The organism is Streptomyces sp. NPDC024555 (assembly GCF_055559335.1).
This window is the reverse complement of the sequence record NZ_JBVHKV010000004.1, coordinates 115343-173013: the sequence shown is the minus strand read 5'-3', so window position 1 is coordinate 173013 and position 57671 is coordinate 115343. Positions and strand designations below refer to the sequence as shown.

47 protein-coding genes and 1 tRNA gene (2 of these 48 running past the window's edge) are annotated in these 57671 nt (G+C 73.8%); 20 read left to right on the top strand and 28 right to left on the bottom strand.

Annotated elements, in window-relative coordinates; all coding sequences use genetic code 11:
* Window positions 1–154, top strand: the end of a protein-coding gene (locus ACZ4FH_RS08430) for a citrate synthase (protein ID WP_383640265.1). It extends 1145 nt beyond the left edge of the window; 154 of the gene's 1299 nt are visible here — the last part of the coding sequence; the start codon falls outside the window, past its left edge; its stop codon occupies window positions 152–154.
* 511 nt (window positions 155–665) lie between these two features.
* Here ACZ4FH_RS08430 and ACZ4FH_RS08425 read toward each other — a convergent pair.
* From ACZ4FH_RS08425 to ACZ4FH_RS08335, 19 genes are all read right to left on the bottom strand, one after another.
* Entirely contained in the window at window positions 666–3002 is a 2337-nt protein-coding gene (locus tag ACZ4FH_RS08425; protein ID WP_467303260.1) for a heavy metal translocating P-type ATPase, read from the bottom strand.
* A gap of 114 nt (window positions 3003–3116) precedes the next feature.
* Window positions 3117–3425, bottom strand: a complete 309-nt coding sequence (locus ACZ4FH_RS08420) for a heavy-metal-associated domain-containing protein (protein ID WP_467303258.1) — start codon at window positions 3423–3425, stop codon at window positions 3117–3119.
* Window positions 3426–3588: 163 nt separating this feature from the next.
* On the bottom strand, window positions 3589–4443 hold the full coding sequence (locus tag ACZ4FH_RS08415) for an EamA family transporter (protein WP_467303257.1): 855 nt from the start codon (window positions 4441–4443) through the stop codon (window positions 3589–3591).
* Window positions 4440–5480, bottom strand: a complete 1041-nt coding sequence (sbnB, locus tag ACZ4FH_RS08410; RefSeq protein ID WP_467303256.1) for a 2,3-diaminopropionate biosynthesis protein SbnB — start codon at window positions 5478–5480, stop codon at window positions 4440–4442. The genes ACZ4FH_RS08415 and sbnB overlap by 4 nt, the downstream gene beginning before the upstream one ends.
* On the bottom strand, window positions 5477–6058 hold the full coding sequence (locus ACZ4FH_RS08405; RefSeq protein WP_467303255.1) for a thiamine pyrophosphate-dependent enzyme: 582 nt from the start codon (window positions 6056–6058) through the stop codon (window positions 5477–5479). The genes sbnB and ACZ4FH_RS08405 overlap by 4 nt, the downstream gene beginning before the upstream one ends.
* Window positions 6058–6582 carry a thiamine pyrophosphate-binding protein gene (locus ACZ4FH_RS08400; RefSeq protein ID WP_467303253.1) on the bottom strand — a complete coding sequence of 175 codons (525 nt, stop codon included), beginning with the start codon at window positions 6580–6582 and terminating at the stop codon, window positions 6058–6060. The genes ACZ4FH_RS08405 and ACZ4FH_RS08400 overlap by 1 nt, the downstream gene beginning before the upstream one ends.
* A 5-nt stretch (window positions 6583–6587) precedes the next feature.
* Entirely contained in the window at window positions 6588–7262 is a 675-nt protein-coding gene (locus ACZ4FH_RS08395; protein ID WP_467303251.1) for a pyridoxamine 5'-phosphate oxidase family protein, read from the bottom strand.
* Complete coding sequence (locus tag ACZ4FH_RS08390; protein WP_467303249.1) at window positions 7259–8218, bottom strand: TauD/TfdA family dioxygenase; 960 nt, start codon at window positions 8216–8218, stop codon at window positions 7259–7261. Before ACZ4FH_RS08390 ends, ACZ4FH_RS08395 begins: the two co-directional genes overlap by 4 nt.
* A gap of 128 nt (window positions 8219–8346) precedes the next feature.
* Complete coding sequence (locus ACZ4FH_RS08385; RefSeq protein WP_467303544.1) at window positions 8347–9348, bottom strand: FomB family phosphonate monophosphate kinase; 1002 nt, start codon at window positions 9346–9348, stop codon at window positions 8347–8349.
* Between the two features lie 8 nt (window positions 9349–9356).
* Window positions 9357–10037 (bottom strand): maleylpyruvate isomerase family mycothiol-dependent enzyme, encoded by a 681-nt coding sequence (locus ACZ4FH_RS08380; RefSeq protein ID WP_467303247.1) that lies wholly within the window; start codon window positions 10035–10037, stop codon window positions 9357–9359.
* Window positions 10034–12274 (bottom strand): FAD/NAD(P)-binding protein, encoded by a 2241-nt coding sequence (locus ACZ4FH_RS08375; protein ID WP_467303245.1) that lies wholly within the window; start codon window positions 12272–12274, stop codon window positions 10034–10036. Before ACZ4FH_RS08375 ends, ACZ4FH_RS08380 begins: the two co-directional genes overlap by 4 nt.
* Window positions 12271–14244: an aminotransferase class V-fold PLP-dependent enzyme gene (locus ACZ4FH_RS08370; RefSeq protein WP_467303244.1), complete on the bottom strand. Its 1974-nt coding sequence runs from the start codon at window positions 14242–14244 to the stop codon at window positions 12271–12273. Before ACZ4FH_RS08370 ends, ACZ4FH_RS08375 begins: the two co-directional genes overlap by 4 nt.
* Window positions 14241–15401 carry a nucleotidyltransferase domain-containing protein gene (locus tag ACZ4FH_RS08365; RefSeq protein ID WP_467303243.1) on the bottom strand — a complete coding sequence of 387 codons (1161 nt, stop codon included), beginning with the start codon at window positions 15399–15401 and terminating at the stop codon, window positions 14241–14243. The genes ACZ4FH_RS08370 and ACZ4FH_RS08365 overlap by 4 nt, the downstream gene beginning before the upstream one ends.
* The gene (locus tag ACZ4FH_RS08360; RefSeq protein WP_467303241.1) at window positions 15398–17038 is read right to left on the bottom strand and encodes an amino acid adenylation domain-containing protein; all 1641 of its coding nucleotides are present in this window, start codon (window positions 17036–17038) and stop codon (window positions 15398–15400) included. The genes ACZ4FH_RS08365 and ACZ4FH_RS08360 overlap by 4 nt, the downstream gene beginning before the upstream one ends.
* A complete protein-coding gene (gene sbnA / locus ACZ4FH_RS08355) occupies window positions 17035–18015 on the bottom strand; it encodes a 2,3-diaminopropionate biosynthesis protein SbnA (RefSeq protein WP_467303239.1) in 981 nt (326 codons plus the stop codon). The genes ACZ4FH_RS08360 and sbnA overlap by 4 nt, the downstream gene beginning before the upstream one ends.
* 47 nt (window positions 18016–18062) lie before the next feature.
* Window positions 18063–18923, bottom strand: coding sequence for an isocitrate lyase/phosphoenolpyruvate mutase family protein (locus ACZ4FH_RS08350; protein WP_467303237.1), 861 nt, complete (start codon window positions 18921–18923; stop codon window positions 18063–18065).
* Between the two features lie 29 nt (window positions 18924–18952).
* Window positions 18953–20581, bottom strand: a complete 1629-nt coding sequence (locus ACZ4FH_RS08345; protein WP_467303236.1) for an AMP-binding protein — start codon at window positions 20579–20581, stop codon at window positions 18953–18955.
* Window positions 20578–20823: a phosphopantetheine-binding protein gene (locus tag ACZ4FH_RS08340; protein ID WP_467303235.1), complete on the bottom strand. Its 246-nt coding sequence runs from the start codon at window positions 20821–20823 to the stop codon at window positions 20578–20580. Before ACZ4FH_RS08340 ends, ACZ4FH_RS08345 begins: the two co-directional genes overlap by 4 nt.
* 30 nt (window positions 20824–20853) lie before the next feature.
* Window positions 20854–22170, bottom strand: a complete 1317-nt coding sequence (locus ACZ4FH_RS08335) for a condensation domain-containing protein (protein WP_467303233.1) — start codon at window positions 22168–22170, stop codon at window positions 20854–20856.
* A 229-nt stretch (window positions 22171–22399) separates the two neighbouring features.
* Between ACZ4FH_RS08335 and ACZ4FH_RS08330 the strand changes: the two genes are divergently transcribed.
* Together ACZ4FH_RS08330 and ACZ4FH_RS08325 are read left to right on the top strand one after the other, a co-directional pair.
* The gene (locus ACZ4FH_RS08330) at window positions 22400–23422 is read left to right on the top strand and encodes a hypothetical protein (protein WP_467303232.1); all 1023 of its coding nucleotides are present in this window, start codon (window positions 22400–22402) and stop codon (window positions 23420–23422) included.
* A gap of 133 nt (window positions 23423–23555) precedes the next feature.
* Window positions 23556–24827 (top strand): MFS transporter, encoded by a 1272-nt coding sequence (locus ACZ4FH_RS08325; RefSeq protein WP_467303231.1) that lies wholly within the window; start codon window positions 23556–23558, stop codon window positions 24825–24827.
* Window positions 24828–24851: 24 nt separating this feature from the next.
* Here the strand turns inward: ACZ4FH_RS08325 and ACZ4FH_RS08320 are convergent, their stop codons facing one another.
* Entirely contained in the window at window positions 24852–25238 is a 387-nt protein-coding gene (locus ACZ4FH_RS08320; protein ID WP_467303230.1) for a peptidoglycan-binding domain-containing protein, read from the bottom strand.
* A 138-nt stretch (window positions 25239–25376) separates the two neighbouring features.
* The gene (locus ACZ4FH_RS08315) at window positions 25377–26294 is read right to left on the bottom strand and encodes a sugar phosphate isomerase/epimerase family protein (RefSeq protein WP_467303229.1); all 918 of its coding nucleotides are present in this window, start codon (window positions 26292–26294) and stop codon (window positions 25377–25379) included.
* 145 nt (window positions 26295–26439) lie between these two features.
* Here ACZ4FH_RS08315 and iolC point away from each other — a divergent pair, with 145 nt between their 5' ends.
* From iolC to ACZ4FH_RS08295, 4 genes are read left to right on the top strand one after another with little or no spacing between them, the layout of a single operon-like run.
* Window positions 26440–27465 carry a 5-dehydro-2-deoxygluconokinase gene (gene iolC, locus ACZ4FH_RS08310; RefSeq protein WP_467303227.1) on the top strand — a complete coding sequence of 342 codons (1026 nt, stop codon included), beginning with the start codon at window positions 26440–26442 and terminating at the stop codon, window positions 27463–27465.
* A 2-nt stretch (window positions 27466–27467) separates the two neighbouring features.
* Entirely contained in the window at window positions 27468–28397 is a 930-nt protein-coding gene (gene iolB / locus ACZ4FH_RS08305; RefSeq protein ID WP_467303226.1) for a 5-deoxy-glucuronate isomerase, read from the top strand.
* On the top strand, window positions 28394–30283 hold the full coding sequence (gene iolD / locus ACZ4FH_RS08300; protein WP_467303224.1) for a 3D-(3,5/4)-trihydroxycyclohexane-1,2-dione acylhydrolase (decyclizing): 1890 nt from the start codon (window positions 28394–28396) through the stop codon (window positions 30281–30283). Before iolB ends, iolD begins: the two co-directional genes overlap by 4 nt.
* A 12-nt stretch (window positions 30284–30295) precedes the next feature.
* On the top strand, window positions 30296–31795 hold the full coding sequence (locus tag ACZ4FH_RS08295; protein WP_385110968.1) for a CoA-acylating methylmalonate-semialdehyde dehydrogenase: 1500 nt from the start codon (window positions 30296–30298) through the stop codon (window positions 31793–31795).
* 96 nt (window positions 31796–31891) lie between these two features.
* Here ACZ4FH_RS08295 and ACZ4FH_RS08290 read toward each other — a convergent pair whose 3' ends face one another.
* Window positions 31892–32617: a VC0807 family protein gene (locus ACZ4FH_RS08290; RefSeq protein WP_467303221.1), complete on the bottom strand. Its 726-nt coding sequence runs from the start codon at window positions 32615–32617 to the stop codon at window positions 31892–31894.
* A 206-nt stretch (window positions 32618–32823) separates the two neighbouring features.
* Between ACZ4FH_RS08290 and ACZ4FH_RS08285 the strand changes: the two genes are divergently transcribed.
* From ACZ4FH_RS08285 to ACZ4FH_RS08260, 6 genes are all read left to right on the top strand, one after another.
* A complete protein-coding gene (locus ACZ4FH_RS08285) occupies window positions 32824–33417 on the top strand; it encodes a DUF4291 domain-containing protein (protein WP_467303219.1) in 594 nt (197 codons plus the stop codon).
* A 116-nt stretch (window positions 33418–33533) separates the two neighbouring features.
* Entirely contained in the window at window positions 33534–34298 is a 765-nt protein-coding gene (locus ACZ4FH_RS08280) for a hypothetical protein (protein ID WP_467303218.1), read from the top strand.
* Between the two features lie 147 nt (window positions 34299–34445).
* Window positions 34446–37106 (top strand): alpha/beta fold hydrolase, encoded by a 2661-nt coding sequence (locus tag ACZ4FH_RS08275; RefSeq protein WP_467303216.1) that lies wholly within the window; start codon window positions 34446–34448, stop codon window positions 37104–37106.
* Window positions 37103–37990 carry an ABC transporter permease gene (locus tag ACZ4FH_RS08270; RefSeq protein ID WP_467303214.1) on the top strand — a complete coding sequence of 296 codons (888 nt, stop codon included), beginning with the start codon at window positions 37103–37105 and terminating at the stop codon, window positions 37988–37990. Before ACZ4FH_RS08275 ends, ACZ4FH_RS08270 begins: the two co-directional genes overlap by 4 nt.
* Window positions 37991–38136: 146 nt before the next feature.
* Window positions 38137–39741, top strand: coding sequence for a vWA domain-containing protein (locus tag ACZ4FH_RS08265; protein ID WP_467303213.1), 1605 nt, complete (start codon window positions 38137–38139; stop codon window positions 39739–39741).
* A gap of 187 nt (window positions 39742–39928) precedes the next feature.
* Window positions 39929–40375: an anthrone oxygenase family protein gene (locus ACZ4FH_RS08260; protein ID WP_467303211.1), complete on the top strand. Its 447-nt coding sequence runs from the start codon at window positions 39929–39931 to the stop codon at window positions 40373–40375.
* 13 nt (window positions 40376–40388) lie between these two features.
* Here the strand turns inward: ACZ4FH_RS08260 and ACZ4FH_RS08255 are convergent, their stop codons facing one another.
* Together ACZ4FH_RS08255 and ACZ4FH_RS08250 are read right to left on the bottom strand one after the other, a co-directional pair.
* The gene (locus ACZ4FH_RS08255) at window positions 40389–40703 is read right to left on the bottom strand and encodes an L-rhamnose mutarotase (protein ID WP_467303209.1); all 315 of its coding nucleotides are present in this window, start codon (window positions 40701–40703) and stop codon (window positions 40389–40391) included.
* Window positions 40704–40934: 231 nt separating this feature from the next.
* Window positions 40935–41007: transfer RNA gene (locus tag ACZ4FH_RS08250), tRNA-Arg, on the bottom strand.
* Window positions 41008–41324: 317 nt separating this feature from the next.
* Between ACZ4FH_RS08250 and ACZ4FH_RS08245 the strand changes: the two genes are divergently transcribed.
* The 7 genes from ACZ4FH_RS08245 (at window position 41325) to ACZ4FH_RS08215 (ending at window position 50447) form a co-directional block, all read left to right on the top strand.
* Window positions 41325–42977: a dynamin family protein gene (locus ACZ4FH_RS08245; RefSeq protein WP_467303543.1), complete on the top strand. Its 1653-nt coding sequence runs from the start codon at window positions 41325–41327 to the stop codon at window positions 42975–42977.
* Window positions 42974–44998 (top strand): YfjP family GTPase, encoded by a 2025-nt coding sequence (locus ACZ4FH_RS08240; protein WP_467303207.1) that lies wholly within the window; start codon window positions 42974–42976, stop codon window positions 44996–44998. Before ACZ4FH_RS08245 ends, ACZ4FH_RS08240 begins: the two co-directional genes overlap by 4 nt.
* Before the next feature lie 102 nt (window positions 44999–45100).
* Window positions 45101–45733, top strand: a complete 633-nt coding sequence (locus ACZ4FH_RS08235) for a single-stranded DNA-binding protein (protein WP_467303206.1) — start codon at window positions 45101–45103, stop codon at window positions 45731–45733.
* A gap of 267 nt (window positions 45734–46000) precedes the next feature.
* Window positions 46001–47452, top strand: a complete 1452-nt coding sequence (locus ACZ4FH_RS08230; RefSeq protein WP_467303204.1) for a Cys-Gln thioester bond-forming surface protein — start codon at window positions 46001–46003, stop codon at window positions 47450–47452.
* A gap of 207 nt (window positions 47453–47659) precedes the next feature.
* Window positions 47660–49324 carry an energy-dependent translational throttle protein EttA gene (ettA, locus tag ACZ4FH_RS08225; protein ID WP_467303202.1) on the top strand — a complete coding sequence of 555 codons (1665 nt, stop codon included), beginning with the start codon at window positions 47660–47662 and terminating at the stop codon, window positions 49322–49324.
* Between the two features lie 5 nt (window positions 49325–49329).
* Window positions 49330–49752, top strand: a complete 423-nt coding sequence (locus tag ACZ4FH_RS08220) for an acyl-CoA thioesterase (RefSeq protein ID WP_383651301.1) — start codon at window positions 49330–49332, stop codon at window positions 49750–49752.
* Window positions 49749–50447, top strand: coding sequence for a DUF8010 domain-containing protein (locus ACZ4FH_RS08215; protein ID WP_467303200.1), 699 nt, complete (start codon window positions 49749–49751; stop codon window positions 50445–50447). The genes ACZ4FH_RS08220 and ACZ4FH_RS08215 overlap by 4 nt, the downstream gene beginning before the upstream one ends.
* Window positions 50448–50463: 16 nt before the next feature.
* Here the strand turns inward: ACZ4FH_RS08215 and ACZ4FH_RS08210 are convergent, their stop codons facing one another.
* The 4 genes from ACZ4FH_RS08210 to ACZ4FH_RS08195 form a co-directional block, all read right to left on the bottom strand.
* Window positions 50464–51513 carry a DUF2804 domain-containing protein gene (locus tag ACZ4FH_RS08210; protein ID WP_467303198.1) on the bottom strand — a complete coding sequence of 350 codons (1050 nt, stop codon included), beginning with the start codon at window positions 51511–51513 and terminating at the stop codon, window positions 50464–50466.
* 85 nt (window positions 51514–51598) lie between these two features.
* On the bottom strand, window positions 51599–52561 hold the full coding sequence (locus ACZ4FH_RS08205; protein ID WP_467303197.1) for an ABC transporter ATP-binding protein: 963 nt from the start codon (window positions 52559–52561) through the stop codon (window positions 51599–51601).
* On the bottom strand, window positions 52558–55371 hold the full coding sequence (locus ACZ4FH_RS08200) for an ABC transporter permease (protein WP_467303196.1): 2814 nt from the start codon (window positions 55369–55371) through the stop codon (window positions 52558–52560). Before ACZ4FH_RS08200 ends, ACZ4FH_RS08205 begins: the two co-directional genes overlap by 4 nt.
* Window position 55372: 1 nt before the next feature.
* Window positions 55373–57671 carry the 3' portion of an FtsX-like permease family protein gene (locus tag ACZ4FH_RS08195; RefSeq protein WP_467303194.1) on the bottom strand. Its footprint extends 1022 nt past the window's final position, so 2299 of the gene's 3321 nt are visible here — the last part of the coding sequence; its start codon lies off the right edge, out of view — the gene reads right to left on this strand; the stop codon is at window positions 55373–55375.

The window sequence follows — 57671 nt, the reverse complement described above, 5'->3', positions numbered from 1 at the left end:
GATGTTCACCGTGCTCTTCGCCCTCGGCCGCCTCCCGGGCTGGATCGCCCAGTGGCACGAGATGATCAAGGAGCCGGGTTCCCGCATCGGCCGCCCGCGCCAGATCTACACCGGCGAGGTCCTGCGTGACTTCGTCCCGGTCGAGGCCCGCTGAGCTTCGTAGCACCACCCCGGCCCGCCGGCCGGCTGCCTTCGCCCCTGACCACCGCGCTTTCGCACAGAGCGCGGTGTCCGGGGCGATCTGCTTTTTCCGGCCGCCGCTCCCGGCGGAGGGGGGAGCGCTCCCGCGGAAAGAGAGAAGCGCCCCGCCATCGATCCCCCCACGGGCCGACAGCGAGGCGCTTCCCATGTCCCGGAGCGGATTCCCCCCACGGGATCCGGCCGGGCGTTCGTCGGGAGCCGAAGCTCCTGGGTGTTCCTCGGTGCTGCTGTTGTGCGTACCGCGCTGTTCCTCGTGCTGCTGCGGTCTGCCGGGGTACGTACGTACGGGAGGGCCGCTCAAAGCTCCCCGGTGCACGTGCCCCGGCCAACGCTTGCCAGGAGCGTCCCCCAAGACCCTCCTCCGGACGTCCCCCAAGACATCCTTCTGGCATCGCACTCTTAGACTCGCGAACCCACCGAATGGTTACCCTGAAACCGGTGTGATCTGGGTCTCGTTGTGGATATTACGTGAAGGACCGCAGGCGCAGGCTGTTGGTCACGACGAGGACCGATGAGAAGGCCATCGCCGCTCCCGCAATCATAGGGTTGAGCAGCCCAAATGCCGCAAGGGGTAGGGCGGCGAGGTTATAGGAGAATGCCCAGAAGAGGTTGCCCCTGATGGTGCTCAGGGTACGCCGGGAGAGTCGGATCGCCTCACCCGTCACCTTGAGATCTCCACGAACCAGGGTCAGATCGCCCGCCTCGATCGCGGCGTCCGTGCCGGTGCCCATGGCCAGCCCCAGGTCGGCGGTGGCGAGCGCCGCCGCGTCGTTCACCCCGTCCCCGACCATCGCCACCGAACGGCCCTGCTCCTGGAGGCGCCGGACGACGTGCGCCTTCTCCTCGGGCAGCACCTCGGCGTACACCTCGTCGATCCCGACCTCGGCGGCGACCGACTCCGCGACCGCCCGGTTGTCGCCGGTCAGCAGGATGGGCGTGAGCCCCAGCGCGCGCAGTTCGGCGACCGCCTCGGCGCTGGTGTCCTTGACGGCGTCGGCGACCTCGACGACCGCGCGTGCCTCGCCGTCCCAGGCGACCGCGATGGCGGTCCGGCCCGCGGCCTCTGCCTCCGCCTTGCGGAGCGCCAGCTCCTCCGGCAGCCGGATCTCCCACTCGGCCAGCAGCTGCTCCCGGCCGACGAGGACGGCGTGGCCCTCGACGACACCCTGAACACCCAGCCCGGGGACGTTCGCGAAGTCCTCGGGGGTGGGGAGCGGGGCTCCGGTGCGCTCCGCGGCTCCGGTGGCGACGGCCTGGGCGATGGGGTGCTCGGAGGCGTGTTCCAGGGCTCCGGCGAGGCGCAGGACGTCGGTCTCGGTGGTGCCGGGGGCGGTGTGGACGGTCTGGAGGGTCATGCGGCCGGTGGTGACGGTGCCGGTCTTGTCCAGGACGATGGTGTCGACGCGGCGGGTGGTCTCCAGGACTTCGGGGCCCTTGATGAGGATGCCGAGCTGGGCGCCGCGTCCGGTGCCGACCATGAGGGCGGTCGGGGTGGCCAGGCCCAGGGCGCAGGGGCAGGCGATGATCAGGACGGCGACCGCCGCCGTGAACGCGGCCGTCACATCGTCCGTGACCAGCAGCCACACGACCAGCGTCACCAGGGCGATCAGCAGCACCACGGGCACGAAGACCGCCGAGATCCGGTCGGCCAGCCGCTGGACCTCCGCCTTGCCGTTCTGCGCGTCCTCGACCAGCTTCGCCATCCGGGCGAGCTGGGTGTCGGCGCCGACCCGGGTCGCCTCCACGACCAGCCGGCCCGAGACGTTCACCGTGGCGCCGGTGACCGCGTCCCCGGCCCGCACGTCGACGGGCACGGACTCACCGGTCAGCATCGAGGCGTCGACCGCCGAAGCGCCCTCCACCACCGTGCCGTCCGTGGCGATCTTCTCGCCGGGGCGGACGACGAAGCGGTCGCCCACGGCGAGCCGGCCGACCGGGACGCGGACCTCCGCCCCGTTCCGCAGGACCGCCACGTCCCGCGCGCCCAGATGCATCAGCGCCCGCAGCGCGGAACCGGCCTTCCGCTTGGACCGGGCCTCCAGATAGCGGCCCAGCAGGAGGAAGGTGATGACGCCCGCCGCGACCTCCAGATAGATGGTCGAGGCCGCGTCCGCGCGGGAGACCGTGAAGTCGAAGCCGTGCCGCATCCCCGGCATCCCGGCGTCACCCAGGAACAGCGCCCACAGCGACCAGCCGAACGCGGCGAGCGTCCCGACCGACACCAGGGTGTCCATCGTGGCCGCGCCGTGCCGCAGATTGGTCCAGGTCGCCCGGTGGAAGGGCAGCCCGCCCCAGACCACGACGGGGGCGGCGAGCGTGAGCGAGAGCCACTGCCAGTTGTCGAACTGGAGCACCGGGATCATCGCCAGCGCCACGACGGGCGCCGCGAGCACCGCCGACACGGTCAGCCGCTGCCGCAGGGCGGCCGTCTCGGTGTCCGGCTCCTCGGACGGCTCCGGACCGCCGGTCTCCCCGGCGGTCTCCGGGGCCGCGTCCGGTACGGGCTCCGGAGCCGGCGGCGGGACCGGCCGCGCCGTGTACCCCGTCCGCTCGACCGTCGCGATCAGATCGTCGAGCCCCGTCCCGGGGCCGTAGGCGACCTTGGCCTTCTCGGTCGCGTAATTGACGGTGGCGGTGACCCCGTCCATCCGGTTCAGCTTCTTCTCGACCCGGGCGGCGCAGGACGCACAGGTCATCCCGCCGATCGTCAGCTCGGCCTCGGAGGCCTGCGGGGCCCGCGGGTCCCGTGGGTCTTCCGGGCCGTCCGCCGCCGGAACCTGGACGTCTGGTGCGCTGTGCATGTCCGAACTCCTGAAAACGCCGACCGGGCCGTGCCCTCCCAGTATCTGCTGGTCGGCCCGGCCCGGCGGCAAGGGGTGGTGCGGTGGTGCGGTCGTACGGGACCGGCGGCGTGTTCAGGCCCGGCCGGCGAGCTCGTAGCCCGCCTCGTCCACGGCGGCGCGCACGGCCTCGTCGTCCAGCGCGGCCTCGGAGACCACCGTCACCTGCCCGGTCGACGCCACGGCCTTCACGGAGGTGACACCCTTGATGGCGGAGATCTCCTCGGAGACCGCGCCCTCGCAGTGCCCGCAGGTCATGCCGGTCACCTGGTAGACCGTGGTCACCCCGCCCGGCGCGGCCTCGGTGCTCGCCTCGCCGTGGCAGGAACCGCTGGGCGAGCAGCAGGAGCCGGTCGCCTGGGGGAGCTGGGTCTCGGCGGTCATCGTGTTCTCCTCTTCGACGAGCACAGTATGGGTGGGACGGCAGGGGCCCCTGAGGACTCCGGTGAAGGCTGGTGCGCCCTCACACCCATGACTATATACCCCTAGGGGGTATGAATGCGAGCGGGTGCGCCCGTTCGCGCGCGTCGGGACCCCGGCATACGCGCTAATGGGCCGCTCCCAGCAGGACGACGCCGAAGACCACCACCGCCCCGGCGCAGATCCGGCGGCGGCCGAGGGGCTCGTGGAAGAACACCGCGCCGATCACGGCGGCCCAGATGATCCCGGTCTCCCGCAGGGCGGCGACCTCGGACGCCGGGGAGCGGGTCTGGGCCCAGAGGACGGCCCCGTACGACAGGGCGGCGACCAGGCCGCCGACGGCGGAGCGGGTGCGGTCGGGGCGCAGCAGATCGGTCAGCGGTCGCTTGCGCAGCCGGGGCATCAGCAGGGCGACCAGGACGCCCTCCAGGGCGGCCATCCACGCCGTGTAGCCGAAGGCGGAGCCGGAGCGCCGTACGCCGACGGCGTCGATCAGGGTGTACGCGGCGATGGTCGCGCCGGTGGCGAGGGCGGCGCGGACCGCCGGGCCGCCGACCCCGCGGCCCGGCAGCCCGCCCAGGGAGAGCACGGCGAGGCCGCCGCAGACCGCGAGGAGCCCGGCCAGCTGGACCGGGCCGAGGCGTTCGCCGAGGAGGGCGACCGCGACCGCGGCGACGCCGATGGGGGCGACGCCGCGGGCGACCGGGTAGACCTGGCCGAAGTCGCCGAGCCGGTAGGCCCGGGACAGCTGGGCCATGTAGACGGCGTGCACCGCCGAGGAGGCGAGCAGATAGGGCAGGCTCGCCGGGGCGGGCAGGGCGAACAGCGGCAGCAGGGGAAGACACAGCACGGTCTTCGTGACGCTGATCAGGGTGAGCCCGGCGTCCCGGTCGCGGGCCGCCTTGGCCAGGGTGTTCCAGGCCGCGTGCAGCAGCCCCGCGGCCAGGACGACGGCGGTCGGGAGCGCCTGTGCGAGCGTCACCCCGCGGCCGGCGGGGCCTCGTGCCGGCGCAGGTCGTGGAAGAACCCCGGGACGGACGCGAGCCGGCCCGCGGCGGCGAGCCGGTCGTGGACGTGCCGGGCCAGCGCCAGATCGAGCACCCCCAGGCCGAAGGGCGAGAAGACCACGGTGCGGTCGGCCGGGACCGCGCGCTCCCCGGTGAGGTGGTCGTACAGCGTCCCGTCCACGAAGCCGCGGTGGCCGACGAGCTGTTCGGCGAGGTGCGGGGAGGTGTCGGCCTTCAGACAGTGGTCGACGTCGTCGAGCACGTTGTAGGCGCCGAGGATCACCTCCGGGCCGAGATCGCGCAGCGAGATGTTCAGCACCAGGGGGTGGTGGCCGAACCAGGCGGGATCGGTGAGGTGCGGGGCGGGGGCCACCGTGGCGATCACCAGGAGATCGCTGGCGCGGACCAGGTCCTCCGAGGTGGCGTGGAGCTCCGCGGCGGCCCCGTGACCGGCCAGATAGGCGGCGAAGCCCTCGGCGTGCGCGGGGTCGCTGTCGTGGACACCGGCCCGGGAGACGTCGAAGCCGATGGCGCGCAGATGGTCGTGGAGGTAGCGGGCGATCAGCCCGGTGCCCAGGAAGCCGATCCGGGCCGGCCGGACCCCGCGGGCGCGGGCGAGCCGGTCGGCGGCGAGCGCGGCGGAGGCGGCCGTGCGGGCCGCGCTGATGATGGAGCTCTCCAGACAGGCGAACGGATAGCCGGTCGCCGTGTCGTTGAGGATCAGCACCGCCGAGGCCCGGGGCAGCCCGGCGGCGACGTTCTCCGGAAAGCTGGAGATCCACTTCATGCCGTGCACACCGACCTCGCCGCCGACCGAGGCGGGCAGGGCGATGATGCGCGAGGACGGCCGGTCGGGGAAGCGCAGGAAGTAGGAGTCGGGATTGACGGTGCTCCCCTCGCCGTGCAGCCGGTAGGCGCGTTCGACCACGTCGACGACCTCCTTCTCCCGGCCGGCGAGGACGTCGTGGACCTGGCTGCCGGGGATGACCGAGAAGGCGGGTGCGGTGTTCACGCGGTGGCTCCCTGGAGGGTGCGGGCGGGTCCGGCGAGGGCGCCGCGGACCCGCTGGACCAGTTCCTGCGGGGTGTGGGTGACCCGGCGGCCCGCCCCGTCGCCGCGCGGGCCGGTCAGGGCGTGGAGCAGGGTGAGCCCGGGGCCGAGCGCGGCGGCGCGCAGTTCGGCGGCGTCGCGGACCAGGACGGTGTGCGGATAGCCGGCGGCCCGTGCCAGCGCGGTGAAGTCGGAGCGCTGGACGGTGCGCTGTCCGCCGGTGCTCTCGTGCATGCCGTTGTCGGCGACCACGTGCAGCAGGTCCGCTCCGGTGGCGGCGAGCAGCGGGAGCACCCCGAGGTTCATCAGCAGCGAGCCGTCGCCGTCCAGGGCGACGACGGTGCGGCCGGGGCGGGCCAGGGCGATGCCGAGGGCGATCGGGGCTGCCATGCCCATGGAACCGACCAGATAGAAGTTCTCCGGCCGGTCGGCGGCGTTGAAGAGTTCGCGGCTGGTGTAGCCGCAGGTGGAGACGATCACCGCGTCGGGGTGGCGGCGCAGCAGTTCCAGGGCGATCTCGGAGAGCGTGAGCGGGGACATCAGATGCCTTCCCGGACGACGAGGACGGCGCAGCGGGCGCGCTGTTCCATCTGGGCGAGGACCGCGGCCACCGAACCGGCCACGTCGGTGTGGTCGAGCACGGTGTGCGGAAGGTCGAACAGGTCGAGCAGGCGGAGCAGTTCGGCACCGATCACGTCGTGCTCGACGGCGTCGTTGCCGTCGTGCCCGCGCCAGCTGACCACCAGCAGCACCGGGACGTCGTAGATCAGGTTGAACGAGGTGAGCACGTTCAGGCAGTAGCCGAGACCGGAGTTCTGCATCAGGGCCACGGCGCGCTCGCCGGCCACCACCGCCCCGGAGGCGATGCCGACCGCGCTGTCCTCGCGCGGGGCGGGGACGTACCGCAGACCGGACAGCGCGGGATCGGACGCGGCGTTCTCCAGCAGGCGGAACGCCCCGGCCAGCAGGCTGCAGGGGACTCCGGTGGCGATCGTGAAGCCGTGGCCGGCGAGGTCTTCGAGCAGGGCGCGGGCCGCGCCCGTGTCGGTGGCGGTGGCGGACATGGTCCTCAACTTCCTTCGCTGGTCGGGTCGGTGGTGCGGTCGGCGGTCGGGGTGCCGTAGAGCTGCCGCGCGTAGCGCGGGCCGTAGCGCTCCTCCAGGTCGGCGAGGGGGACGTCGGTCCACTCGGTGGCGCGGGCGATCCGGGCCCGGGAGGGGACCGCGTCCGGGTCCCAGCTGTCCGGATCCCACAGGGCGGCGCGCAGGAAGGACTTGGCGCAGTGGAAGTAGACCTCCTCGGGCTCGACCAGCAGCGCCAGCGCCGGGACGTGACCGCGGTGGGCCATGCCGGCGAGGAACGGGGCGCCGGTGACCAGCCGGCCGCGGCCGTTGACCCGCAGGGTGTCGCCGCGGCCCGGCACCACGAACATCAGCGCCACCCGCGGATTGCCGAGCAGATTGCGCCAGCTGTCGGCGCGCCGGTTGCCGGGCCGGTCGGGGAGGGCGAGCAGCCGGTCGCCGAGGACGTGCGCGAATCCGGGCGGATCGCCGCGCGGGGAGACGTCGCAGCTGCCGTCGGCGCCGGAGGTGGCCAGCACACAGAACGGGGAGCGGCCGATCCAGGCGCGTTCCAGCGGGCCGAAGCGGTCGGTGCTCTTGGTGTGGACCACCGGGTTCGGCGGGGCGATCAGCTCGCGCAGCTCCCGTTCGGTGGTGATCTCCCGGTACGGGCCGGTGGTCACTTCCGGGACCACATCCGGAACATGTACCGGTTGACCCCGTCGGGCCGGTCGGCGTCGAGGTCGATCTCCCGGGGTGCGAACCGGTCGACGAACGCGGTCCTGGAGTGCAGGAAGCGGTCGTCGGCGGAGACCAGGGTCTGACCGCGCTCCAGCCGGATCCGGTACTGCACGCCGGACTGGTCGAGCACCGCGTCGAAGAAGTCGAGGGCGGCCCGCTGGTCCTCGTCCATGGGGGTGCCGACCTTGGCGTGGGCGCCCTCCATATAGGTGCGGAAGTAGCGGACCAGGGCCTCGCCCTCCGGGCTGTAGCTGATCACCGGGGAGCGGAAGAAGCCGTCCTCGGCGGCGGTCATCCCGCGCTTCTCGAACCAGAAGTCACGGGTGAGGACGGAGAGGACCTCGGGGTACGAGCGGAGCGTCTCGTGCACCGAGCGGGCGTCCACCAGGATCGACTCGCCGCCCAGATAGGCGCTCTGCCCGCAGGACAGCAGCAGGTAGTCGATCGGCTCGGGGTCGTTGACCGCGTCGTTGTGCATGTGCGAGCCCTGTTTGGTCTGGTGGTAGCGGGCGCCCTCCTCGACGGTGCCCTGGTTGCCCCGGTCGTAGACCTCGATGAACCGCCAGCCCTGGTGGTTCTGGACCATCGGGCGGCCCAGCGCGCTGCCCAGCAGCCAGGCGTAGACGGCCTGGCCGCGCAGGGTGTCCACGCCCTCGACGCGGTCGTAGACGATGAAGTGGACCCGTGAGTCGATGATGTCGCGGGTGGCCTCGATCTCCGCGCGGAAGGCGGGCATCGGCCCGAGGCCGGTGCCGAGTTCGTCGATCCGCCGGCCGGCCGAGGCGGCGGCCAGTTCGGCGGTGCGCGCGGCGATCTCGCGCTGGGCGGCGGGACCGAAGGTGTGGATCGCCTCGGCGGGGACGGCGAGCGTGCGGGCGTCCGGAGACGTGGTTGGCATGCGCATGTCCAATACTTCGACGGAGGGGGCCGCGGGCGGTGCCCGGGGCGGATGCGGAAGGGGCCGGACGGCGGTGCGTACGGGCGGGGCGGTGCATGCGTGCGGGTGGTGCGGACAGGGGCGGGCGGTCAGCCGGACAGGCGCTCCAGCACCGCGTCCCGGACCTTCGGATCGCGCAGATCGGCGTTGACCCGGAAGCAGCGCGCGCTGCACACCAGGCCGGTCAGCTGCCGGTTCATCCGCATCAGCACCCGGCTGAACTCCGCGACGTCACGGCCCTGATGGGCCAGCACGTCGTCCTTCAGCCCGTAGGTCGTCACGGCGTGCGCGTACTGCGAGAGGAAGGCCTCGGCGGCGGCGGGGTCCAGCTCCTCCATCCCGGTCCTGCCGCCCGGGTTGTAGTCGACGACCACCACGTTGCGCACCACCGCCCGGTCCACCGGCCGGCCGCCGAAGACCAGCTCGGCCGGGGCCAGATAGTCCCCGCCCTCCAGATGCGGGGTCAGCCCGTGGCGGTCGATCAGCGGCCCGAACTGGGCGTCCCGGCGGATCCGCACCGAGGTCGGCACCCCGTGGGCGGCGCCCTCCCTCACCAGCACGTGCGTGTTGGTGAGGAAGCGCGCCCCGGCCAGGCAGGCCTGGGACAGGAACACCGTCTTCCCGCCCCCGTTCGGCCCGACCAGCAGGGTCCCCCCGCCCTGGTCCAGCGTGAACCCGGCCGCCTTCAGATGCAGATAGCCCCGGTCCACCGCGAACTCGGTGAGGACCCGCTTCACGAAGTACGGCCACACCGTCCGCTCCAGCCGCCGGCCGAAGACGTAGGAGCGGCGGCCGTCGGTGCGCAGATAGGCGGGCTCGCCGTGGATGTGGCTGAGGTAGTACCCGCCGCGGAACCTGCGCGCCCGCAGCGAGTCGTCGGCCGCCGCCGCCACCTCGGCCGGGTCGAAGGCGTCCCGGTCGAGGTCGAGGCAGTCCACCCGGTAGTCCGGCTCGGTCCCCTCGGCGGCGTCGCGGGCGAAGTACGCGTGCCCGTCGAAGCGTTCGAGGTTACTGGTGACCCGCAGGCTCAGCAGCCCCAGATCCGCGGTCCGGGCGGAACGGACCGGGAGGTCGGAGAGATCGAGGGGCATCGGACGGCTCACGGCCAGGCGGTGAGCTCGGGCAGCTCACCGCCGTCCACGGCCCGCGGCAGCTCCGCCGCGGGACGGCCGGAGATCCAGGCCGCCAGTGCGCGCAGTTCCCCGCGCACCGTCCGCCCCTCGCCCCAGGCCTGCCCGGTGTCGGTCGCCTCCAGCCGGGTCCCCTCCGGCAGCCGCGACCCGAGGAACTCCACCACGTGCGAGGAGAGTTCCGCGCTCCACTCCTCGCTGCGGCGGCCCACGTCCAGGTCCACCAGGTGCAGCGAGCTCTCCCGCCACCAGGCCAGCCGGGTCGCCCACAGCGGCGAGTTCCGGTAGGAGCAGGGAAGCTCCCAGTCGCCCTCGGACAGGGCCGCCCAGGACTCCTCCAGGGCGGTCAGCCCCTCGGTCATCTGCTCGGTCAGCCGGTCGACGGGCTGCCCGTGCAGCTCCTCGATCCGGCGGTCACGGGTCGGCCGGCCGCCGTCGTACACCTCGACCCGCTCGCCCTTGACGGCGTACCGCGCCTGCCGGGCGAAGGCCTGCGAGAGGTCGGCCAGATGGATCAGTACGTGCCCCCGGGTCCAGCCGGGCAGCGCGATCGCCTCACGTGCCTGATCCTCCGTCAACCGGGCGTCCAGCAGGGCCCGGTGGGCGGCGAAGATGTCGGCGAACTGCACGGCGGGGTCGAACTCGGTCATGCGTCGGTCCTCTCGGTACGTCCGCCCGGTTCGGCCGGACGGGGCAGGAAGGCATTGGTCCAGCACAGGATGTCCCGCAGGACATGGTGGTCCTTGTGCGGCCGCAGCGCACCGATCTGGTGGTACATCACACCCTCGCTGGGCGGACCCAGCACGGTGATCCGCCGCTCCACCCGGCCGTCGGCGCGGAACGGGTGGAACTCCGGGGTCAGGTCGAGCCCGCCGGGCACGAAGTCCGGCTCGTCCAGGCCCGGGTTGGCCCATTTGCGGACCAGCCCGCGGCGCAGCAGATTGGGATAGATCGGCAGGACGTCGCGGGCCGCGTCGAACCCGTGCACCCGGGCGTCGACCAGGGCGTCGACCAGCCGGTCCGCACCGGTCACCGCACCGCTCAGCCGGAACCTGCCACTGCCGGCGTCGCACTCCACCGAGGTGTCCGGGCCGAGCGAGACATCGACGAACCCGGCCTCCACCAGCGCCCGGACCTTCTCCATCGCCTCCCGCGAGGCGCCCTGGCAGAGCCGGTTGTGGTGGCCGGTCCACACCTCCAGGAAGGTGCGGTGCGACCCGGCCCGCAGCCCGCCGAAGTCGACCGCCTCGATCACCACCCCGCGCAGATCGCGCCAGGCCGCGTCCGCCGCCGCCTTCGCCGGGTTGTCCAGATTGCCCTGCGCGGCCCAGCGGATGTCCCGGTCCAGGAAGTCCAGCAGCGCCTCCCGGTACTCCGCCGCCGTGCGGTAACCCCCGCGCGGCACCGGGTCGATGGTCGCCTCCCAGGAGAAGACGTGCTCGGCGGCCCGGACGGAGTGCCGGTACGGGGACGTCCCGGCGGCCACCGCGGCGGCGAAACCGGCCGGATCACCGGCCGAGGACAGCATCCGCCCGGCGGTCTCCGCACCGAACACCACGGCCAGGAAGCTCCGCACCGCGGGCGCGACCGGCACCCCGCCCGGCCCGGCCGGGGCGTCGTCGAGCGCGTCCGCCCCGGTCAGCACCCGGTCCACGGCGGCGGCGGTGGCGGCGGCCAGCTCGTCCAGCGGCGCGGTCAGCGCGGCGGCCGCCGCACGGGGGTCGGCGAAGACACCGGCGTCGGCGAGGAACTTCTCGTAACCGGGCCGGGCGGCCTCGACGGCCGTCGCCCGGAACTCCGCGCCGTACAGCGTGCTGTACTGGATCAGCGCCATCTCCAGCACGATCAGCGGGAACAGATGCGCCTCGAAGTCGAGTTGGAGCTGCTCCCGCCCGCCGACCACATTGGGCCGGCCGACCGTGCGGCGCAGCTCGCCCACCGCCGGGACCGTGAGGAACGCGCCCCGGTACTCCAGCGACGCGATGTCGCGCTCCTTCTGGTTGTACGGCCGGGCGAAGGTGAACAGGCCGTTGCGGCTGAACGGGACCACCGCGTCCGGCTCCCGCCCGCTCGGCCGGTACACCAGCCGGCCCTCCTCGCCCCGCTCGAAGGTGCCGCCGCGCCCCTCGGTCAGATAGAGGATCACGTCGATGCCGGTCAGCCCCATGCCCAGACAGCCCACGGTGTGGCCGGGGCCGGTGCCGGGCACGTCCAGCGAGCGCTCCAGCGGATACGCGGACGGGATCAGGGTGCTGCCGTGCCCGGCGGCGAAGGCGGCCCACTCGGCGGTGCGGGGGGACAGCGCCGGATCGTTGGACGAGTGCCCGGTCAGCAGCAGCACCAGATCGGCCGTGTACGGTTCGGCGCCGTCCGCGGTGAGCACCGCCAGACGCTCGCCGCGCTCCTCCAGGTCGACCACCTCGGCCGCCCGCAGATCGAGGGTGACGCCGGGCGCGGCGCGCAGCAGGTCCACATAGCGCCGGAAGCTGTCCTGGAGCGCCTCGCCGTGCAGATAGCGCTTGGGCCAGTCCTCGGCGACCAGGTCGTAGGTCCCGTCACCGGTCGCGGCGAAGCGGTCGCGGCACCATTCGAGCAGCGTCGGACGGTCCTCGGTGGGCAGCAGCGGGCCCGCGTCGACCACGCTCTCGTCGGCGCCGAAGGCGACCTGCCCGACGATCCGGTTGAGATAGCTGGTGCGGCTCTGCCGGGGACTGTGCACCTGGCCGGAGCCGAATTCGCCGGACAGGTCGTACACCACGACCTCCAGCTCGGTGCCGCCGTCCGGGCGGCTGGTCAGGGCGGCGAGGCGTTCCAGCACATAGGTGCAGGTCGGCCCACCACCGACCACGGCGAGACGGGTGGGTCCGGCGGAACGGGGCGCGGTCACCGGTTCTCCTTCCCTGGGCGGGGACGGGGGGACGGGGCGGGGTGCGGGGCGGCGTGCTCCTTGCGGACCTCGTCCAGCGCGGTGAGCAGTCCGCGGACGTCGTGGTCGGTGAGCCGGCCCATGGTGGCGATCCGGAAGCCGCGCGCGTCGGCGCCCTGGGTGGCGTAGATGACGTAGCCGCGCTCCTTGAGCCCGTCGTGCAGCTCCCGGTAGCCGGGGCCGTCGTCGAGGAAGGCGTGGGTGAGCGAGACCGCGCGGTGCTCGGGCGGCAGCAGCAGCCGGATGCCGCGTTCGGCGAGGCCGGTGCGGACGGCGGCGGCGCGGGCCGCGTACCGCGCGTACCGGGCGTCGACCCCCTCGTCCAGCGTGAGGTCGAGCGCCGCGTCCAGGGCGCGCAGCACCTGGAGGGCCGGGGTGAACTGTGTGCTCCCGGAGCCGGTCTGGGCCCGGTAGTGCGCGTCCAGGTCGAGATAGAAGGTGCGGGCCGGGCGTCCCGCCAGCGCCTCGAAGCGGGCCCGGGGCGCGGTGACGAAGCTGATCCCGGGCAGACCCTCCAGGCACTTGTTGGCGGTCCCCACGCACCAGTCGACCCCGTCGGCCGTCACGTCCAGGGCCTCCGCGCCCAGGCTGCTGATCGCGTCGACCAGCAGGGAGCGGCCGAGCCGGGTGGTGATCCGGCCGATCGCGGCGACCGGATTGAGCATGCCGGTGCTGGTCTCGTGGTGGACCATCGCGACATGGGTGAGGCCGGGGTCGGCGGCCAGGGCGCGTTCGACCGCCGCCGGGTCCACCGGCCGGGCCCAGCCGAACTCCAGCCGCTCGGCCGGGATCCGGTGGGTCGCGGCGATCGCGTGCAGCCGCTCCCCGTAGTGGCCGTTGTCCAGGACCAGGAGCCGGCCCTCCGGCGGCACGGCGGAGCCGACCGCGGCCTCCAGCGCGGCGGTGCCGGAGCCGGTGAGGAGCACGGTGGCGTGGGTGTCCGCGCCGCCGCCGGCCACCTCGGTGGCCTTGCGGGCGACCGAGGCCAGCAGGGCCGCGGCCTCCGGCTCCCGGTGGCACTCGTCGGGCGAGCCGATCGCGGCGCGCACCAGCGGATGCACGTTGACCGGTCCCGGGTTGAGGAGCACGGTGCGCGAGGGCGGGATCCGGTCGGTGGCGATCTCGGTGTGGCGTTCGCCGGCCGGCCAGCTCTCCAGCGGGGCGAAGAGATGGGTGAGCCGGCCGGTGCGTTCGCCCCGGGTGATCACGCACTGGGCGCCGCGGCGGGCGTGCGCGGCCAGATGCCGGATCTTGCCGCGCATCGCGTCGGTCGCGTCCCAGGAGCCGGTGGGCCACAGCAACTCGTCGGCGGCGGACGGATCGGCGGCGTCGAGCCGGGGGAGTACGGGGCTGCCGTCGTCGGACCCGGTGAGGACGCCCGGGACGTCGGTCAGCGCCACGATCCGGACCGTGCCCGGGTCCCGGTCGAGCAGCAGGGCCGGGGCCTCGTCGCTGCTGACGATGCGCAGCGTGCCGTCGGCGGTGAGCACGCAGTCGCTGGAGAGCACCGGCAGGGCCTGCCCGTCCAGCAGCCGGCGCACCGCGTCCGGGTGCGCGTCCTCGGCGCCGTCGGGCCGCTCCCCGTACAGACCGGTGAGCTGGAGCGGCACCGCGCGGACGCCGAGCCGGCGCAGTTGCGTGGTCCACTCCCAGCGGACGGCGAAGGCGGGCGCGGTCAGGGCGAGCGCGGACCACGGGTCGCGGGCCGGATCGACGGTCCGGCCGACCTCGTGGCAGGCGGCCCCGCCACCGGTGACCAGGACCACCCGGCCCGGGTGCGCGGCGGCCAGATCGCGGACCTGGCGGGCGTAGTCCGCGACCGCCTCCGGGTCGGTGCCGCCGCCGGCCCGCTTGTCGGAGAACAGGCTGCCGCCGATCTTCAGGACGAGCAGCTCGGGGGTGCGGCCGGGTGCCGCCGCCGCACTGCTCACGCGTCGGCCCCGGTGGTCAGCGGCACGGCGGACTCCCCGGCCTCGCCGTCCCGGGACGACTGGAACAGCCGGGGCAGGAACGCCAGCGACCAGCGGGCGCGCTGGCCGTCCAGATCGCCGAACTCGTCGAGGTAGCCGAGGTCGTCGGGGCGCAGCCGGTCCAGGACGGCGGCGGGGACGGCGTCGGGGTAGAGCCGGTCGACGAAGTGCAGCGTGTAGTAGACGATGGCGCCCGCGTCGTACTGCTCGACCCGGGTGAGGAAGGACTTCCAGCCCTCCTCGTCGAGCCGGGCGACGACGAGGGAGACGTCGAGGAACTTGGCGATCTGCAGGTCGATGTTCTCGCCGATGAAGAAGAGGCTGGTCGCCTCCTTGTGCAGATGGGCGCAGAGGTCGAGCAGCCGGTCCTCCGGGTCGGGGACCCAGGAGTCCGTCCCGCACACGGTGCGCGGCACGGCCCGGTCGAGGAGTTCGGCGGCGGGCGCGGTGCGGCCGGACTTCTTCTGGAAGATGTCGTGCGTCAGATCGACGTCGAACTCCGGCACCGCGGCCCGGTGGCCGCTCTTGCGGTACGGCAGCTGCTGGCTCAGGTTCAGCCGCCAGAACACCTGGGTCTCGCGGCTGAAGGGTTCGACCCGCTCGCCGTCGGCGGCCAGATTGCCCTGGAGGTAGCCGAGCCGTTCCAGGACCTCGCGGGCGCGGGCGGCGTCGGCCCGGTCCAGCAGCAGATCGAGGTCCGTCATCCGGCGCAGCGCGGGATCGCCGTACTCGCCCTCGGCGAGCGTGAAGCCCTTGCGGACGGCGTAGCGGATCCCGGCCGCGCCGAACTCCCGGAAGATCCGCCCGAACTCGTCGGACAGGGCGTGGTTGCGCTCCCGGTTCGCGAGATACGCCCCGGAGAACACCCACGGGTACGGGAAGGTCCCGGGGCCCTTGCGGTCCAGACGGTGACGGTGCACATGGCGGCCGACCAGCGGCAGCAGCTTGTGCCGGGCCGCCGCGTCGGTGAAGGCGCCCCAGTCGAGGTCGGGCCGGTCGGCCAGGGAGCGGACCAGGGCGAGGTGGCCGTCGTCCAGACGGAGCCGGGCCAGGGCGAGCAGGAGGCGCGCGTGCGACGGAAGTTCATCGGTCCCGGGGAGCGGGGCGTCAGTGGTCATCGGTCACCCTTGGGGCTCTGGGCCTCGGCGAGGCGGCGGTGGTCGGTCTTTCCGTTGGCGGTGAGCGGCAGCCGGGTGTGCTCGTGCCAGCTGCGCGGAATCTGTCCGGCGGGCAGCAGGTCCTTCAGGAAGGCGCGCAGTTCGGCCTGCGTGACCGGGACCAGGGGGACGTAGTGCGCGGCGAGGTCGTCGCCCACCGCGGTGACCGCGCAGGCGGCGAGCGCGGGATGGCGGCCCAGCACCAGTTCGACCTCGTCGAGTTCCATCCGCACCCCGGCCACCTTGACCTGCCGGTCGTCGCGGCCCAGGTAGTGGACGACGCCGTCCTCGATCCGGGCCAGGTCCCCGGTGCGGTACAGCCGCCCGGTGGGGGAGCCGGCGTCGAAGGGGTCCGCGAAGAACGCCCGCGCGGTGGTGGCCGGGTCGTTGACGTAACCGCGGCCGACCGGCAGACCGCCCACGAACAGATCCCCGCTCTCCCCGGGCCCGGCGGCCCGCCACCCGTCCGGACCGGCGACCAGGACGTGCAGCACGGCGTTGGCGATCGGCCGGCCGACCGGCAGCCGGGGGAGGGCGAGGTCCTCGGCCGTGACCCGGTGGTGCGTCACGTCGTCGGAGCACTCGGTGGGGCCGTACGCGTTGAACAGCGCGGTCCCGGGAAAGGCGTCGGCGATCCGCCGGGCCAGGGCGGGCCGCAGCTCCTCGCCGGTGGAGACCAGCATCCGCGGCTCGGGCCGGATGCCGCCGGGCCGGGCGGCCTCGTCGGCCAGCCAGCCGGCCATCGTCGGCACCAGCTCCACGACCGTCGCCCCGTCGCGCCGCAGCGCCGCGGCCAGCCGCCTGGGGTGGCCGAGCTGGGCGTCCCGGACGACGGCGACGGTCCCCCCGGCCAGCAGCGGCGCGAGCATCTGCCACACCGAGATGTCGAACACCAGGGGCGAGGTGAACGCCAGCGTGTCCCGTTCGGTGATGCCGAGGTCGTCCAGCTTGGCCCAGAGGTGGTTCAGCATGCCGCGCCGCTCCACCACCGCGCCCTTCGGCGTCCCCGTGGTGCCCGAGGTGAAGATCAGATACGCGGGATCGGCGGGGCCGCACGGATCGGCGGGGTCCCCCGGGTCCTCCTCGGCGTCGCGGTGGCGGGCCACCGGCACGTCCGCGCCGGCGGCGGCCGCCGCGGCCGGGCCGTCCGGCGCCCCGGTGTAGTCCAGCAGCCGGGCCGCGCCCGAGCGGCGCAGCACCTCGGCGGTGCGGGCGGCCGGCCAGGCCGGATCGACCGGCAGATAGACCGCGCCGAGCAGATCGGCGGCCAGGAAGACCGTGACGGTGTCGGCGCTGCGCGGCCCGGCTGCGGCGAGCACCTGGCCGGGCCGCAGACCGTCCTCCCGGAGCCGGGTGGCCAGGGCGGTGGCCCGGCGGGCCAGGGTGCGGTAGTCGGTGGACCGGCCCGAGTCGGTCACGGCGGTCCGCCCGGGGTCGCGCCGGGCGGTGTCCAGCACATAGCGGTGGACCGGCCGGTCGAGCCGGACCTCCCGGGGCCGGCGCAGCGCCCGCGCGGCGGCCGTCGCCGCGGCGCCGGGGAGCAGCGGCAGCTCGGGGAGGGCGGCCGCCGGGGGCGGCCGGTGCGTCGTCGTGGTCATGCGCGCAGCTCCCTGGTGAGGGGCGCGGCGGCGGCCGCGCCGAAGTGGCGGGTGACCCAGTCGTCGTCGTAGACGGTGTCGAGGTAGCGCTCGCCGAGGTCGGGGGCGATGGCCACGGCGGTGAGGGCCCGGTCCGGGTCCTCGGCCGCGAGCCAGGTACGGGCGGCGCTGACGACGGTTCCCGAGGAACCGCCCAGCAGCAGCCCGCGCGCGGCGAGCCGGCGGCACATCCGGACCGTGTCCGCCTCCGGGACCCGCAGCACCTCGTCGACCAGACCGGCGTCGACCAGCGGCATCGGCTCGGCGGCGCCGAGCCCCGGGATGCGCCGGGGGCCGGGCCTGCCGCCGAAGTTCACCGAGCCCTCGGCGTCCACCGCGATCAGCCGCACCCCCGGGTGGTGGTCGCGGAAGTAGCGGGCGCAGCCGGTGAGCGTGCCCCCGGTGCCGACGCCGACGAACAGCACGTCCAGCGCGCCGAACTCCTTCGCGAGACCGGGTCCCGTGTGGTGGTAGTGGGCGAGCCAGCTCGCCTCGTTCTCGTACTGGTTGAGCCACAGATAGCCGCCGCTGCGCGCGCACAGCGCCCGCACCCTGGCCTTGCGGGCGGCCAGCAGACCGCCGTGCGCGGCCGGTTCCTCCACCACCTCCACGGTCGCCCCGAGGGCGCGCATCAGCCGGATCGTGGACGGGTTGCACTTCGCGTCGGTGACGCAGTGGAAGCGGAGGTTGCGGGCGGCGGCGACCACCGCCATGGCCACACCGAGGTTTCCGGACGAGGACTCGACCAGGGTGGTGTCCGGTCCGATCAGCCCGGACCGTTCGGCCGCGGCGACCATCCAGGTCGCGGACCTGATCTTGACCGAGCCGGCGAAGTTGAGCCCCTCGCACTTCAGATGGAGGTTGACGCCGAGCGGCCCGGAGAGGTCCACGAAGACCTCGGTGTCGAGCAGTTCGTGGGCACCGGTGACGACGGGCACGTCAACCGCCCTTCCTCGGAGGCGTTCCGGCCGGCCGGCGGCGGGGCTCAGACACCGAGCTTCTGCCACTCGGTGAGCCGCTGGAGCTCGAACAGGTCGCCGACCGAGGCGATCGACCCCTCGATGCCGGTGGTGTCGCCGTCCCGGTAGATCGCCTGGTAGGCGTCGCGCAGCGAGGAGACCGAGGCGCGCAGGCCCTGGTTGGCGTAGATCACCACGGAGACGCCGGCCGCCCGTGCCTCGTCGATGTGCCAGTCGGGGTACGTGGTGGGCACCACGACCACCGGCACGCGCCCGTCCCAGCCGTCGAGGAAGGCCAGCACCTGGTCCTTGGTGCGCTGCTTGGAGTGGACCAGGACGGCGTCCGCGCCGGAGTCGGCGTACGCGCGGCAGCGCTCCAGGGCCCGGTCCACGTCGAGGCCGCTGATCAGCGCCTCGGTGCGGGCGATGACGAAGAAGTCGGAGCTGTCCTGGGCGTTCTTGGCGGTACGGATCTTGGCGGCGAAGGCGGCCGTGTCCAGCAGGGCCTGGCCGTTGCCGACGAAGCTGTTCATCTTCGGGAACAGCTTGTCCTCGATGCAGACCGCGGTGATCCCGGCGCCCTCGAACTCGTGGACCATGTGCGCCACGTTGAGGTTGTCGCCGTAGCCGGTGTCGCAGTCGGCGACCACCGGGATGCTCAGCGCCTTCTGGATGTTGGCCGCGGCCTCCAGGTACTCGGTCATGCTCAGGATGCTGGCGTCGGGCAGGCAGCGGGACGCCGACACCTCGAAGCTGGACGACCAGACCGCCTGGAAGCCGGCCTCCTGGGCCAGGTAGCCGCTGAGCGCGTGGTGCGCCCCGGCGACGCGGACGATGTCCGAGCCGGCGAGGACGGAGCGGAAGGACGGGTGGTTGACGCGCAACACGATGGGTCTCCTTGCCGTGGCTACGGGGCTCATGAGGGGTCCGGGGCGCAGGACAGCGCCCGGTGGTCGATCTCTCCCTTGCGGGTGAGCGGCAGTACGGTGCGGCGGGTCCAGCGCAACCGCAGGTCCGGGTGGCCGGGTGCGCGGGCCAGTCCGTCGGGCGGGGCGCCGGGATCGGCGGCGGTGTAGAACACCGTGAGTTCGGGGACGCCGTCGCGTTCACCGGCGAGCACCGCGCACTGCCGCACTCCGGGGTGGCGGCGCAGCTCGCCCTCCACCTCCTCCAGGGCCAGCCGCCGTCCCCCGTACAGGAGCTGGCGGTCGGTCCGGCCGTGGTAGCGGACCTCCCCGGGGTGGAACGACACCAGGTCGCCGGTGCGGAAGGCCAGCCCGGAGGGGCCCGCGTCCGGGGTGGTGTCGCGCAGGTACGCCCCGGTGCGGACGGTGCCGTCACGGAGGTGCCCGAGGCCCACCGGCGCGCCCTGGACCAGGAGTTCGCCGATCTCGCCGGGTCCGGCGTGGCGCCAGGCGCCGTCCGGCTCCGGCAGTACGGCGGAGAGCACCGCGTTGGGGACGGGCCGCCCCCGGGGGACGCGTACCGCCGACAGGTCGCCGGGGCCCACCCGGTGGTGCAGCACGTCGTCGGAGCACTCGACGGGGCCGTTGGCGAACACCGTGGTGACCCCCGGCAGGACGGCGGCGATCCGGGAGGCCAGCGCGGGGCTCAGCTCGCCGCCGGTGGCGACCAGCAGCCGCAGCGCGCCCACGGGTCCCGGCCCGGATTCAGTTCCGGATCCCGTCCCTGGTCGTCTCCCCGGTTCCCGCCCCGAGGTCTTCTCGACGCGGTCCAGCAGCCAGCCGATGGCGGTGGGCACCAGCTCGACCACGGTGGTGCCGGTACGGTCCAGGGCTCCGGCCAGCCGCCGGGGGAAGGCCGTGTCGGCCTCGGCGACCACCGCCACCGTGCCGCCGGTCAGCAGCGGGGCGAGCATCTGCCACACCGCCGTGTCGAACACCTGCGGGGCGCTGTAGGCGACCCGGTCCTGATCGGTGAGACCGAGGTCGGTGACCTTCGCCCACAGATGGTTCACCATCCCGGCGTGGGCGGTCACCGCGCCCTCGTCGCCGCCCGTGAACTCGGCCGTGTAGAGGGCGTACCGGGGCTCGGCGGCACCGGCCCGCGCGCGGGGGGCCGGCGCCCCGGACGCGGTGCCGGGTTCCTCGTCGAGCGCGACGAGCCGCAGCGGAGCGGGGGGCGGCGGGCCGGGCGGGCCGTACCCGACGAGCCGGGTGGCGCCGCTGTGGCGGGCCACCTCGGCGACGCGCTCCTCGGACCAGCCGGGGTCGAGCGGGACGTGCACACAGCCGAGGTCCTCCATCGCCAGGAACACCGCGATCGCGGTGGCCGAGCGCGGACCGCGGACCAGCACGGGCTCGCCCGGGGCGCAGCCCGCCGCGCGCAGCGCGGCACCGTGGCGGCGGACCGCCGCGTCGAGCGCGGCGTAGCCCACCGCGCTCCCGCCGTCCAGGACGGCGGTGCGCCCCGGCGTCGCGAGGGCCTGCCGGTGGACCCGTCCGGCGACGGTCTCGCCCAGGTCGAGCGGGTGCGGGCGGCGCAGCGCCCGGTCGGGGCCGCGCAGCCTGAGCGGGGTGGTCACAGCAGCGGCTCCAGGGCGCGGCGCAGGGTGCCGGGGGTGGCGAAGGTGCCGGGCTCCAGCAGCTCCTCGGGGAACTCGATCCCGTAGTGGTCCTCGATCGCGGTGACCAGTTCCACCACGAGCAGCGAGTCGACGCCGACCTCCATCAGCGAGGTGTCGTCGGTCAGTTCGCGGTCGGCGGGCAGCTCCCGGCAGTACGGCCGCAGGAAACGCGCGAACTCGTCGGCAAGAGTGATGTTCATTACAAGAAAATCCTCCGTGGTCTAGACAATTCACCAGTGATTCGGAGTCCCGGACCGATCCACGCGGCCCGCCAGTTCCTTTGCCGTGTCGGTGTGTTGACCGATCGCACGGAAGATCGCCATTGCCTCGGAGCACAGTTCCTCGGCATCCCGGATAGCGTCGGGTGAACCTCCGGAGAATGTTCGGGTGAACAGCCGGGTCTCGCTGAAGCGGAACCGCAGCGTGGTCACCGTCAGATCGTGCGCCGGTGCGAACGGGCCGAGCGTGCGGACGCCGGTCGATCCCCCGGGGCTGCTGAGCACCCCGGTGGCGTCGGCGCTCTGCACGTCCACGTGCACCTGGAGGTAGTCGGCGCCGTCCTCCAGCAGCGCCGCCCCGTACTCGGGCACCGCGCACAGCAGCTCGGGCACGCCGAGCCTGGCGTACCGGGCCGCCCGCCACACCTGGCTCTGCACCCGCCCGACCAGCGCGGACAGCGGCTCGGCCGGATCGACCCGGCAGGTGAGCGGACGGTCCATCACGAAGTTGCCGGCCGTCGCCCGCTGCACCGCGTCGCGCCGGGTGGACACGGGCGTGTGCAGCAGGAATTCCGAGCGCCCGGAACGCCGCCACACCGCGACCGCGGTCACCGCGGCGAGGACCGCGAACGGGGTGGCCCCGCAGGCCTGCACCAGGGCGCGCAGACGCCGGTGGTCGTCGCCTCCCGGCACCTCGCGGTCCACCTGATTGCGGACCCACGCGCTCCGCGGCGCGGTACGCCGCAGGATTCCGGTGAGCGGACTCGTCCCGTCCGCCGCGCGCTGCCAGTGCGCTATTTCCGCGGCCGCTTCCCGGTCGCTCACCGCCCGGGTCCGGGCAATATCGGGAAAACTCCCCGCAGATTCCAGCGGCCGTCCCTCGATAAGAGCGGAAAGATCATTCCCGAGTAAGCTGCCGGAATACCCGTCGGAGACGAGATGGGCCACGGTCCCGAGCACCTGGAGGGGATCGCCTGACTCCTCCTCGATGACGTCGAATCGGACCCTCGCGGGAGTCAGGTGGACATTGTGGAGTTCGCTGCGAAGACGGTCGAATTCGTCCTCGACGTCATGTCCGTCCAGTTTTCTCGGTATTGCCTCAACCGGCTCGCCGGAAATCGTCTGGAGGAAGGGCGACGGGCCGACCGAACGACTGAGCAGCCCCTCGTGTCTGCTGGTCAGAGCGGTGATCGCCGCTTGTACGGCCTCGCGGCCGACACCCTCGGGGACCGCCGCACCGAAACTCACATTGTGAAAGATGCCGGGACCGAAGATCCCGTCGAGAAACAGCATGCTGCGCTGTTCGGCGGTCAACGGGAATGCATCCATCCGAGCACCTTCTTCTCATGTCGAGAACACGGGAAAGCACACTTGGACAAGAGGGTGCGGATCAGGCATGCCAACGGGACGCCCTTGTCCGGCTATCCGTGGCTCGCCTATACTCCCAACCGCTCTGCGAGCCATTCTTGAGTGGCGGATCTTCTCGCCACAATGCTGCACACATGGCAAGGAAGTGCAGGGACGAAAGTGGACAGTCACTGGATAAGGGGGATCTTGGATGGCAGCGTTACCCGGCCCGAGGCCAACAGCGGGAGGACCCGACGAGCTTTCGCGCGCGGTCTACCTGCACTGCCTGGTGAACGAGGGCTGCGACGTCCACGCCGTACGCCGGGCGCTCGGTCTCTCGCGGGCCGAGGCCGAATCGGCGGTGGCCGCCCTGCTGGAGCTGCGGCTGCTGCGCCCGGCCGACGCGAACGGCGTCCTGGCACCCGCCTCACCGCAGTCCGCGGCCGCCGACCTCATCGAGCCGTGGCAGCTGGAGGTCCAGGAGCGCCAGCAGCGGATGGCCGAGGTGGGCGACCGGATCCGCGGCTACGTCGGCACCTACGTCGACTTCCTGCACGGACACACCCCCGCCGGGTCCAGCTTCCTGGTCGACGACCTCGGCTCGCTCGCCCAGCGGATGCGTGAGGCCGCCCGCTCCTGCCGCAAGGAACTGCTGGTCCTGCGCCCCGCGGACGCGACGGCCGGACCGGGCGAGGCGCTCACGGACGCCGAGGACACCGCGCTCGCCGACCTCGACGCCGGGGTGGAACTGCGGGTCCTCACCCAGCACGCCGCCAAGTCCAGCCCCGCCGCCCGCTCCGGTCTGCACCGGCTGCACCAGGCCGGCGCGGAGATCCGCACCACCGCCGACGTACCGGTCCGCCTGCTCCTCTTCGACCGCGAACTCGCGGTCCTGCCCGCCGAGCACGCGCACCCCGCACCCGCCACCGTCGTCACCGACGCCCGGGTCACCTCCTTCCTCGGCACCCTGCACGACCGGATGTGGGACACCGCGGCCGCCCTCGTCCAGCGCGCCGACGAAGCGGCGCCCCGGCTCGACGCGGGCGACCTGCGCGCGACCATCCTCGAACTGCTCTCGGCCGGCCACTCCGACGACGCGATCGCCCGGATGCTCTCCATCTCCCTGCGCACCTGCCGCCGGCACGTCTCCGAGCTGCTCACCACGCTCAACTCCCGCACCCGGTTCCAGGCGGGCGCCGAAGCCGTACGCCTCGGCCTGGTGGCGGCCTCCTGACCCCGCGTCACCCGCGACGCCACGTCGGCCCCTCCGCGCCGACGCCCTTCCCGGCCGCGCACACCACCGCCCGCCCACGGCGGTGCCGGCAGCACGCCCTCCTCCGACGCGCCGAACGAGAAACGGACCCCGCATGGCCGCCAGCGTGCCCCCCTCCGCCGAGAAGACCGCGGTCCCGCTCTGGACCCGGGACTTCCGCTACTACTTCACCGCCCGGCTCGTCTCCCTGTTCGGCGACGCGATGCTGCCGGTCGCCCTGATGTACGGCGTGATCCAACTCGGCTACGGCGCCTCCGGGGTCGGCTACGTGCTCGCCTCGCAGATGCTCCCGCTGGCCGTGTTCGTGCTCTTCGGCGGTGTGCTCGCCGACCGCTTCACCCCCCGCCGGATGATGATGGGCGCCGACGCGGTCCGGCTGGTCGTCCAGGGCTGCGCCGCCGCCGCCTTCGCCCTCGGCCATCCGCCGCTCCTCCTGCTGATGGTCCTGGCCGCGCTCAGCGGCACCGCCACCGCGGCCTTCCAGCCCGGCGTCGCCAGCGTCGTCCCGCAGGTGGCCTCGGACATCCAGCGGGCCAACGCCACCCTCCGCGTCGCCGAGGCCGTCGCCACCATGGCCGGCCCCACCCTGGCCGCGCTGCTGCTGGCCGTCGGCGACGTGGCCACCGTGCTCGCCCTGGACGCCGGCACCTTCGCGATCAGCGGACTGTGCCTGCTGATGCTGCGCCTGGCGCCCGTACCGCGCCCGGCCCGCAAGGAGTCGACCTGGCGCAACCTCGTCGAGGGCTGGCACGAGTTCCGCTCCCGGACCTGGCTCTGCGTGGTCATCGGCGTCTGGATCATCAACGGCCTCACCACCTTCGGCCCGATCCGCCCCCTCACCACCCTCCTGGTGACCGACTCCTACGGCGCGACCGGTCTCGGCGTCGTCTGGACCGCCTTCGGCGCGGGCAACGTCCTCGGCGGCCTCATCGGCGTCAGACTGCGCCCCTCCCGCCCCCTCGCCGCCGGCGCCACGGCCATGCTCGTCTGGGCCCTGATGCCCCTCTCGAACGCCCTCGACCTCCCCCTGTGGAGCCGCGCCGCCTGCTTCGTCACGGGCGGCGCCGCCTGGGCCTTCTGGAGCGTCATGTGGGCCACCAGCGTCCAGTCCCACGTCCCCGGCGAGGTCCTCAACCGCGTCTACGCCTACGACGTCGCCGGCTCCCTCATCGCCTTCCCCGCCGGCCAGGCCCTCGCCGGCCCGATCAGCGAACTCCTCGGCGCCCGCAACGCCCAGACCACCTCCGTCGTCATCGCCACCCTCAGCTTCGTCGCCCTCCTCCTCGTCCCCGCCGTCCGCAACCTCCCCCGCGCGGAACACCCCGCCCGGACGACCGCACCCCGGACGGAGGCGGCCGAGACGTAACCGCCCCCCCGCCCGCCCTGGGTCTCACGCGTGCCAGAGCGCCCACCACGTGCGCGGCCCCACCATCCCGTCCGGGAGGAGCGGCGGATGGTCGGCCTGGAAGCGCTGGACGGCGGCGAGGGTGCGGGGGCCGAAGGCGCCGTCGACGGCGTCCCAGGGGAGGTAGCGGCGGTTGGCGAGGATGCACTGGACCTGGGAGACGCGGTCGCCCCGGTCGCCGAAGGCGGTCGGCGCGTCCCCGTCGTAGAAGGCGCAGACGGGGCTGGAGCCGGGCGGCGGCACGTTGGCGCCGTCGGAGGCCGGGGCCGAGGCGGTCGCGGGGGTGGTGAGCAGGGCGGCGGCGGCCAGGACGAGCCCGGCCAGGACCGGGGCGCCGGCCGCGCGGCGGACGGGGGGAAACGTGCGGATCACGGTGATCGCTCCTCGTGCGTGGATGCGTGCGTGGACGCGTGCGTGCGGTGACGGCGGCTGCGCGAGCCCCGTCCTCCCACCCGGCACAACACCGCGCACCGCCGTCACGTCACGGTGCGCCGTCACCCCGTCCGGCCGTCACCGCGGGCCGCCGCAGGACCGCAGGTACTCGCGGGTGCGGCGGGCGACGGGGAACGGGCGGTCCGGATCGCACGGGTACATGTCCTGCTCGACGATCGCGAAGAGGTCCACGTCGAGCCGGCGGGCGGCGGCGAGCACCGGCTCCAGGTCCGGCACCCCGCGCGGCGGTTCGCACATCACCCCGCGCGCCACGGCGGGCCCGAACGGCAGGCCCTCGGCCACGACCCCGGCCAGCACCTCCGGGTCGACCTGCTTCAGGTGCAGATAGCCGAGCCGCTCCCCGTACGTCTCGATCAGCTCGACGCTGTCGCCGCCGCAGTACGCGTAATGACCGGTGTCCAGACAGAGCGAGACGAGCTCCGGATCGGTGGCGTCGAGGAAGCGGGCCACGTTCTCCGGGCCGTCGATGTGGGTGTCGGCGTGCGGATGGACGACGATGCGCAGCCCGTAGCGGTCGCGCACCTCGCGGCCCAGCCGCTCCGTCTGGGCGGTGAGGTCGCGCCACTGCCCGGCGGTGAGCGTGCGGTCCTCCAGCACCTCGCCCGTCTTGTCGTCCCGCCAGAACGACGGGATGACCACCAGATGGTCCGCGCCCATCGCCCGGGTGAGCGCCGCGACGGAGGCGACATGCTCCCAGGTCCGGTCCCAGACGGCCGGTCCGTGGTGCAATCCCGTGAACACGGTGCCCGCCGACACCGACAGCCCCCGGCCGGCGGTCTCCTCCGCGAGCCGGGCCGGATCGGTCGGCAGATAGCCGTACGGACCCAGCTCGATCCACGCGTAGCCGGCGGCGGACACCTCGTCGAGGAAGCGCCGCCACGGCACCTGCCGCGGATCGTCGGGGAACCACACCCCCCAGGAGTCGGGCGCTGAGCCGATGCGGATGCGGGGCCGGGCGGACGCGGAGGTCGACATGCGGACCAGCGTCACGGCGCCGGACGAGGGGTGTCAAGCAGTGGTCCGGATGTCCGGACACATCATTCGTACGGTTGCGGGGGAGGAGTCCGGACGGAGGCCGGGCCCGGTGCCGGCCGCCGCACCGGTCGTCGAAGGGACCTGGATGTCTGAGCCGTACGACGTGATCACCATGGGGCGGATCGGGGTGGACCTCTACCCCCTGCGGACCGGTGTGCCGCTCGCCCGGGTCGAGACCTTCGGGAAGTTCCTCGGCGGCTCGCCCGCCAACGTGGCCGTCGCCGCGGCCCGGCTCGGGCGGCGCACCGCCGTCGTGACCCGCACCGGACGGGACCCCTTCGGCACCTATCTGCGCGACCGGCTGCGCGCGTTCGGCGTCGACGGCCGCTGGGTGGGGGCCGACGACACCTACCCCACCCCCGTCACCTTCTGCGAGATCTTCCCGCCCGACGACTTCCCCCTCTACTTCTACCGCCTGCCCAAGGCCCCCGACCTGGAACTGCGCCCCGGCGAACTCGACCTGGACGCGATCCGCGCCGCCCGGGTGTTCTGGATGACCGGCACCGGGCTGTGCGCCGAACCCAGCCGCTCCGCCACGCTCGCCGCCCTGCGCGCCCGGGGCCGGGCCGGGCTCACCGTCTTCGACCTCGACTGGCGGCCGATGTTCTGGGGAGGCCCCGGGGACGACGGCCCGCACCCCGAGGCCTCCGCCCGCTACCGGGAGGCGCTGGCCCACGCCACGGTCGCCGTCGGCAACCTCGACGAGTGCGCGGTCGCGACCGGGGAGCGCGAACCGTACGCCGCCGCCCGCGCCCTGCTCGCCGCCGGGGTGGAGCTGGCCGTCGTCAAACAGGGCCCCGCCGGCGTCCTCGCCGTCCACCGCGACGGCACCCGCGCCGACGTCCCCCCGCTCCCCGTCGACGTGGTCAACGGGCTCGGCGCGGGCGACGCCTTCGGCGGAGCGCTCTGCCACGGCCTCCTCGCCGGCTGGGACCTCGACCGCACCGTGCGGTACGCCAACGCGGCCGGTGCGATCGTCGCCTCCCGGCTCGCCTGCTCCTCCGCCATGCCGTTCCCGGACGAGGTCGACGCCGCCCTCGCCGCCGGAGCCGTCACCGCGTCCGTTCCGGCGGTGCTCCAGCCGGACCCGAGCGGCGGGGAAGGAAACTGACGATGCACGAGAACACCGCGGACACCCCGCGCCGCCATCTGCCGGCCGGCAGCGCCGCGCACGGCCCGTACGCCCTGGACATCGCCCCGGAGCGGGCCGGCTGGGAGCGGTCGAGCCTGCGGGTGCTGGAGCTGGAACCGGGAGGAGTTCACACACTCGTCACCGGGGAGAGCGAGTGGATCGTACTGCCGTTGACCGGTGGCTGTACGGTGCACACCGCAGATGAGATCTTTGAACTGCTGGGCCGGAAGAGCGTGTTCAGCGGGGTATCCGACTTCGCGTACGTACCGCGCGACGCCCAGGCACAGATCGCCTCCGGCGCAGGGGGCCGCTTCGCCCTGGCAGGAGCGAAGTGCGAGCGACGACTCCCCGCTCGCTACGGCCCCGCGCCGGAGGTACCCGTCGAGCTGCGGGGCGCGGGCACCTGCGCCCGGCAGGTCCACAACTTCGCCGCCGCCGACACCTTCGACTGCGACCGGCTGATCGCCGTGGAGGTCCTCACCCCGGGCGGCAACTGGTCCTCCTACCCGCCGCACAAGCACGACGAGCACCACCCCGGCGAGGAGTCCGTCCTGGAGGAGATCTACTACTTCGAGGTGGCCGGCGACGGCCTCGGCTACCACCGGGTCTCGCCCTCCCGCCCCGGCGGCACGGACGTCCTCGCCGAGGTGCGCACCGGTGACGCCGTGCTGATCCCCGACGGCTGGCACGGTCCCTCCATCGCCCCGCCCGGCCGCACCCTCTACTACCTCAACGTCATGGCGGGCCCGGGGGAGCAGCGGGAGTGGCTGATCCGCGACCACCCCGACCACCGCTGGATCCGCGACACCTGGCCGGACGCCCCGGCCGACCCCCGGCTGCCGCTCCCCGCACCGGAGGACCCCGCCGGACGGCCCGGCGATCCCGCTCCCCGCCCGGAGGACCCCGCATGACCGGCCCGCGCACCCGCCGCCTCACCACCGCCCAGGCCCTGATCACCTTCCTCACCCGGCAGTACACCGAACGCGACGGCCGCCGCCGGCGGCTGATCGGCGCCACCTGGGGGATCTTCGGCCACGGCAACGTCGCCGGCATCGGCCAGGCCCTCCTGGAGACCGGGCCCGCGATGCCCTACTTCCAGGGGCGCAACGAACAGGCCATGGTGCACGCCGCCGTGGGCCACGCCCGCCAGTCCGGCCGGCTCACCGCCCACGCCGTCACCACCTCCATCGGACCCGGCGCCACCAACCTCGTCACGGGGGCCGCGCTCGCCACCGTCAACCACCTCCCGGTGCTGCTGCTGCCCGGCGACACCTTCGCGGCCCGGCCCGCCGACCCCGTGCTCCAGCAGCTCGAAGTGCCGTACGCCGGGGACGTCTCCGTCAACGACTGCCTGCGCCCCGTCTCCCGCTGGTTCGACCGGATCACCCGCCCCGAGGCGCTGATCCCGGCCGCCCTCCAGGCCATGCGGGTCCTCGCCGACCCGGCGGAGACCGGCGCGGTCACGCTCGCCCTGCCGCAGGACGTCCAGGCCGAGGCCTACGACTGGCCGGAGGAGTTCTTCGCCCCGCGCGATTGGCACGTACGCCGTCCCGCGCCGGATCCGAGCGAACTCGACCGGGCCGTCCGGGCGGTGCGCTCGGCCCGCCGGCCGCTGATCGTCGCGGGCGGCGGGGTCCGGCACAGCGGGGCGGAGGAGACCCTGGCCGCGTTCGCCGCCGCCACCCGGATCCCCGTCGCCTCCACCCAGGCGGGCAAGGGCGTGCTGCGCCACGACCACCCCGCCGACGTCGGCGGCATCGGCCACACCGGCACCGCCACCGCCGACGACCTCGCCCGCGACGCCGATCTCGTCCTCGGGATCGGCACCCGCTACACCGACTTCACCACCGCGTCCGCCACCCTCTTCGCCGCCCCCGGCGTCCGCTTCCTCAACCTCAACATCACCGGCTTCGACGCCCACAAGCTCGGCGCCCTCCCGCTCGTCGCCGACGCCCGCAGCGGCCTCGAAGCCCTCGCCGCCGCCCTGGCCGCACGCCACTACCGCGCCGACGCGGCGTACGAGAGCGCGTACACCGAGGCGAAGGAGGACTGGGAACGGCGCGTCGACGCCGCGTACGCCACGCCCGACCCGGACGCCCGGCCCACCCAGGCACAGGTCCTCGGCCTGCTCGACGCGCTCGTCACCGAGGAGGACATCCTGATCAACGCGGCCGGTTCGCTCCCCGGCGACCTGCACAAGCTGTGGCGGGCCCGCGCGCCGTACCAGTACCACGTCGAGTACGGCTACTCCTGCATGGGCTACGAGATCCCCGCCTCGATCGGCGTGCAGCTCGCCGCCCCGGGCCGCCCCGTCTGGGCGCTCGTCGGCGACGGCACGTATCTGATGAACCCCACCGAGATCGTCACCGCCGTCCAGGAGAACCTGCCGGTCAAGCTCGTCGTCCTGCAGAACCACGGCTACGCCTCGATCGGCGGCCTCTCCGCCGCCACCGGGGGCGAGGGGTTCGGTACCGGCTACCGCCACCGGGCACCCGACGGCGGCTTCACCGGCGCCCCGCTCCCCGTCGACCTCGCCGCGAACGCCGCCTCCCTCGGCATGCGGGTGCTGTCCGCCCGCACCGTGCGCGACCTGCGCGAAGCGCTCGCCGAGGCCAGGGCGGCGGACCGCCCCACTTGTGTCTACGTCGAGACCGAAACGGCAGACACAGTGTCGGGCCCCCCTCCCGCACAGGCGTGGTGGGATGTGCCCGTAGCCGAAACGGCCACTCGCCCGTCGGCGGTAGAAGCCCGGGAAGAGTACCTACGCCATGTCACCGACCGACGCCGCCACCTCTGAAGGAGTCACAGCATGAAGACCGTCAACCACTGGATCGGTGGAAAGACCGTCGAGGGCGCGTCGGGCACCTACGGCCCGGTCACCGACCCGGCGACCGGGGCCGTCACCACGCAGGTCGCGCTCGCCTCCCCGGAGGAGGTCGACGCCGCGGTGGCGGCCGCGAAGGCGGCGTACGCGACGTGGAGCACGTCCTCGCTCTCCGCCCGCACCGCGGTCCTGTTCCGCTACCGCGCCCTGCTGGACGCGCACCGCGACGAGATCGCCGCCCTGATCACCGCCGAGCACGGCAAGGTGCACTCGGACGCGCTGGGCGAGGTCGCCCGCGGTCTGGAGATCGTCGAGCTGGCCTGCGGCATCACCACCCAGCTCAAGGGCGAGCTGTCCACCCAGGTCTCCAGCCGGGTCGACGTCTCCTCGATCCGCCAGCCGATCGGGGTCGTCGCGGGCATCACCCCGTTCAACTTCCCGGCCATGGTGCCGATGTGGATGTTCCCGCTCGCCATCGCCTGCGGCAACACCTTCGTCCTCAAGCCCAGCGAGAAGGACCCCTCGGCCGCCAACCTGCTCGCCGAACTGGCCTCCGAGGCCGGGCTCCCGGACGGTGTGCTGAACGTCCTGCACGGCGACAAGGTCGCCGTCGACGGCCTGCTGAACCACCCGGACGTCTCCGTCGTCTCCTTCGTCGGCTCCACCCCGATCGCCCGCTACATCCACACCACCGCCTCCGCGAACGGCAAGCGCGTCCAGGCGCTCGGCGGCGCCAAGAACCACATGCTGGTCCTGCCCGACGCCGACCTCGACGCCGCGGCCGACGCCGCCGTCTCCGCCGCGTACGGCTCGGCCGGTGAGCGCTGCATGGCGATCTCCGCCGTCGTCGCGGTCGGCGCCGTCGGCGACGACCTGGTCGCCCGCATCAAGGAGCGCGCCGAGAAGATCAAGATCGGTCCGGGCAACGACCCCACGTCCGAGATGGGCCCGCTGATCACCGCCGCCCACCGCGACAAGGTCGCCTCCTACGTCACCGGCGCCGCCGCCCAGGGCGCCGAGGTCGTCCTCGACGGCACCGGCCACACCGTGGAAGGCTTCGAGAACGGCCACTGGATCGGCCTCTCGCTCCTCGACCACGTCTCCACCGACTCCGACGCCTACAAGGACGAGATCTTCGGCCCCGTCCTGTGCGTGCTGCGCGTCGACACGTACGAGGAGGGCGTCGCCCTCATGAACGCCTCGCCGTTCGGCAACGGCACCGCGATCTTCACCCGCGACGGCGGCGCCGCCCGCCGCTTCCAGCTGGAGATCGAGGCCGGCATGGTCGGCGTCAACGTCCCGATCCCGGTCCCCGTGGGCTACCACTCCTTCGGCGGCTGGAAGGACTCCCTCTTCGGCGACCACCACATCTACGGCAACGACGGCGTGCACTTCTACACCCGCGGCAAGGTCACCACCACCCGCTGGCCCGACCCGGCCGACGCCCCGGCCGGCGTCGACCTGGGCTTCCCCCGCAACCACTGACACCCCCACCGCGACACACCGCAGGGCCGCTCCCCCGGGGCGGCCCTGCGGTGGTCCGTGGACGGGGCCCGGCCGGGCCCCGTCGGATGCGGGGGGTCAGCGGGCGGAACCGGCCGCCGTATCCTCGGCGATCATCCGCTCCATCGGGCCGACCCCGAGGCGCCCCGAGACCACGAAGGCGAGCAGCATCGCCACGACGAGGACCACGGTGCCCGCCCACACCATCGTCTCGACGGGCAGGGCGTACGCCCCGGCGGCCCGGACCGCGCACTCGGCCAGCAGCGCCGCGCCCCACACCAGGGAGAACCGCCGCTCGGCCCGCCGGAACGCGGCCGAACCGGCCGACAGCCGTTCCCAGGCAGCCGACTTGGCCGCCTCGCCCCGGGTGATCCACGGCCGGACCACCTCCGTCATCATCGGCCGCCCGCGCACCACGCTCAGCAGGACGACCAGACCGATGGTGCTGCTCACCCCGCTGTCCTTGAGGAGCATCAGCCGCGCGTCCCCCGACACCAGGCCGAGCAGCAGGCTCACCACGTTCACCGTCACCATCAGCGCGGCCAGGGCGTTCAGCCGCCGCTCGCGGACCACGCCCCACACCGTGCGCACCGCCGGCACCGCACTGCTCCAGGCCAGCGCCGCGAAGGTGCTCAGCCCGGCCGACTTCAGCGCGTAGTACGAGGCGAGCGGCACCGCCACATCGAGCAGCAGCGGCTTCAGGCTGTCCAGCAGCGCCCCGCGCGGCGAGAGCGGGGCCTCCCCGGCCGGAACGGCGGACGGAAGGGCGGCGGGTGCGGCGACTGCGGCGGCCGGGCTGCTCATCTCGGTGTCCTCCCCGTGGTGCGGGTCCCTCACGGCGCCCGCTGCGATGGGTCCATCCTGTCCGCCGGGCCCGCCTCCCCGGCAGAGAAGGGTGTACCGGACTCCGTATGACGAATGTCAGGGACCGGGGATGACACCGGCCGGGCGGCGCGGGCCCGCGAAAACCCGTTCGCCTCCGTCCCGTTCCCGGTGCTGGGATGGTGCGCATGACCGAAGCACAGCCGCCGCAGCACGGGATCCGGGCCCTGCACACCGCCACCACCGTCACCGTCTACCAGGCGTACAGGCCCTCCCTCGGCCTCCCCGCCGCCCGGGACGGCCGGTTCCCGGCCGCGTGGAAGCGGGACCGCATGACCTGGATCAAGCCCAGCTTCCTGTGGATGATGTACCGCTGCGGCTGGGCGGAGAAGGAGGGCCAGGAGACCGTCCTGGCCGTCGAGATCACCCGCGAGGGATTCGACTGGGCCCTCGCGCACGCTGCACTCTCCCACTACGTCCGCGGCGCGCACCCCGACCGGGCGAGCTGGCGGCGCGAGCTGCGCGCGGCCCCGGCCCGCGTCCAGTGGGACCCCGAACGCGATCTGCGTCTCGAACGCCTCCCGTACCGCTCGCTCCAGCTCGGGCTGGCGGGGGAGGCGTCACGGCGGTACGCGGACGAGTGGACCGTGTCCATCCGCGATGTCACGCCGCTGGCCCGGGAGATCCACGGACTGGTGCGGGCGGGAGACCTCGACACGGCCCGGGGGCTGCTCCCGGAGGAGACGCCGTATCCGGCCCCGGAGCGCGTACCGGGCTGCTGAGGACGGGCCGGGGGCCGTTCCCGGACGGATGTCGCTTCGCACGCGTACGCGGGCCCGCCCGGTGGGATCATCCCTCGAAGGAGCGCGTACACCGGACGGGCCGAGGGGGCGACGGAATGATCTCCGAACCGGAAATGGCCGGGGAGGACGGGACGTTCGGGGCTCCGGCCCCGCCCGAGGTCCTGGATCCGGGCGAGCGGCCGCCGCCTCCGGTACGCGAACGCCGCCCGCGCGGCCCGTGGCAGCGGTGGCTCTGGGCGCTCGGCGGGGCCGTGGCCGCCTCCGCCGTCTGGGGCGCCGCGGTGATCGCGTACCAGCCGGGGGACCGGACACCGGACATGCACGGGTACCGGCTGGACAAGGACCCCTGCCCCGGGATCGGGCTGAAGGCGATCGGGGCGGCGATCGCGCCGAGGAGGCAGGGGAGCTACCTGCCCGCCGATGTGCTGCGCCATCCCGTGCTCGACCGCGCCTCCTGCTCCATCGGCCTCCGGGAGAAGGACGAGCGGGCGAACCGGGACGGCGTCGACCGCTACAGCGTGAGCGTCGAGATCGCCCTGCACAAGAAGACCGACCCGCGCGAGGAGTTCGAGGCCCGGCGCAACGATCCGGTGCTGGGCCTCCACTCCGAGACCGAGGTGGAGATCGTTCCGGATCTCGGCGAGAAGGCGTATCTGCTGACCGCGCCGGGCGGGGAGACGGAACTGCGGGTCCTGGACGGCGGCGCGGTCTTCTCCCTGCGGCTCACCTCCTTCTTCGTCTCGTCCCTCGGCCCCGGCGAGGCCCGGGTCACCGTCGACGACGACGAACCGTCCGCGAGCGCCTACCAGTCCGCCCTGATCAGCGACATGCGCGACCTCATGGCGAGCCTCAAGCACTGAGCCGTGCCCGGACGGCCCGCCCGGCCAGGGGCGTCCGGCGTACCGCGAGCGCAGTACGCCGGGGCCGTGCCGTACGCCCTGAGGAGGCCGGGGAGTTCCGCCCGGCGGACCGCGTGGGCCCGGCGGCGCGCCGCATAGGCTCGACGCATGGAGACCCCTACTGCGCGACCCTCCCGGTGGCGGCGCCTGCTGCCCCGGTCCCGCGGCCGGTGGGCCGCGGGCATCGCCGCGCTCGCCGTGCTGGCCGGAGCCGGCACCTGGACCGCGGTGGCCGACGACAGCGCGCCGGCCGTGCGCCGCCAGGACCGGATGATGCGCGTCGACGGGGTGTCCCTGGACACCTCGTACTTCACCAGCGGCGGCACCGGACGCCGGCCCGCCGTCCTCATCGGCCACGGCTTCGGCGGCAGCAAGGAGGAGACCCGGGCCCAGGCCGAACGGCTGGCCGCCGACGGGTACGCCGTGCTGACCTGGTCCGCGCGCGGATTCGGGAAGTCGGGAGGGGAGATCGGGCTCAACGCGCCCGACCGCGAGGTCAGGGACGTCTCCCGGCTGATCGACTGGCTGGCCGGACGCCCCGAGGTGCTGCTCGACGGCGCGGGCGACCCGCGCGTCGGCGTCACCGGGGCCTCCTACGGCGGCGCCGTGTCCCTGCTGGCCGCCGGGTACGACCGGCGCGTCGACGCCATCGCCCCGGCCATCACGTACTGGAACCTCGCCGACGCCCTGTTCCCCGACGGGGTGTTCAAGAAGCTCTGGGCCGGCATCTTCGTCACCACCGGCGGCGGCTGCGAGAAGTTCGAGAAACAACTCTGCGCGATGTACCAGCGGGTCGCCGTCACCGGGAAGCCGGACAGCGCCGCCCGGGACCTGCTCACCGCACGCTCCCCGAGCGCGGTCGCCGACCGGATCAAGGTCCCCACGCTGATCGTGCAGGGCCAGACCGACTCCCTCTTCCCGCTCGGCCAGGCCGACGCCATGGCCCGCGCCGTCCGGGCCAACGGCGCCCCCGTCGCCGTCGACTGGATCGCCGGCGGCCACGACGGCGGCGACCCCGAGACCGACCGGGTCCAGCGACGCGTCGGCGCCTGGTTCGACCGCTACCTCAAGAAGGACGAGGGCGCCTCCACCGGACCCGCCTTCCGCGTCACCCGCACCGGAGGCATCGACTCCACCGACGGTGCCGTCCGCACCCGGGGCGCGAGCGGGGACACCTACCCCGGACTGGGCAGCGGCCCGCACGCCGTCGAACTGCGCGGAAGGACCCAGCGGTTCGACAACCCGGCCGGGGCGAGCCCGCCCGCCGTCTCGGCCGTACCGGGGCTCGGCGGCGGGATCGCACAGCTCTCCACCCTCGGCGTCGGCCTCTCCCTCGACTTCCCCGGCCAGTACGCCCGCTTCGACTCCGCCCCGCTCACCGCACCGCTCCGCGTCACCGGCGCACCGACCGTGCGCGTCACCGTGACGGCCCAGAAGGGCGACGCGGTCCTCTTCGGCAAGGTGTACGACGTCTCCCCGGACGGCAAGCAGCAGCAACTGCCCGCCCAGCTCGTCGCCCCGTACCGGATCACCCCCGCACAGCAGGGCAAGCCGGTCGAGCTGACCCTGCCCGCCGTGGACCACGCCTTCGACGCCGGGCACCGGCTGCGCCTCGTGCTCGCCGCCACCGACCTCGGCTACGCCTCCCCGGCCGCGCCGGCCGCGTACACCGCCTCCCTCGACGGACCGCTGACCCTGCCCACGGCCCCCGGACTGACCACGGCCCCCGCCGCCCTGCCCTGGTGGACCTGGGGCCTGCCGGCCGCCGCGGTCGTCGTCGCCGCCGTCCTGCTGCTGACCGCACGCCGCCGGACCACCGCCCCCGCCCCGGACCCCGCACTCGCCGACGTACCGCTGAGGATCACCGGCCTGTCGAAGAAGTACGCCGGGGCCACCGACCGGTACGCCGTCCGCGACCTCTCCTTCCGTGTCGAGAAGGGGCAGGTCCTCGGCCTCCTCGGACCCAACGGCGCGGGCAAGACGACCACCCTGCGCATGCTCATGGGGCTCATCACCCCCGACGAGGGCGAGATCCGCGTCTTCGGACGGGCCGTCCGCCCCGGCGCACCCGTGCTGTCCCGCGTCGGCTCCTTCGTCGAGGGCGCCGGATTCCTGCCGCACCTGTCCGGCCGCGCCAATCTGGAGCTGTACTGGAAGGCCACCGGACGGCCCGCCGGGGACGCGCACATGGAGGAGGCCCTGGAGATCGCCGGACTCGGCGACGCCCTGGCCCGCGCCGTGCGCACCTACTCCCAGGGCATGCGGCAGCGCCTCGCCATCGCCCAGGCCATGCTCGGCCTGCCCGATCTGCTGATCCTCGACGAACCGACCAACGGCCTCGACCCGCCCCAGATCCGCGAGATGCGGGACGTGATGATCCGGTACGCGGCCGGCGGCCGCACCGTCATCGTCTCCAGCCATCTGCTGTCCGAGGTGGAACAGTCCTGCACCCACCTCGTGGTCATGGACCGCGGCCGGCTCGTCCAGGCCGGTCCCGTCGCCGAGATCACCGGCTCCGGTGACATGGTGCTGGTCACCTCCGCCCAGGAGATCGGCGAACCGCTCGCCGGGAAGATCGCCGCACTCCCGGGGATCGGCTCCGCCGTGCGCACCGACGACGCCCACGGGCTGCTCGTCCGCCTCGACGGCGCCACCACACCCCAGCTCGTCGGCGAACTGGTGCGCCTGGACGTGCCGTTGACCGGTGTCGGCCCGCACCGCCGCCTGGAGGACGCGTTCCTCACCCTGATCTCCGGAGGCTCCGCATGAGTACCGCAGCCGCTCTCCCCGACCCCGCCGAGGCCCCGGAGGCCCCCGGCTACCGGGCCCGGCGGACCCTGCCGCTGCGCGTCGAGGCCGTCCGCCAGCTGCGCCGGCGCCGCACCCTGATCATGGGCGGGGTGCTCGCCGCACTGCCGTTCGTCCTGATCGCGGCCTTCGCCATCGGGGGCACCCCCGACGGCGGCGGCCGGGGCGGTGACCGGATCACCCTGATGGACACCGCGACCGCGTCCGCGGCCAACTTCGCGGCGACCTGCTTGTTCGTCTCGGCCGGATTCCTGCTGGTGGTGCCGGTGGCACTGTTCTGCGGCGACACCGTGGCCTCCGAGGCGAGCTGGTCCTCGCTGCGCTATCTGCTGGCCGCGCCCGTGCCCCGGGCCCGGCTGCTGTGGAGCAAGCTCGTGGTGGCGCTCGGCTTCAGCCTCGCCGCGATGGTGCTGCTGCCGGTGGTCGCCCTGGCGGCCGGCGCGGCCGCCTACGGCTGGGGCCCGCTGGAACTGCCCACCGGCGGCGAACTCGCCGCCGGCGACACCGTGCCCCGCCTCGCGCTCGTCGTCGCGTTCGTCTTCATCTCCCAACTGGTCACCGCCGGACTGGCGTTCTGGCTCTCCACGAAGACCGACGCGCCGCTCGGCGCGGTGGGCGGGGCGGTCGGGCTGACCATCGTCGGCAATGTGCTGGACGCGGTCACCGCGCTCGGCTCCTGGCGTGAGTTCCTGCCCGCCCACTGGCAGTTCGCCTGGGCCGACGCGCTCCAGCCCGATCCGGAGTGGGCCGGCATGGCGAAGGGCGCGGCCGTATCAGTGACCTATGCCCTGATCCTGATCGCGCTGGCCTTCCGGGGGTTCAGTCGTAAGGACATCGTCTCCTGACCTCTGCCCCCTGTTTCCTGCCCCTGATTCGCGGAGCGCCCCGCCGTTGCCGCATCGCAACCCTTCCGCAACCAACTCGCGGGTCCGCCCCACCGGTTCGCGCGTCACATTCACGAAAGGCGACACGACGACACTGGGGGTAGGGGATGGACCGCAGGACGCGGATGTACCGGGGAGCGGTGGGGCTGCTCCTGGCGGGCGGGGTGCTGCTCACGGGCTGCTCGGGGACGGACTCCGACCGCAGCTCCGCGACGAGCGACAAGCGCGGACCGGCGCCCGCCCCGGCCGCGACCGGCGGGGCGGTCCCGGGCGGCGGGACGGCCGGGGAGCGGCAGCAGGGGGCGGACGCGGACAGCCGGAAGAAGCCGGACGGGCTGACGGCGACCGCCCGCCCCGACTACCTCTCCACGTTCGCGCTGGACGTCGACACCGCCTCGTACGGCTACGCCCGCCGCACCCTGGCGGACGGCCGGCTGCCCGCACCGGAGACCGTCCGGCCCGAGGAGTTCGTCAACAGCTTCCGCCAGGGCTACCGGCGCCCGGCCGGCAACGGTTTCACCGTCTCCGTCGACGGGGCCCGTGCGGGCGGCGAGGGCGGCGACTGGTCACTGGTCCGGGTCGGCCTGGCCACCAGGGCCGCCCCGAGCACCGCGGAGCGGCCGCCCGCCGCCCTCACCTTCGTCGTGGACATCTCCGGCTCCATGGCCTCGCCCGACCGGCTCGGCCTGGTCAAGACCTCCCTGGGCATCCTCACCGACGAACTGCGCGACGACGACTCGGTGGCCCTGGTCACCTTCAGCGACGAGGCGCGCACCGTCCTGCCGATGACCCGGATCCGGGACCACCGGCAGCGGATCCACGACGCCGTCGACTCCATGGAACCCACCGACTCGACCAATGTGGAGGCGGGGGTCCGGCGCGGTTACGAGGAAGCCGTCGACGGCCACCGCAAGGGCGCCAACAACCGCGTCGTCCTGCTCTCCGACGCCCTGGCCAACACCGGGGAGACCGACGCGGACGCCATCCTGGAACGCATCGGCAAGGCCCGCCGCGACTACGGCATCACCCTGTTCGGCGTCGGCGTCGGCAGCGACTACGGCGACGCGCTGATGGAACGGCTCACCGACAAGGGCGACGGCCACACCACGTACATCTCCGACGAGGAGCAGGCCCGCAAGGTCTTCGTCGACCAGCTCCCCGCCCACATCGAACTGACCGCCCGCGACGCCAAGGCGCAGGTCGCCTTCGACCCGGAGACCGTGCGGAAGTTCAAGCTGATCGGCTACGAGAACCGCAGGGTGGCCGACGACGACTTCCGCAACGACGCCGTGGACGGCGGCGAGGTCGGCCCCGGCCACACCGTGACCGCCCTCTACGCCGTGCTCCTGCGCGACGGCGCCTCCGGCCACGTCGCCACCGCGACCGTGCGCTGGCTGGACCCCCGCACCCGCGCCCCGCACGAGAGCACCGGCTCCGTGGAGGTCTCCCGCGTCCGCGGCGCCCTGTGGAACGGCGGCAGCGACCGCCTCCAGGTGACCGCCACCGCCGCCTACTTCGCCGAGGCCCTGCGCGGCGAGTCCCTCCCCGGCTCCCCCTCCCTGGCCACCCTCGCCACCCACGCCGAGGACCTGGCCACCCGCACCGAGGACGACGCGGTGGCCCGCCTCGCCACGATGATCGGCCAGGCGGACCGGCTCAAGGGCGGCCGGGGCGGCCCGGAACCGAGGACGGACGAGGGCGAGATGGACTGAGCCCGCCGAGAGGGCGAGAGGGAGGGCGCGGCACGGAGCAGGGCGGTGGCGAGACGGACCGGCGGCCCCCAACTGTTCGCACGGGCGGCGCGTGGTCACGGCCGCGACAGACCGGAGCCCGCCAACTGGTCGCACGGGCATGCGAATTCATCCCGTGCGACCGGGCCCGACCGGCCATGATGGGCCCATGGACTCCCTGTTCCTCAGCCTCTCCGTCATCACGACCGGCCTCTACGCGGGCTTCCTGCTGACGTTCCTCGTCGCGATCATGCCCGGCATCGCCGCCCTGCCCGACGCGGGCTTCACGGCGGCGATGCGCCGTTTCAACGAGAAGGTCCCGGGGCCCGTCTTCCTGCTCCTCTTCCTCGGCGTGATCGCCTTCCCCGCCGTCGCCGCCTTCACCGAACACGGCGAGGACGGCTGGCCCCTCGTCCTCGCGGCCCTGGCCTGCGCGGTCGCCTCCCACCTCGTCACCGTCGCCGGCAACATCCCCCTGAACAACGCGCTCGCCGCCTCCGAGGGCGGCGACGACACGGCCGCCCGCACCGCCTTCGAACGCCGCTGGAACACCCTCCACCGCATCCGCACGGTGCTCTCCCTGGCCGCGTTCGTCCTGGCCGCCCTGGCGGTCTGAGCACGGAGCCCGGTCACGCCAGGTGGAACACCTCGGCCAACGGCACCATCGCCTCGTCCGCCGCCTCCGTCTGCTCGAAGAACTCCGCCATCTCCCGCTGCCACCGCCCGTTCACGTCGGTCGCCGCCATGGCCTCCCGCGCCGCGTCGAAGTCCTCCGTCTCCAGATAGCCCACGAGCAGCCCGTCCTCCCGCAGGAAGAGCGAGTAGTTCCCCCACCCCGCCGCCGACAACGCCTCCAGCATCTCCGGCCACACGGCGGCGTGCCGCGCCCGGTACTCCTCGATCCGGTCCGTGCGTACGTTCAGCAGAAAACAGACACGCTGCATGTGCGGTGCTCCCGGCTCCCGGAATGAAAGGATTCAATCGCCGCTGGAAAGCTAGATGCGGGGTGGGGCCGGCGTCAATGGGTTGGGTGGTGTGCGGCCGGCCGTGGGCGTTTATGCCGGCACTACGCGGCGCCCGCTAACGTGCGCGATGCGCTCGGAATGCCCCCGCAAACCGCTCCGACCAGCGAAAAGGCCCCCCGGTCGGAGGGCCCTGCGGTCGTCTGTTCTGTGCGCCCCCGGCAGGACTCGAACCTGCGGCCAAGTGCTTAGAAGGCACCTGCTCTATCCACTGAGCTACGGGGGCCGGGTGTGGGCCTCGGCGGCCTGGAGCCCTGGGACCGGGCGGTCCGTGACCTTGCCGGGACAAGGATAGGGCTCCATTGGGCTCGGCCCGGTTGCTTCACCTGCGTGGCACGATGTGTAGGTTCGGTGAAGCGAGACGATAATCGCAGGTAGGTGCGATTCATGCATCGCTTTTGACGCCCCACGCCCCGGGTGTTGTGCACTCGTTATGCCTGCGCCCCACTCGTCCCCTCTGTCCGGACGGGGGAACCGGCGCGCAGAGGTGGTTATACGCTTCAAAAAGGCTCCAAAATTGGGCATTCTTCGCATGTGGTGACCTTGGACGTACGGCCTCAGCTCATCGACGCACTCTCCGCCCTGCGCGACTGTGTCGCCGCCGTGCGTCTTCCCCTCCCGCTCCCGGGCGCACCACGCGCCCGGCAGACCAGGACCGAGCTGCTGGCCCAGCTCGACGACTATCTGCTGCCCCGGCTCAAGGACCCCGAGGCACCGCTCCTCGCCGTCATCGGGGGATCCACCGGGGCCGGAAAGTCCACGCTCGTCAACTCACTGGTCGGGCGCCGGGTCAGCGAGGCCGGGGTGCTGCGCCCCACCACCCGTACGCCCGTCCTCGTCTGCCACCCGGACGACCAGCACTGGTTCACCGGCATCCGGGTCCTGCCGCAGCTCACCCGGGTCTGGCTGCCGCCGGAGGAGTCCGCCGACCCGGGGCAGTGCGACGACCTGGACGGACTCGACGGGAACGCGGCCGAGGAGGGCACCGCGCTGCGCCTGGAGACCGCCACCGGACTCCCGCGCGGCCTCGCCCTGCTGGACGCCCCCGACATCGACTCGCTCGTCGTGCGCAACCGGGTGCTGGCCGCCGAACTCATCTGCGCCGCCGACGTCTGGGTCATGGTGACGACGGCGTCCCGCTACGCCGACGCCGTGCCCTGGCATCTGCTGCGCACCGCGAAGGAGTACGACGCCTCGCTCGTCACCGTCCTGGACCGGGTCCCGCACCAGGTGATCGCCGAGGTGTCCCGCCAGTACGGGGCCCTGCTCACCAAGGCGGGGCTCGGCGAGGTGCCCCGCTTCACCATCCCCGAACTCCCCGAGTCCGCGGGCGGCGGAAGCGGACTGCTGCCCACCACCGCCGTCGCCCCGCTGCGCGCCTGGCTCGCCCACCGCGCCCAGGACCCGGCGGCCCGTCAGCAGGCCGTCGGACGCACGGCGGCCGGGATGATCGACTCCCTCGACGTCCGGATGCCCGCGCTCGCCGGGGCGGTGGCCGCACAGTACGCGGCGGCCGTGCGGCTGACCGGCCTGGTCGAGGACGCCTACCGCACCGAGGGCGCCCGCGTCCGCCGGCGGCTGCGCAACGGCGGCGCGCTGGCCGGGGACGCCCGGACCCGCTGGCGCGGCTATCCGCTCTACAGCACCGCCGACGAGGTCCTGGACGCCCTCGTGGAATCCCTGGCCGCGCTCCTGGAGTGCGCGGTGGCCGCCGCCGACGAGCAGATCCGCGCCACGTGGCGCCGCGAACCCGCCTCCGGCGGCTTCGCCTTCGAGTCCGCGGGCCGCGAGGACGGCGGCTGGGGACCGGCCGAGGACATCCGGGGCCGGATCGCCATGACCGTACGCCGCTGGCGCCGCGTCCTGGAGGAACTGGCCGAGGAGGAGGTGCGGCTGATGGAGCGCCACACCGCCCCGGCCCCCGAGACCGTCGCCGCCCTGCTCGCCGCCGCCCTGCTCGGCGGACGCCGGGCCCGTACCGCCGGTGAGCAACTGGCCGAACGCATCGGCGCCCAGGGCGCCCTGCGCCTGCGCGACAAGGGCGGGGCGCTGCTCACCAGCTACCTCGACCAGGTGCTCGACGGCGAACGCGACCGCCGGCTCGCTCCGCTGGACCGGATGGACGTGGCCCCGGAGCCGCAGGCCGAACTGATCGCCGCCCTGTCCGTACTGCAGAAGGAGAGGTGGCAGCGATGACTGCCGTCACTGACGAAGGCCCCGGACGAGGCGGGGACGCCGCTTCCCGGGAACCCGCGCCCTCGTCCGTGCCCGGTCCGGGCGCGGACGCCGAGCGGACCCGCGGGCGGACCGGCGAGGGCTGGGACGACGGGCTCATCGCCCGCCGCGCCTCGGCCGCCGCGGGGACGGAACCGTCCGAGGACCCCGCGATCCTGCCGGAGGACGAACTGCGGCCCCAGGTCGAGGCGTACGTACCCTCCGGCAGCCCGCTCGGCCCCCGGCTGGACGCCCTGCGCGAACTCGTCGGCCTGTCCCGGGCCCGGCTGGACCGGTCCGATCTCGCCGAGGCCGGACGGGTGCTCGACGAGGCCGCCGCCCGGCAGCGGCTCTCCTCGCGCCACACCGTCGTCGCCATCGCCGGAGCGAGCGGCAGCGGCAAGTCGACCCTCTTCAACGCCCTCGCCGGCACCCAGATCTCCGAGACCGGACTGCGCAGGCCCACCACCTCCCAGCCCCTGGCCTGCTCCTGGACGGACGGCGCGGCGGGGCTGCTGGACCGCCTCGCCGTCCCCGGACGCCTCAGGCGCAGGCCGCAGACCACCGGCTCCGCCGCCGACGAGGCGCTCCAGGGCCTCGTCCTCGTCGACCTCCCGGACCACGACTCGGCGGCCCGGGGCCACCGCGACCAGGTGGACCGGGTGCTGGCGCTGGTGGACGCGGTGATCTGGGTGGTGGACCCGGAGAAGTACGCGGACGCCGCCCTGCACGAGCGCTATCTGCGCCCGCTCGCCGGGCACGCCGAGGTCACCTTCGTCGTCCTCAACCAGATCGACCGGCTGCCCGGTGACGCCGCCGACCAGGTGCTCGACGATCTGCGCCGCCTCCTCGACGAGGACGGCATGGCCGTCGGCGAGCACGGCGACCCCGGCGCGACCGTCCTGTCCCTGTCCGCCCTGACCGGTGACGGCGTGGGCGAACTGCGCGACCTGCTGGGCCGGTTCGTCCAGGAGCGTACGGCTGCGACGCGCCGGCTCTCCGCCGATGTGGACGCCGCCGCGGCCAGGCTCCGCCCCGTGTACGTCGCCGAGGGGCGGCCGGGGCTGGGGGAGCGGGCCCGGGAGGAGTTCGCCGACCGGCTCGCCGACGCGGTCGGGGCGGCCGCCGCCGGACAGGCCGCCGAGCGCGCCTGGCGCCGCAACGCCGGACGCGCCTGCGGCACACCGTGGCTGCGGCTCTGGCGCTGGTACGAGGCGACCCGCCGCCCCGGCGGCCCCGACCCCACCCCCGTCACCGCGCCGCCCGAGGAACACCTCACGGCCCGTCAGCGCGTCGAACAGGCCGTCCGCACCGTCGCCGACGACGCCGCCGCCGGACTGCCCGGCCCCTGGGCCCAGGCCGTCCGCGAGGCCGCCGTCCACGGCGCGCGCGACCTCCCCGAAGCCCTCGACGCACTCGCCGGACGGGCCGCCGGGGTCGAGGCGACGAGCACGAGCACGGGCATGGGGGCGGGGACGGGTTCCGGGACGGGGAGCGACGGGGATTCCGGGGCCGGGGAGCGCGGGGGTGCCGGTGCCGGTGTCTCCGCCGGTTGCGGGGGCCGGGGCGAGGCCGGGCGTGGGGAGAGCGGGCGTGGGGAGAGGGGGCGTGGGGAGGCCGGGCGTGGGGGTGCGAAGCCGCCCCGGCCCGCCTGGTGGCCCGCCGCCGTGCTCGCCCAGGTGGCGATGACGCTGCTCCAGGTCTTCGGCGGTCTGTGGCTGGCCGGCCAGATCATCGGCGTGCTGGAGCCGGGGCTGCTGACCCCCGCGCTGCTGATGCTGGCCGGGATCGTGGGCGGCCCGTTGGTGGAGTGGTCGTGCGCGGCGGCGGCCCGGGGGCCGGCCCGGCGGTACGGGCAGGAGGCCGAGCGGCGGTTGCGCGAGGCGGCCGCGGCGCTGGGGCGGGCCAAGGTGCTCGATCCGGTCTCGGCCGAACTGGTGCGGTACCGGGAAGTGCGCGAGCGCTTCGTGGCGGTGACGGAGTTTTCCACAACGGGGCGTTAGTCCACAGGGTTCAGCGGGAATTCCGCCTCCCCTTCACGATGGAACCGGTGACGGCGCGTATGAGCGCGGTCACGGAATCCGGACCGAAGGGGAGGCGGAGTCATGAACGAGACCTTGGTGACGCTGGTGGGAAACGCGGCTACGGGTGTGGAGTTCCGGGAGACGGCGAGCGGGGGAATGGCGCGATTCCGGTTCGCCGTGACACCGCGCCGCTGGGACCGCGAGAAACAGCTCTGGACCGACGGGCACACCAGCTTCTACACGGTCTGGGCCTGGCGCACCCTGGCCGCGAATCTCTCCGGCTCGGTCGCCGTCGGTGAACCCCTGGTGGTGCACGGCAGGCTGAAGGTGCGCGAGGAGGAACGGGAGGGGCAGCGGCGCACGTTCGTGGACATCGAGGCGACGGCGGTCGGCCACGATCTGACCCGGGGGACGTCCGCCTTCCGGCGCGCGGTGAGGGCCGATTCGGAGCGGACGGCGGTGACCCGGGGCGGCGGTGGAGCGGAACCGGACCCGTGGGCGGTGCGGGAACGGCCGGGCGCGGAGCCGGGGGACGGCGAGCGGGGAGAGGACGGTGAAGGGGACCGGGCGGCGGAAAACGATCGGCCGGCGGACCGGGTGCCGCCGGACGGTCCGGTACGGGACGAGGGGGCGGGGGAGCGCGGCGAACGGCCCGTCACCCGGCGGCGGACAGGGCGTCAGAAGAAGGACCGGGAGCTGGTCGCCGCGCCCTGACGGGCCGACGGAACGTCATCGGGGGAATGGCGATTTCCGGCCAAGATTCCCGTCGAACGGGCCCGGATCCGGTGCCCGGAGCCGGTCGGCGGGGTCATTGCGCGGGATAACGATTCCGAGTCGGAATGCTTGTCGGACGGTATGACGGGGGACTGTTCTACGCCCGGTCTTTAGGATTCCTCGGTACTCACAGGGCACTTGAGTCGGCTGGCGGGACATTCCCCACACACGTACCGGACGTGAGGGTCTCGCCCGGAGGGGAATTCTGTGTTTTCTGCTTCTTCAGCGACCGGTCCGTCATCGACGGCGGCGTCCGACACCGGGCGGAGACGGGGCACGACCCGGCTGGCAGCCACGCTGGTGGCGACCGGTCTGGTCATGGCCGGCGCGCTCACCGGGGCGGGCGGCGCCGTCGCCGACGAGGCACCCGCGCACCAGGGCGGCGCAACCGCCGTGCTCGACGGACTGAAGACCTTCGACAGCGCGATCCTGCGGACGAACGGCAAGAGCCAGAAGCTGCCCGCCGGGCTCTTCGAGATGACCGTCGACGGCGGCGGCAGGCTCAAGACGTACTGCATCGACATCCACAACCCCACCCAGGACCAGGCGAAGTACCTGGAGACCCCCTGGAACCAGACCTCGCTCGGCACCAACAAGAACGCCGGGAAGATCCGCTGGATCCTGGAGCACTCCTACCCGCAGATCGACGACCTCCAGGCGCTCGCGAAGCAGGCCCGCACCGGCCCGCTCACCGAGCGGACCGCGGCGGCCGGCACCCAGGTCGCCATCTGGCGCTACTCGGACGACGCCGACGTCCGGGCATCCGACAAGCAGGCGGAGAAGCTGGCCGACTGGCTGGAGAAGTCGGCGAGCAACAGCGCCGAGCCCAAGGCCTCCCTCGCCCTGGACCCGGTCGCCGTCTCCGGCCGCTCCGGGCACCGGGTCGGCCCGGTCACCGTGCGCACCAACGCCGGTCAGGTCGGTGTGACCCCGCCGGCCGACGCCGCCAGCGGTGTCCGGATCACCGACAAGAAGGGCAAGCCCGTCACCACGGCGGTCAACGGCACCCAGCTCTGGTTCGACGTCCCGGCCGGGGCCGCCGACGCCTCCGCCGCGCTGACCGTCCAGGCCACCACCTCCGTCCCGGTCGGCCGCGCCTTCGCCGGGGCCACCCGGAGCCAGACCCAGATCCTGGCCGGCTCCAGCGAGTCCACCGTCTCCGCGACCGCCACCGCCACCTGGGCCGGAAAGGGCGCCATCCCCGCGGTCACGGCGAAGAAGAACTGCGCCAAGGGCGGCGTCGACGTCACCACCCGCAACACGGGCGACGAGCCGTTCACCTACGAGCTGGCCGGCGCCGAGCACACCGTCGCCCCCGGCCGCACCGAGACCGTCACGGTCCCGGTCGCCGAGGACCAGGCGTACGACGTCACGGTCACCGGGTCCGACGGCTTCACCCGCACCTTCAAGGGCGTCCTGGACTGCCTGACCGCCGGGACCGGCACCGACGGCCTCACCACCCAGACCGCCGAGCAGCCCACCACCACGACCGCCACCGCCGGCGGCACCGCCTCCGCCTCCGGCCCCGAGGGCAACCTCGCCGAGACCGGCAGCTCCAGCGCCACCCCGCTCATCGCGGGCATCGCGATCGCCCTGGTCGTCATCGGCGGCGGCGCGGTCTTCGTCCTCCGCCGCCGCAACCGTCCCTCCGGCGACTGAGCACGGCCGGCCCGCCCGCGCCGACGCACCGCCGGTGACACACCGGTCACGGCCCCGGTACGGCCCCGCCACGGCGGGGCCGTACCGGGGCCGTCGCGTGAGGGGAGGGGACGGAGGCAGCCCGTGCGGTACTGGTTTCCGTCCGGGGATGGACGTCAGGCAAGATGGGGTGTATCTGCCCACACATCGATAGCCGGACGGTTTCTCTTGGCTGAGTACATCTACACCATGCGCAAGACGCGCAAGGCGCACGGCGACAAGGTGATCCTCGATGACGTCACCCTGAACTTCCTGCCCGGCGCGAAGATCGGTGTCGTGGGTCCCAACGGCGCCGGTAAGTCCACGGTGCTGAAGATCATGGCGGGACTGGAGCAGCCGTCCAACGGTGACGCGTTCCTGTCGCCCGGGTTCACCGTCGGCATCCTCATGCAGGAGCCGGAGCTCGACGAGACCAAGACCGTCCTGGAGAACGTCCAGGACGGGGCCGCCGAGGTCATGGGCAAGCTCAAGCGGTTCAACGAGGTCGCCGAGCTGATGGCGACCGACTACTCGGACGCGCTGATGGAGGAGATGGGCAAGCTCCAGGAGGACCTGGACCACGCGAACGCGTGGGACCTGGACGCCCAGCTGGAGCAGGCCATGGACGCCCTGGGCTGCCCGCCCGGCGACTGGCCGGTCGTCAACCTGTCCGGTGGTGAGAAGCGCCGCGTCGCGCTCTGCAAGCTCCTCATCGAGGCCCCCGACCTGCTGCTGCTCGACGAGCCCACCAACCACCTCGACGCCGAGTCGGTCAACTGGCTGGAGCAGCACCTCTCCAAGTACGCCGGCGCGGTCGTCGCGGTCACCCACGACCGCTACTTCCTGAACAACGTCGCCGAGTGGATCCTCGAACTGGACCGCGGCCGCGCGCACCCGTACGAGGGCAACTACTCCACCTACCTCGACAAGAAGGCCGCCCGCCTCAAGGTCGAGGGCCGCAAGGACGAGAAGCGCGCCAAGCGGCTCAAGGAAGAGCTGGAGTGGGTGCGGTCCAACGCCAAGGGCCGCCAGACCAAGTCCAAGGCCCGTCTCGCCCGGTACGAGGAGATGGCGGCCGAGGCCGACAAGATGCGGAAGCTGGACTTCGAGGAGATCCAGATCCCGCCGGGGCCGCGCCTCGGTTCCATCGTCGTCGAGGTCGAGCACCTCTCGAAGGCCTTCGGCGACAAGGTCCTCATCGACGACCTGTCGTTCACGCTGCCGCGCAACGGCATCGTCGGTGTCATCGGTCCGAACGGCGCGGGCAAGACCACGCTGTTCAAGATGATCCAGGGCCTGGAGACCCCCGACTCCGGATCGATCAAGATCGGTGAGACGGTCAAGATCTCCTACGTCGACCAGTCCCGCGCCAACATCGACCCGAAGAAGACGCTCTGGGCCGTCGTCTCGGACGAGCTGGACTACATCAACGTCGGCCAGGTCGAGATGCCGTCCCGCGCCTATGTGTCCGCGTTCGGCTTCAAGGGCCCGGACCAGCAGAAGCCGGCCGGGGTGCTCTCCGGTGGTGAGCGCAACCGCCTCAACCTGGCGCTGACGCTCAAGGAGGGCGGCAACCTGCTGCTCCTCGACGAGCCCACCAACGACCTGGACGTCGAGACCCTCTCCTCGCTGGAGAACGCCCTGCTGGAGTTCCCGGGCGCGGCCGTGGTCATCTCCCACGACCGCTGGTTCCTGGACCGCGTCGCCACGCACATCCTGGCGTACGAGGGCGACTCCAAGTGGTACTGGTTCGAGGGCAACTTCGAGTCGTACGAGAAGAACAAGGTCGAGCGGCTCGGCGCGGACGCGGCCCGTCCGCACCGCGCCACGTACAAGAAGCTCACGCGAGGCTGATCGTCTTGGCTCGTCATCTCTACAGCTGCCCGCTGCGCTGGTCGGACATGGATGCCTTCGGCCACGTGAACAACGTGGTCTTCCTCCGCTATCTGGAGGAGGCGCGCATCGACTTCATGTTCCGGCTGGCGCCGGGGGACGGTTCGCCGTCCTTCGCGGGCGGTTCCGTCGTGGCCCGGCACGAGATCGACTACGTGCGCCCGCTGGTCCACCGGCACGCGCCGGTGACCGTCGAGTCCTGGGTCACGAAGATCGGGGCCGCGTCGCTCACGATCGCGTACGAGATCAAGGACCCCGAGCAGGTCTACGTCCGTGCGTCGACGATCGTCGTCCCGTACGACCTGGCCGCGGAGCGGCCCCGGCGGATCACCGCCGAGGAGCGGCTCTTCCTCCAGGAGTACCTGGCCGAGGAGCCCGCGGCGGCATGACCGCACCCGTGCAGTCCCTGCTGTTCGCCGACCCGAGGGAGGCCGCGGATCTCGCGGCCTTCCTCGGCCGGCTGCTCCACTACGACCGGGGCGCGGCCGTACGGCTCCAGGCGTCCGGCGGCGCGCTGGCCGTGTTCGGCCGGCCGCCGTCGTTCGAGGTGCTCGCGGTCCGCGCGGTACGGCTGGACGGCACCCATGACCTCGATGTCACGGTGTCGGCCGGCGAACTGCTCGAATCGCTGGACACCGAGGGCCCCTCCGCCGGTACGGGCGGGCTGCCCGCGCCGGTGACCGGGCCGCCCTGGACCGGGGTGCTGCCCCCGCGCGGCGGCTGGCACGAGGCGCCGCCCGGCGCCCTGCCCGGCCCCGTCGAGCTCCGCGCCGCGCTGACCGCCGCCGTGACCGAGTTCCGCCGCCGCGACGAGGCGCTGCCCGAGGAACGGCGCACCCGCGCGGAGCGGGACCTCATCGGACGCGACATCTGGTCGCGCACCGTCGGGGACACCGAACTGCCGCTGCGTGCCGTCCACGCCGCCCAGGCGCTCGGCTTCCTGCGCGCCGCCCCGGACTTCCCCGTCGCCCTGCTCACCGCCGGGACCTGGCTGCGGCTGCGCACCCCCTTCGGCTCGATCGCCGTCCGGCGTGCCGGTGCGGGCGGCGGGCTCGGGGGCCTCGCCGTCTCGGTCGGCGGCTGAGGGCCGCCCGTACGCGCTACCAGCGCATGTGGACGTCCTCCGCCCAGCCCAGCAGACCCTCCACCGGGATCTCCGCGCCCTCGTCGGTGCGGATGCGCCCGTCGTAGCGGCCGAAGCACTGGTCCGTGCGGTTGGCGATCAGGCCCGCGTCCGTGCGGGTGCTGCGGTTGTGGAACGGGGTGAACGTCAGGTCGACCTGGTCGGACGACGGCGTACGGACGGTCCAGGGGGCGAGCGGGTCGGTGGCCGACCAGCGCCACTCCAGCTCCTCGCCGATCTTGCTGAGCCGGCCGTCCACGCACAGGCCGTTCTCCGTGGAGCCGGTGCCCCGGGTCCAGCGGCCGCCGAACTGGAGACCCACCGTGCGGCCCCCGGTGCGGCCGGAGGCGGCGCCCCAGTTCCAGTCGACCGTGCGCGGCCAGCGGCCGCGGCCGTGGTCCAGGACCGCCCAGGTGTCGTCCCCGTCGAAGTCCAGGTAGGCGTCGCCGACGCGGACCCGGCCCGAGGCGGGGAGCGCGGTCTGCTTGGAGGTGTACTGGAAGCGCCGGTCGTTCCACGGCACCACGACGGAGAGCGATTCGTGCCCCGGCGGGCGGGCGACCAGGAGGTCGACCTCCAGCGGTACGCGTTCCGGGGTGAGACAGCGGGCCCTGAGGCGGGTGCCGCCGGGCTCGTCGCGGATCTCGATCCGGACCTTGCCGGCGGACGGCCGCTCCGGACCCACCACCACGGGCGGGACACCGGGCGCGCCCGCCACCGCGTCGGGCAGGTGGACGCCGAAGCCGCCGGGGACGATCGCGGAGCGTTCCGTCTCCAGTCCGCCCGGCGCGTACTCCAGCAGATAGACCGTGTTCAGGGCGAGGAAGTCGAGGTCACTGACGGTCAGTGCCACCAGATGGGTGGGCGTCGTCACGCACCAGTACTCCCACCGCTTGGTGCGGCCCCAGCCGGGCAGCCGGGTCCGGTGCAACGGCCGCCGGGACCAGCCGACGGCGTCCGGGTTCAGCCGCCCGTCGGGCAGACAGAGGTCGACCGGCTCGGTGATCTCGCGTTCGGACGTCGTCATGCGCGGATCCTATAGCCGGTGCGGAGGGGGCTCGGAGCAGGTCCGGAGACGGCCCCGGGGCGGTGCGGAGCCGGTTCGGAGGCCGTCATTCCGGCTTGGGGCCGTCCGGCCACACGCCGATGTGGTCCTGCTCCAGCTCCAGCATCACCCGGTGCTCCATGCCCAGCGCCTCCGTGTAGTCCGCGGGCAGCTGGAGCCGGCCGGCCCGGTCGAGCATCGCGTACTCGCGCGCCACCTGGGACTCCTGGCCGGTCGCCGCGTCCACCTCGGTGCGGCGCAGCACCTCGAACGACGTACGGCCGTCCCGGATGGCGACCGTACGCCGGACCTCGTCGGCGACCGCCTGGTCGTGGGTGACGATCACGATCGTCGTGCCCAGCTCCTCGTTGGCCCGGCGGAACGCGGCGAAGACCTGCTCACCGGTGGCCGAGTCCAGCTCACCGGTCGGCTCGTCCGCGAGGAGCACCGAGGGGGAGTTGGCCAGCGAGACGGCGATCGCCACCCGCTGCTGCTGACCGCCCGACATCTGCTGCGGGCGCTTGTCCCGGCAGTCCTCGACCTCCAGCATCTTCAGCAGCGACTCGGCGCGCGCGGTGCGCTCGCGGGTGCGGCCCCGGCCGCGCAGCTGCATCGGCAGGGTGACGTTCTGGACCGCCGTCAGGTACGGCAGGAGGTTGCGGGCGGTCTGCTGCCAGACGAAGCCGACGATGTCCCGGCGGTAGCGCAGCCGTTCCTTCTGCCCCATGGAGAGCAGATCGCAGCCCGCGACCTTCGCCGCCCCGGCGGTGGGCTCGTCGAGACCGGCCAGGATGTTCATCAGGGTCGACTTGCCGCTGCCGGACGCGCCGACCAGCGCCAGCAGTTCGCCCTCGGCGACCAGGAGGTCCAGACCCTGGAGGGCCTGCACCTCCACCCCGTCCGTGGTGAAGATGCGCACCAGCCGGTCGCAGGCGATCAGCGCGTCGTGCCCGTAGGAGGGCCGGTCGCGGCGGGCGGTCGCCCGCTGTTCGAGCTCGGCGAGCGTGGAATCGGTCGACGGAGTCGTCATCGGGAGTCTCCTGCCCTGAGTTCGGTGATCGATCCGCGGCGCCCCGCCCACCAGGCCTGCACGCCCGCCACCGCCCCGGTCAGGACGATGACGCCGAGCGCCGGGAGGACCAGCGACCACGGATCGGTACGCAGCGGTGCGGTGTCGAGCAGGCCCGCGCCGGGCCCGGACGAGAGGGCCAGACGCACCAGGTCGATGCCCGGGGCCAGCAGGGCGATGGTCGCCCAGCCGACGAGGAGCCCGCCGCCGGCCGCCAGCAGCGCCTGCGGCAGGGCCTCGAAGCCCAGCAGCCGGCCGCCCTGGCGGGAGGTCAGCCCCATGGTCCGCAGCCGGGCGAGCAGCGTGGTGCGCTCCGGCGCGGTCTGGAGCAGCGAGAGCAGGACGGCGAGCAGGGCGTACCCGGCACCGGCGACGATCGCCGCCAGGTAGATCCGCTCCGCGCCGGACTGCATCGGGGTGTCGACGTAGGTGGCGCGCTCCTCGGTGCGCAGCTGTACGGCGAAGTCCTGGCCGGACTGCCGGGCCGCCGCGCGCAGCGCCTTGGCGTCCAGCGCGGAGCCGGTCAGCAGCAGTGTCGTGGTCTGCCGGTGGGTGAGCTGGGCCGAGTCCACGACGATGAAGGAGCTGCCGTCGACGGCGGGCGTACGCGGCACCGTGGCGGCGACCTCCACCTTGAAGTCCCCGGCCAGCGCCTGGAGGTCGCGCGGCCGTTCGCCGAGGCGTTCGGCGACGGACGGCGAGACCAGGGCCGGCACGATCCGGTCCTTGGGCGGCAGCGTCCCCTCGGGCACCGCCGGGCCCTTCCCCTTCAGCCGGCCGGCGGAGAAGGGGCCGAGCCCGGTGGAGCGGGCCAGCGCGGCGTACGTCTCCGGGTCGACGCCGATCAGGGTGGTGCCCTTGGCGTCCTCGATGCCGTTCTCCGCGGGCGGCAGCGCCACCCCGTACTCCACCTGGATCCGGGCGACGCCCCGTACCCCGGCGGTCTTCTCCACCGCGCGGATCAGCCCGTCCGACAGCGGGACGGAGTCGGCCTCGCCGCTGACCCGGGCGTCCGCGCCGGTGGCCCGGACCGCGGCCGAGTCGCGGGCGTCCGCGACCCCCGCCAGGACCGAACCGCCGAAGGCCGCCGTGGTCAGCGCGACCAGCAGGGCGAGCAGCGGCAGGGTGCCGGTGGCCGAGGTGCGGCCGGCGCGGGCCAGCGCCAGGAAGCCGACCGCCCCGCGCAGCCGGGACACCGACCGCAGGGCCAGCCGCAGCGGCAGCGGGTAGAGCCGGACCAGCACCACCGCGGCGATCAGCCCGACCAGCACCGGTGCGGCGCTGACCAGCAGATCGGTGCCGCCCTCGGCGCCGGTGCCGCGGCGGCGCAGCGCGGCGACGGCGCCGACGGCCAGGACCATGAGGGTCAGTTCGGCGACGGTGCGCCGGCGGGACGGGCGGGCGGTCGCCAGGTCGTCCCGGTCGACGTGGGTCTGCGGTGTGCGGTGCAGCAGGGCCGTGCGCAGCGGGAGCGCGGCGCAGACCAGGACGACGACCGCCCCGGCCCCGATCGCCGCCGGCCACAGCCGGGCCTCGCCGACGGCGACCACGGCGAGCAGCAGACCGAGCGCCCCGGCGGGCACGGCGGTGACGGCGGTCTCCGCGAGCAGCCGGCCGCCGATGCCCTTGAGCGAGCCGCCGCGGGCCCGCAGCAGGGCGAGTTCGGAGTGCCGGCGGCTCGCCAGCAGCCCGCCCGTCATCAGCAGCACCACGACGGCCACCGCGCCGATGCCGACGGCGGCGACGGTGACGACCGGCTCGATCGCGGACCGCATCCCGTCGTACGCGGTGAGGACCTCGTCCAGGTCCGTCGCCACGGTCGCCGTGGAACCGGCCACGTCCCGCATGGCCAGCAGCCCCGGGCCGCCCTCCAGCGACGCCACCGCGGTCCGCAGCTCCGGCACGTCCAGCGCGGTCAGCCGTGAGCCGTCGGGCGCGATCCGCCAGTACACCTCGGGCTGCCCGGTGGTGGAGAGCAGGGCGGGTCCGGCGTCCGGCGGGAGCAGCAGCGCGGCGATCCAGTAGTAGCGCGGCGTCTCCTTGGTGGGCTTGGCCACCAGTGAGGGCGTCCGCAGCAGCGGCTCGGCCGACCAGTAGGAACCCTCGGGGTTCTTCGGGGCGACGATGCCGGTGATCCGCACGGTCAGGATGTCGTCGCCCCGGGTGGGGACGGCGATCGTCGCGCCCGCCCTGATCCGCAGCGCCTTCGCGGTCGCCTCGGTGACGGCGGCCTCGACCTCCCGGCTCTCCAGGGTCACCCGGCCGTGCACGGCCGGCCAGGTGCCGGTGCGCAGGGTGGCGTGGTCGGGGAGACCGGACTGGGTGACGTACGTCAGCTCCGGGTCCAGTCCGTACGGACGCGGGAACCACGGCTCGTGCGCCCCGATCGGCGTCGAGGTGCGCATCCCGTACGCCGACTCGGCGGTGTCGGCGCACACCGGACCGGGCAGCCGCTTCAGGATCTCGCCGTGGACGGCGGCCAGCGTGTCCTGGCGCACCGCGGCCTCGCGGGACTCCGGGCGCAGCTCCAGTCCGGGCTGGGGGGCGCTCAGCTCCAGCACGCTGCGCGCCGGGGTGACGGCGCCCAGGTCGTGGCGGAGCCCCTTGGTCTCGTAGGCGTCGACGGAGCGGGGGAAGGCGGCGGCGAGGAACGCGGTCACCAGCACCAGCAGGGCGAACGCGCAGGCGGTTGTGGGAGCCGTGCGCAGCCGGGTGCGGACCCAGGGGGCGCAGGCGGTCGCGGCGCGGGGGAGTCTCGGTCGGGCGCTCATGTCAGTTGTCCCCCTGGGTGCGCAGCGATATCGCGGGGTCGGGGCGGCGCAGTGCCAGGGCCGCGACGATGAGCAGCGGTGCGACGGCGACCCCGGCCAGCAGCGCCGCGACCTGTCCGGCCGGCAGCTGCACCAGCACCGGCGGCACCGGCTGGGCCGCCTGCCCGGTCAGCACGATCAACGGCACGACCGCCCGGGTCAGCAGGGCCCCGAGCAGCGCCCCGACCAGCAGGGCGATCGCGATGAGCACGCCCTGTTCGGCCGCGGTCATCCGGGCCAGCTGGCGGCGCGGCGTCCCCAGCGCCCGCAGCACGGCGAACTCGGCGGACCGCTCCCGCTGCGAGCCCACCGCGGCCACCGCGAAGCCGACCGCGGCCAGGGCGGCGGCGATCACCGCGACCGCGAGGAGCGCGGACTGCGGCCCGGCCCCCAGCGGGTCGCTGACCAGGTCGTCGGCGATCTCGTCGCGCACCAGGACCTGGGCGGGGTCGGTGTCGGGCAGCGTGCGCAGCGCGGCGGCCACCTCCGCCGTCCGGCCGGGCTCGGTGCTCAGCCACCACTCGGTGGCGGTCAGCCGGGCGGTCGGGCGGTCGGCGAACACCCGGCCGAGGGAGCGCAGGTCCAGCAGGAGCGCCCCGCCGTCCCTGGCCCGCTGGGACTCGGCCGAGGCCGCGGAGGAGCCCGAGCCGGGACCGGTGGTGGGCAGCCGGTCCACGATGCGGGTGAGCGTCACCCGGACCGTCTCGCCGGCCAGGGTCACATCGATCTCCTGGCCGGGCTTCGCCCCGGTCGCCTTCAGATAGGCGGTCGTGGCCACGGCGTTGAGGGCCGGTGCCTTGGACCGGGCCGCGGTGAGCCGCACCCCGAGCACGGGCACCGAGTACACCGCCTCTTCGGCGTCGACCGATCCGGTGGAGTAGGTGACGGCGAGCGGGGTGCCGGCCGAGGCGGTCGGGACGATCGGGGCACCCGGCTTCACATCGCCGAAGGAGTCCGCGGTCACCGCGCCCTGCCAGCGGAAGCCGTCCGGGACCGGGACCGGGTGCTCGGTGCCGTCGGCGCCGGTGGCGCGCAGCGCGCTCACGGTCAGCCGGTGCGACTCCGGGCGGGCCACCGGCTGCTTGTCGCTCAGCTCGATCCCGGTGACGGCGAAGCCGCCGGCCGGGGCCACGGCGAGGGAGACCGGGTGCGCCTTCCCGTCCACCGGGACGGACCCGACCGCGATGCGGTAGGGCAGCCCGTAGCGGTCCTCCAGGGAGACCGAGAGGACGGGCGTCATCCCGGACGGCGAGACCTTCCCGGGGGCGTCGTCGGCGGATATCCGTACGTCGAAGAGGAGGCGGGTGCTGTCCTTCGGCAGGACCAGTCCGGTGCGGGCGGCCTTCGGCGGGGTCAGGGTGTCGAAGAGCCCGTCCACCGGGCCGTTGGCCAGGTCGCCGCGCATCATGAGGTGCTCGTCGGCGTGCGCGGTGTCCAGGGCGAGGACCTCGGCGGTGCGCTCGCCGGACAGGTCCACCGTGGTGCGGAAGGCGGGCGCCGCGTCCCGGACACCGGGCAGCGAGCCGTACGCCCCGGCCTTCGCCGGGTCCCCGCTCACGGCTCCGGTCATCCGGACCGGGGCACCGGCCCGGAAGTCCGCCTGGTCGCTCTGCGAACGGTTCCACGAGGCGCTCTGGCCGATCGCCAGCATGCCCATGGCCACCGCGAGGACCAGCAGCAGCACCGGACCGGCGCCGCGCAGCGGGCGGCGGCTGAACTGCCAGCCGGCCAGCGCCGTGGCCAGGCCCCGGCCGCCCGCGGCGCGGCGTTCGGCGAGCTTCGCGGCCGGCGGCAGCAGCCGCAGCGTCAGCACGGTCCCGGCGAGCAGGGCCAGGGCGGGCGCCGCCACCAGCAGCGGATCGATGCCGAGGTTGCCCTCGCGGTCGCCGCTCAGCGCGCCGCCGCCCGAGCCCCTGGTCTGCCGGTCCAGCTGCCAGTACGCCACGGCCGCGATCAGCAGCAGGGCCACGTCCGCGCCGGCCCGCACCGGTCCGGGCAGCGCGGCGGCGCGGGTGGAGCGGCGGGTCCCGGCGCTGGCCGCGAGGGCCGGGGCGACCACGGCCAGCGCGCAGGCGAGCGCGGTGACGGCGGCGACCAGCCACACCTGGCCGGTGACCCCGGAGTCCAGCCGCAGCCCTATCCGGGAGAGGTCGCTGCGGTCCGCGAGGAGCCGGGTCAGCGGGCCGGAGAGCAGCGGGGCGACGACGGCGGCCGGCAGCGCGAGCAGCAGTGCCTCGATCGCCGCGAGCGAGGTGATCCGG

Bases quoted from the DNA above. Each gene is read 5' to 3' on its own strand.
- ACZ4FH_RS08205 (WP_467303197.1), bottom strand. From the start codon at position 52,561: ATGACGACTCCGTCGACCGATTCCACGCTCGCCGAGCTCGAACAGCGG.
- ACZ4FH_RS08270 (WP_467303214.1), top strand. From the start codon at position 37,103: ATGAGTACCGCAGCCGCTCTCCCCGACCCCGCCGAGGCCCCGGAGGCC.
- ACZ4FH_RS08360 (WP_467303241.1), bottom strand. From the start codon at position 17,038: ATGACCACGACGACGCACCGGCCGCCCCCGGCGGCCGCCCTCCCCGAG.
- ACZ4FH_RS08405 (WP_467303255.1), bottom strand. From the start codon at position 6,058: ATGTCCCCGCTCACGCTCTCCGAGATCGCCCTGGAACTGCTGCGCCGC.
- ACZ4FH_RS08255 (WP_467303209.1), bottom strand. From the start codon at position 40,703: ATGCAGCGTGTCTGTTTTCTGCTGAACGTACGCACGGACCGGATCGAG.
- ACZ4FH_RS08290 (WP_467303221.1), bottom strand. From the start codon at position 32,617: ATGAGCAGCCCGGCCGCCGCAGTCGCCGCACCCGCCGCCCTTCCGTCC.
- ACZ4FH_RS08390 (WP_467303249.1), bottom strand. From the start codon at position 8,218: ATGCCAACCACGTCTCCGGACGCCCGCACGCTCGCCGTCCCCGCCGAG.
- ACZ4FH_RS08335 (WP_467303233.1), bottom strand. From the start codon at position 22,170: ATGGATGCATTCCCGTTGACCGCCGAACAGCGCAGCATGCTGTTTCTC.
- iolD (WP_467303224.1), top strand. From the start codon at position 28,394: ATGACCGGCCCGCGCACCCGCCGCCTCACCACCGCCCAGGCCCTGATC.
- ACZ4FH_RS08265 (WP_467303213.1), top strand. From the start codon at position 38,137: ATGGACCGCAGGACGCGGATGTACCGGGGAGCGGTGGGGCTGCTCCTG.
- ACZ4FH_RS08425 (WP_467303260.1), bottom strand. From the start codon at position 3,002: ATGCACAGCGCACCAGACGTCCAGGTTCCGGCGGCGGACGGCCCGGAA.
- ACZ4FH_RS08400 (WP_467303253.1), bottom strand. From the start codon at position 6,582: ATGTCCGCCACCGCCACCGACACGGGCGCGGCCCGCGCCCTGCTCGAA.
- ACZ4FH_RS08315 (WP_467303229.1), bottom strand. From the start codon at position 26,294: ATGTCGACCTCCGCGTCCGCCCGGCCCCGCATCCGCATCGGCTCAGCG.
- ACZ4FH_RS08380 (WP_467303247.1), bottom strand. From the start codon at position 10,037: ATGACCGAGTTCGACCCCGCCGTGCAGTTCGCCGACATCTTCGCCGCC.
- ACZ4FH_RS08215 (WP_467303200.1), top strand. From the start codon at position 49,749: ATGACCGCACCCGTGCAGTCCCTGCTGTTCGCCGACCCGAGGGAGGCC.
- iolC (WP_467303227.1), top strand. From the start codon at position 26,440: ATGTCTGAGCCGTACGACGTGATCACCATGGGGCGGATCGGGGTGGAC.
- ACZ4FH_RS08325 (WP_467303231.1), top strand. From the start codon at position 23,556: ATGGCCGCCAGCGTGCCCCCCTCCGCCGAGAAGACCGCGGTCCCGCTC.
- ACZ4FH_RS08210 (WP_467303198.1), bottom strand. From the start codon at position 51,513: ATGACGACGTCCGAACGCGAGATCACCGAGCCGGTCGACCTCTGTCTG.
- ACZ4FH_RS08385 (WP_467303544.1), bottom strand. From the start codon at position 9,348: ATGCCCCTCGATCTCTCCGACCTCCCGGTCCGTTCCGCCCGGACCGCG.
- iolB (WP_467303226.1), top strand. From the start codon at position 27,468: ATGCACGAGAACACCGCGGACACCCCGCGCCGCCATCTGCCGGCCGGC.
- ACZ4FH_RS08275 (WP_467303216.1), top strand. From the start codon at position 34,446: ATGGAGACCCCTACTGCGCGACCCTCCCGGTGGCGGCGCCTGCTGCCC.
- ACZ4FH_RS08330 (WP_467303232.1), top strand. From the start codon at position 22,400: ATGGCAGCGTTACCCGGCCCGAGGCCAACAGCGGGAGGACCCGACGAG.
- ACZ4FH_RS08340 (WP_467303235.1), bottom strand. From the start codon at position 20,823: ATGAACATCACTCTTGCCGACGAGTTCGCGCGTTTCCTGCGGCCGTAC.
- ACZ4FH_RS08285 (WP_467303219.1), top strand. From the start codon at position 32,824: ATGACCGAAGCACAGCCGCCGCAGCACGGGATCCGGGCCCTGCACACC.
- ACZ4FH_RS08295 (WP_385110968.1), top strand. From the start codon at position 30,296: ATGAAGACCGTCAACCACTGGATCGGTGGAAAGACCGTCGAGGGCGCG.
- ACZ4FH_RS08420 (WP_467303258.1), bottom strand. From the start codon at position 3,425: ATGACCGCCGAGACCCAGCTCCCCCAGGCGACCGGCTCCTGCTGCTCG.
- ACZ4FH_RS08235 (WP_467303206.1), top strand. From the start codon at position 45,101: ATGAACGAGACCTTGGTGACGCTGGTGGGAAACGCGGCTACGGGTGTG.
- ACZ4FH_RS08280 (WP_467303218.1), top strand. From the start codon at position 33,534: ATGATCTCCGAACCGGAAATGGCCGGGGAGGACGGGACGTTCGGGGCT.
- ACZ4FH_RS08240 (WP_467303207.1), top strand. From the start codon at position 42,974: ATGACTGCCGTCACTGACGAAGGCCCCGGACGAGGCGGGGACGCCGCT.
- ACZ4FH_RS08365 (WP_467303243.1), bottom strand. From the start codon at position 15,401: ATGACCACTGACGCCCCGCTCCCCGGGACCGATGAACTTCCGTCGCAC.
- ACZ4FH_RS08200 (WP_467303196.1), bottom strand. From the start codon at position 55,371: ATGAGCGCCCGACCGAGACTCCCCCGCGCCGCGACCGCCTGCGCCCCC.
- ACZ4FH_RS08260 (WP_467303211.1), top strand. From the start codon at position 39,929: ATGGACTCCCTGTTCCTCAGCCTCTCCGTCATCACGACCGGCCTCTAC.